48 protein-coding genes and 1 pseudogene (2 of these 49 only partly in view) are annotated in these 57,671 nt (G+C 71.5%); 25 read left to right on the top strand and 24 right to left on the bottom strand.

The features are described 5' to 3' along the window. The 3 genes in view from AB0D59_RS34595 to AB0D59_RS34605 are tightly spaced (at most 11 nt apart) and all read right to left on the bottom strand, a layout consistent with a single transcriptional unit that may run on beyond the window. Positions 1–612, bottom strand: the 5' portion of a protein-coding gene (locus AB0D59_RS34595) for a hydroxymethylglutaryl-CoA lyase (RefSeq protein WP_362574205.1). The gene continues 336 nt to the left of window position 1, outside the view; the window shows 612 of its 948 coding nt (coding positions 1–612); it begins with the start codon at positions 610–612; its stop codon lies off the left edge, out of view. Continuing rightward, positions 609–2,528: a biotin carboxylase N-terminal domain-containing protein gene (locus tag AB0D59_RS34600; RefSeq protein ID WP_362574208.1), complete on the bottom strand. Its 1,920-nt coding sequence runs from the start codon at positions 2,526–2,528 to the stop codon at positions 609–611. Before AB0D59_RS34600 ends, AB0D59_RS34595 begins: the two co-directional genes overlap by 4 nt. A gap of 11 nt (positions 2,529–2,539) precedes the next feature. Continuing rightward, positions 2,540–4,156 (bottom strand): carboxyl transferase domain-containing protein, encoded by a 1,617-nt coding sequence (locus AB0D59_RS34605; RefSeq protein WP_362574210.1) that lies wholly within the window; start codon positions 4,154–4,156, stop codon positions 2,540–2,542. A gap of 87 nt (positions 4,157–4,243) precedes the next feature. Here AB0D59_RS34605 and AB0D59_RS34610 point away from each other — a divergent pair, with 87 nt between their 5' ends. The 5 genes from AB0D59_RS34610 to AB0D59_RS34630 all read left to right on the top strand — a co-directional run bounded on the left by AB0D59_RS34610 (position 4,244) and on the right by AB0D59_RS34630 (position 8,503). Further along, a complete protein-coding gene (locus AB0D59_RS34610; protein WP_362574213.1) occupies positions 4,244–4,840 on the top strand; it encodes a TetR/AcrR family transcriptional regulator in 597 nt (198 codons plus the stop codon). A gap of 114 nt (positions 4,841–4,954) precedes the next feature. After that, a complete protein-coding gene (locus AB0D59_RS34615; RefSeq protein WP_362574216.1) occupies positions 4,955–6,112 on the top strand; it encodes an acyl-CoA dehydrogenase family protein in 1,158 nt (385 codons plus the stop codon). A gap of 35 nt (positions 6,113–6,147) precedes the next feature. Further along, positions 6,148–7,014 (top strand): acyl-CoA thioesterase II, encoded by an 867-nt coding sequence (gene tesB / locus AB0D59_RS34620; RefSeq protein ID WP_362574219.1) that lies wholly within the window; start codon positions 6,148–6,150, stop codon positions 7,012–7,014. 10 nt (positions 7,015–7,024) lie between these two features. Beyond that, on the top strand, positions 7,025–8,050 hold the full coding sequence (locus tag AB0D59_RS34625) for a cation diffusion facilitator family transporter (protein ID WP_362574222.1): 1,026 nt from the start codon (positions 7,025–7,027) through the stop codon (positions 8,048–8,050). 123 nt (positions 8,051–8,173) lie between these two features. Further along, positions 8,174–8,503, top strand: a complete 330-nt coding sequence (locus AB0D59_RS34630) for a hypothetical protein (protein ID WP_362574224.1) — start codon at positions 8,174–8,176, stop codon at positions 8,501–8,503. 142 nt (positions 8,504–8,645) lie between these two features. Here the strand turns inward: AB0D59_RS34630 and AB0D59_RS34635 are convergent, their stop codons facing one another. Further along, entirely contained in the window at positions 8,646–9,434 is a 789-nt protein-coding gene (locus AB0D59_RS34635) for a phosphatase (RefSeq protein ID WP_362574226.1), read from the bottom strand. A 65-nt stretch (positions 9,435–9,499) separates the two neighbouring features. Then, positions 9,500–11,065: a PucR family transcriptional regulator ligand-binding domain-containing protein gene (locus AB0D59_RS34640; RefSeq protein ID WP_362574229.1), complete on the bottom strand. Its 1,566-nt coding sequence runs from the start codon at positions 11,063–11,065 to the stop codon at positions 9,500–9,502. Positions 11,066–11,171: 106 nt separating this feature from the next. Between AB0D59_RS34640 and AB0D59_RS34645 the strand changes: the two genes are divergently transcribed. The 6 genes from AB0D59_RS34645 to AB0D59_RS34670 all read left to right on the top strand — a co-directional run bounded on the left by AB0D59_RS34645 (position 11,172) and on the right by AB0D59_RS34670 (position 19,050). Continuing rightward, complete coding sequence (locus AB0D59_RS34645) at positions 11,172–12,629, top strand: sodium:solute symporter (protein ID WP_362574232.1); 1,458 nt, start codon at positions 11,172–11,174, stop codon at positions 12,627–12,629. A gap of 57 nt (positions 12,630–12,686) precedes the next feature. Next, on the top strand, positions 12,687–13,655 hold the full coding sequence (gene speB / locus AB0D59_RS34650) for an agmatinase (protein ID WP_362574235.1): 969 nt from the start codon (positions 12,687–12,689) through the stop codon (positions 13,653–13,655). Next, on the top strand, positions 13,652–15,343 hold the full coding sequence (locus tag AB0D59_RS34655) for a thiamine pyrophosphate-binding protein (RefSeq protein ID WP_362574238.1): 1,692 nt from the start codon (positions 13,652–13,654) through the stop codon (positions 15,341–15,343). The genes speB and AB0D59_RS34655 overlap by 4 nt, the downstream gene beginning before the upstream one ends. Positions 15,344–15,555: 212 nt before the next feature. Beyond that, positions 15,556–17,379 carry an ATP-binding protein gene (locus AB0D59_RS34660; protein WP_362574241.1) on the top strand — a complete coding sequence of 608 codons (1,824 nt, stop codon included), beginning with the start codon at positions 15,556–15,558 and terminating at the stop codon, positions 17,377–17,379. Between the two features lie 4 nt (positions 17,380–17,383). Next, positions 17,384–18,163, top strand: coding sequence for a SprT family zinc-dependent metalloprotease (locus AB0D59_RS34665; protein WP_362574243.1), 780 nt, complete (start codon positions 17,384–17,386; stop codon positions 18,161–18,163). Between the two features lie 107 nt (positions 18,164–18,270). Beyond that, the gene (locus AB0D59_RS34670; protein WP_362574246.1) at positions 18,271–19,050 is read left to right on the top strand and encodes an SDR family oxidoreductase; all 780 of its coding nucleotides are present in this window, start codon (positions 18,271–18,273) and stop codon (positions 19,048–19,050) included. Between the two features lie 55 nt (positions 19,051–19,105). Here the strand turns inward: AB0D59_RS34670 and AB0D59_RS34675 are convergent, their stop codons facing one another. Beyond that, positions 19,106–19,462 carry a peptidase inhibitor family I36 protein gene (locus AB0D59_RS34675; protein WP_362574249.1) on the bottom strand — a complete coding sequence of 119 codons (357 nt, stop codon included), beginning with the start codon at positions 19,460–19,462 and terminating at the stop codon, positions 19,106–19,108. A 194-nt stretch (positions 19,463–19,656) separates the two neighbouring features. On the opposite strand from AB0D59_RS34675, the gene AB0D59_RS34680 reads away from it, so the two are divergent. Then, entirely contained in the window at positions 19,657–20,196 is a 540-nt protein-coding gene (locus AB0D59_RS34680) for a Uma2 family endonuclease (RefSeq protein ID WP_362574252.1), read from the top strand. Positions 20,197–20,250: 54 nt separating this feature from the next. Here AB0D59_RS34680 and AB0D59_RS34685 read toward each other — a convergent pair whose 3' ends face one another. The 5 genes from AB0D59_RS34685 to AB0D59_RS34705 form a co-directional block, all read right to left on the bottom strand. Beyond that, on the bottom strand, positions 20,251–21,057 hold the full coding sequence (locus AB0D59_RS34685; protein WP_362574254.1) for an endonuclease: 807 nt from the start codon (positions 21,055–21,057) through the stop codon (positions 20,251–20,253). Positions 21,058–21,195: 138 nt separating this feature from the next. Then, entirely contained in the window at positions 21,196–23,529 is a 2,334-nt protein-coding gene (locus tag AB0D59_RS34690; protein ID WP_362574256.1) for a glycosyltransferase family 39 protein, read from the bottom strand. Positions 23,530–23,658: 129 nt separating this feature from the next. Next, positions 23,659–24,696, bottom strand: a complete 1,038-nt coding sequence (locus tag AB0D59_RS34695) for an esterase-like activity of phytase family protein (protein WP_362574257.1) — start codon at positions 24,694–24,696, stop codon at positions 23,659–23,661. A gap of 163 nt (positions 24,697–24,859) precedes the next feature. Next, a complete protein-coding gene (locus AB0D59_RS34700; protein WP_362574259.1) occupies positions 24,860–25,705 on the bottom strand; it encodes a serine hydrolase in 846 nt (281 codons plus the stop codon). A gap of 125 nt (positions 25,706–25,830) precedes the next feature. Next, complete coding sequence (locus tag AB0D59_RS34705) at positions 25,831–27,546, bottom strand: MOSC and FAD-binding oxidoreductase domain-containing protein (protein WP_362574260.1); 1,716 nt, start codon at positions 27,544–27,546, stop codon at positions 25,831–25,833. Between the two features lie 304 nt (positions 27,547–27,850). Between AB0D59_RS34705 and AB0D59_RS34710 the strand changes: the two genes are divergently transcribed. The 5 genes and pseudogenes from AB0D59_RS34710 to AB0D59_RS34730 form a co-directional block, all read left to right on the top strand. After that, a complete protein-coding gene (locus AB0D59_RS34710; protein ID WP_362574262.1) occupies positions 27,851–31,639 on the top strand; it encodes an ABC transporter ATP-binding protein in 3,789 nt (1,262 codons plus the stop codon). A gap of 146 nt (positions 31,640–31,785) precedes the next feature. Beyond that, on the top strand, positions 31,786–32,178 hold the full coding sequence (locus AB0D59_RS34715) for a hypothetical protein (protein WP_362574264.1): 393 nt from the start codon (positions 31,786–31,788) through the stop codon (positions 32,176–32,178). A gap of 94 nt (positions 32,179–32,272) precedes the next feature. Then, the gene (locus tag AB0D59_RS34720) at positions 32,273–33,685 is read left to right on the top strand and encodes a S28 family serine protease (RefSeq protein ID WP_362574266.1); all 1,413 of its coding nucleotides are present in this window, start codon (positions 32,273–32,275) and stop codon (positions 33,683–33,685) included. Between the two features lie 123 nt (positions 33,686–33,808). Beyond that, positions 33,809–33,883, top strand: coding sequence for a putative leader peptide (locus AB0D59_RS34725; RefSeq protein ID WP_362574340.1), 75 nt, complete (start codon positions 33,809–33,811; stop codon positions 33,881–33,883). 27 nt (positions 33,884–33,910) lie between these two features. Further along, positions 33,911–34,087, top strand: a pseudogene (locus AB0D59_RS34730) (LLM class flavin-dependent oxidoreductase); the annotation flags it as partial. Here AB0D59_RS34730 and AB0D59_RS34735 read toward each other — a convergent pair. The 3 genes from AB0D59_RS34735 to AB0D59_RS34745 form a co-directional block, all read right to left on the bottom strand. Beyond that, positions 34,027–34,980, bottom strand: coding sequence for a LacI family DNA-binding transcriptional regulator (locus AB0D59_RS34735; protein ID WP_362574268.1), 954 nt, complete (start codon positions 34,978–34,980; stop codon positions 34,027–34,029). The pseudogene AB0D59_RS34730 and the gene AB0D59_RS34735 sit on opposite strands and share 61 nt — an antisense overlap. Before the next feature lie 53 nt (positions 34,981–35,033). Continuing rightward, the gene (locus tag AB0D59_RS34740) at positions 35,034–35,651 is read right to left on the bottom strand and encodes a hypothetical protein (protein WP_362574270.1); all 618 of its coding nucleotides are present in this window, start codon (positions 35,649–35,651) and stop codon (positions 35,034–35,036) included. A 101-nt stretch (positions 35,652–35,752) separates the two neighbouring features. Beyond that, complete coding sequence (locus AB0D59_RS34745; protein WP_362574272.1) at positions 35,753–37,576, bottom strand: glycoside hydrolase family 3 protein; 1,824 nt, start codon at positions 37,574–37,576, stop codon at positions 35,753–35,755. A 493-nt stretch (positions 37,577–38,069) separates the two neighbouring features. Here AB0D59_RS34745 and aroA point away from each other — a divergent pair, with 493 nt between their 5' ends. Further along, positions 38,070–39,320, top strand: a complete 1,251-nt coding sequence (aroA, locus tag AB0D59_RS34750; protein WP_362574274.1) for a 3-phosphoshikimate 1-carboxyvinyltransferase — start codon at positions 38,070–38,072, stop codon at positions 39,318–39,320. A gap of 90 nt (positions 39,321–39,410) precedes the next feature. On the opposite strand, the gene AB0D59_RS34755 is transcribed toward aroA, so the two are convergent. Further along, positions 39,411–40,211 carry a sugar phosphate isomerase/epimerase family protein gene (locus tag AB0D59_RS34755; protein WP_362574276.1) on the bottom strand — a complete coding sequence of 267 codons (801 nt, stop codon included), beginning with the start codon at positions 40,209–40,211 and terminating at the stop codon, positions 39,411–39,413. Between the two features lie 17 nt (positions 40,212–40,228). Beyond that, complete coding sequence (locus AB0D59_RS34760) at positions 40,229–41,164, bottom strand: bifunctional helix-turn-helix transcriptional regulator/GNAT family N-acetyltransferase (RefSeq protein ID WP_362574277.1); 936 nt, start codon at positions 41,162–41,164, stop codon at positions 40,229–40,231. Between the two features lie 380 nt (positions 41,165–41,544). Between AB0D59_RS34760 and AB0D59_RS34765 the strand changes: the two genes are divergently transcribed. Next, the gene (locus AB0D59_RS34765; RefSeq protein WP_362574279.1) at positions 41,545–41,886 is read left to right on the top strand and encodes a hypothetical protein; all 342 of its coding nucleotides are present in this window, start codon (positions 41,545–41,547) and stop codon (positions 41,884–41,886) included. Positions 41,887–42,020: 134 nt separating this feature from the next. Next, positions 42,021–43,265, top strand: a complete 1,245-nt coding sequence (locus AB0D59_RS34770; protein WP_362574281.1) for an FAD-dependent monooxygenase — start codon at positions 42,021–42,023, stop codon at positions 43,263–43,265. A gap of 283 nt (positions 43,266–43,548) precedes the next feature. On the opposite strand, the gene AB0D59_RS34775 is transcribed toward AB0D59_RS34770, so the two are convergent. Then, complete coding sequence (locus AB0D59_RS34775) at positions 43,549–44,595, bottom strand: LacI family DNA-binding transcriptional regulator (RefSeq protein WP_362574282.1); 1,047 nt, start codon at positions 44,593–44,595, stop codon at positions 43,549–43,551. A gap of 227 nt (positions 44,596–44,822) precedes the next feature. Here AB0D59_RS34775 and AB0D59_RS34780 point away from each other — a divergent pair, with 227 nt between their 5' ends. The 5 genes from AB0D59_RS34780 to AB0D59_RS34800 all read left to right on the top strand — a co-directional run bounded on the left by AB0D59_RS34780 (position 44,823) and on the right by AB0D59_RS34800 (position 50,068). Next, the gene (locus AB0D59_RS34780) at positions 44,823–45,980 is read left to right on the top strand and encodes a Gfo/Idh/MocA family oxidoreductase (RefSeq protein ID WP_362574284.1); all 1,158 of its coding nucleotides are present in this window, start codon (positions 44,823–44,825) and stop codon (positions 45,978–45,980) included. Continuing rightward, positions 45,977–47,128 (top strand): dihydrodipicolinate synthase family protein, encoded by a 1,152-nt coding sequence (locus AB0D59_RS34785; RefSeq protein WP_362574286.1) that lies wholly within the window; start codon positions 45,977–45,979, stop codon positions 47,126–47,128. Before AB0D59_RS34780 ends, AB0D59_RS34785 begins: the two co-directional genes overlap by 4 nt. 32 nt (positions 47,129–47,160) lie before the next feature. Beyond that, positions 47,161–47,961, top strand: a complete 801-nt coding sequence (locus AB0D59_RS34790) for a sugar phosphate isomerase/epimerase family protein (protein WP_362574342.1) — start codon at positions 47,161–47,163, stop codon at positions 47,959–47,961. A 246-nt stretch (positions 47,962–48,207) separates the two neighbouring features. Next, complete coding sequence (locus tag AB0D59_RS34795) at positions 48,208–48,558, top strand: hypothetical protein (RefSeq protein WP_362574344.1); 351 nt, start codon at positions 48,208–48,210, stop codon at positions 48,556–48,558. A gap of 514 nt (positions 48,559–49,072) precedes the next feature. Next, entirely contained in the window at positions 49,073–50,068 is a 996-nt protein-coding gene (locus AB0D59_RS34800; protein ID WP_362574288.1) for a DUF5937 family protein, read from the top strand. Here the strand turns inward: AB0D59_RS34800 and AB0D59_RS34805 are convergent. From AB0D59_RS34805 to AB0D59_RS34835, 7 genes are all read right to left on the bottom strand, one after another. After that, positions 50,057–51,043 (bottom strand): hypothetical protein, encoded by a 987-nt coding sequence (locus tag AB0D59_RS34805; protein ID WP_362574290.1) that lies wholly within the window; start codon positions 51,041–51,043, stop codon positions 50,057–50,059. The two genes, AB0D59_RS34800 and AB0D59_RS34805, sit on opposite strands and share 12 nt — an antisense overlap. 39 nt (positions 51,044–51,082) lie before the next feature. After that, entirely contained in the window at positions 51,083–51,601 is a 519-nt protein-coding gene (locus AB0D59_RS34810) for a peptidase inhibitor family I36 protein (RefSeq protein WP_362574292.1), read from the bottom strand. A gap of 163 nt (positions 51,602–51,764) precedes the next feature. Continuing rightward, positions 51,765–52,154 carry a D-ribose pyranase gene (rbsD, locus tag AB0D59_RS34815; RefSeq protein ID WP_362574294.1) on the bottom strand — a complete coding sequence of 130 codons (390 nt, stop codon included), beginning with the start codon at positions 52,152–52,154 and terminating at the stop codon, positions 51,765–51,767. Further along, positions 52,151–53,164: a ribokinase gene (locus AB0D59_RS34820; protein WP_362574296.1), complete on the bottom strand. Its 1,014-nt coding sequence runs from the start codon at positions 53,162–53,164 to the stop codon at positions 52,151–52,153. The genes rbsD and AB0D59_RS34820 overlap by 4 nt, the downstream gene beginning before the upstream one ends. 73 nt (positions 53,165–53,237) lie before the next feature. Further along, positions 53,238–55,184: a substrate-binding domain-containing protein gene (locus AB0D59_RS34825; protein ID WP_362574298.1), complete on the bottom strand. Its 1,947-nt coding sequence runs from the start codon at positions 55,182–55,184 to the stop codon at positions 53,238–53,240. Continuing rightward, on the bottom strand, positions 55,174–56,700 hold the full coding sequence (locus tag AB0D59_RS34830; protein ID WP_362574300.1) for a sugar ABC transporter ATP-binding protein: 1,527 nt from the start codon (positions 56,698–56,700) through the stop codon (positions 55,174–55,176). Before AB0D59_RS34830 ends, AB0D59_RS34825 begins: the two co-directional genes overlap by 11 nt. Continuing rightward, positions 56,697–57,671, bottom strand: partial view of a LacI family DNA-binding transcriptional regulator gene (locus AB0D59_RS34835; protein ID WP_362574301.1) — the 3' portion only. The gene runs 81 nt beyond the window's last position; the window shows 975 of its 1,056 coding nt (coding positions 82–1,056); its start codon lies beyond the right edge, outside the window; its stop codon occupies positions 56,697–56,699. The genes AB0D59_RS34830 and AB0D59_RS34835 overlap by 4 nt, the downstream gene beginning before the upstream one ends.

Raw genomic sequence — 57,671 nt, forward strand, 5'->3', positions numbered from 1 at the left:
TTCCAGGACGTGGCCGGGGGTGGCCACGCCGATCGTGTCGCCGAGGCTCAGTTCGTCGCAGCCCATGTCCCGCAGTGCCTGGCAGACCCTGACCACCTGGTGGAGGGGGACGGCGCCCTCCCAGGGGTCGCCGAAGCACATCGAGACGTAACCGCGGACATGGGCGCCGGCGTCCTTCGCCTGCCGGACGACCGGGTCGAAGACGGCCAGGGACTCGTCCACCGTGCGGTTGAGGTTGGCCTTGGCGAAGGACTCGGTGGCGCTGGCGAAGACGGCGACCCGGCGGGCGCCGAGGGCCAGGGCGCGGTCCAGGCCGCGCTGGTTGGGGACGAGGACGGGGAGCGCGACCTCCCGAAGGTCCGCGAGCTGGGGGAACAGGTCCTCCGCGTCGGCCAGTTGGGGCACCCACTTGGGGTGTACGAAGCTGGTCGCCTCGATCGTCGTCAGGCCCGCGTCGGCCAGGCGGTGGACGAACTCGGCCTTCACCGACGTCGGTACGGTCGACTTCTCGTTCTGCAGGCCGTCGCGCGCGCCGACCTCGTGGATCCGGACGCGGGCGGGCAGATCGGTCGCCGGTACGACCATGGGGAGGCCGGTCTCCGGGGTGGTCATACGGTCTCCTCCTCGTGCGGGGCGATCACGGCCAGCACCTGGTCCATGGCGACCGTGGCGCCCGGTTTCACATCCAGCTCGGCGACCGTGCCGGCGTGCGGGGCGGAGATGACGTGCTCCATCTTCATCGCCTCCACCACCAACAGGCTCTGACCGGCGATCACCTGATCCCCGACGGCGACCTTCACGACGGTCACCGTGCCGGGCATGGGTGCGGTGAGGGAGTCGGCGCCCGCGTGCGCGGCCCGGTTCAGGGACGCGGCGACCGGGTCGTGGTCGCGGACCTGCCAGGCGTCGCCGTCGCGGCCGATCCAGTCGGCGGTGTGGAGGAAGGTGTGGCGGACGCCGTCCAGGGTGACCGACACGCGGTCGGGAGCGACGGAGTGCGTGCCGCGCGGGGCGTACTCCACCGGCTCCTGCACCCGGAGGTGGAAGCCGACCGGCCTGGGCGTGCCGCCGAGCCGCCAGCCGCTGGGTACCGAGAAGGGGTCAGCCCAGCCCGCGCCGGCGACGGGCTTCAGCGCCTCCAGCCGTACGGCCGCCGCCGCCTCGTACACCTCGTCCGGTACGTCGGTGGAGACCAGCTCGTCCACCACCCGCTCCACCAGCCCCGTGTCCAACTCGCCCGCCACCACCGCCGGATGGGCAAGGAGCCGGCGCAGGAACCCGGCGTTGGTCCCCACGCCCAGCGTGGCCGTCTCCGCGAGGGCCCCGCGCAGCTTCCGGAGCGCGGTCTCCCGGTCCGGGCCGTACGCGATCACCTTGGACAGCATCGGGTCGTAGAGGCTGCCGACCTCGGTGCCCTCGCTGAGCCCGGAGTCGGTGCGGACGCCGTCGCCCGACGGCTCGTTCAGCAGCAGCACCGTGCCGCCGGTGGGCAGGAACCCGCGCGCCGGGTCCTCGGCGCAGATCCGGGCCTCCACCGCGTGCCCGGTCAGCCGGACGTCCTCCTGCGTGAACCCGAGCCGCTCCCCGGCCGCCACCCGTAGCTGCCACTCCACCAGGTCGAGGCCGGTGACGAGCTCAGTGACGGGATGCTCCACCTGGAGGCGGGTGTTCATCTCCATGAAGTAGTACGACGAAGGGTCGCCGCCCGGCACGATGAACTCCACGGTCCCCGCGCCCCGGTACCCGCACGAGCGGGCCGCCTGCACCGCCGCCTCGCCCATCGCGGCCCGCGTCCGTTCGTCCAGCAGGACCGACGGCGCCTCCTCGATGACCTTCTGGTGCCGGCGCTGGAGCGAGCACTCGCGCTCGCCCAGGTGCACCACGTTGCCGTGACCGTCGGCCAGTATCTGGATCTCGATGTGCCGGGGGCGGTCGACCCACCGCTCGACGAGGAGCGTGTCGTCGCCGAAGGAGGCGCGGGCCTCGCGGCGGGCGGCGGCGATCTCCTCGTCCAGCAGCGTCAGATCGCGCACCAGCCGCATGCCCTTGCCGCCTCCGCCCGCGGAGGGCTTGAGCAGCACGGGTGCGCCCAACGCGCGGGCGGCGTCCGCGAGTTCGGGGTCACGGCCACCCGGTACTACCGGCACCCCGGCCGCGCCCACCGTCTCCTTCGCGCGGATCTTGTCGCCCATCAGTGCGATCGCGTCCGCCGGCGGGCCGATGAACACCAGCCCCGCCTCCTCGCAGGCGCGCGCGAAGGCGGCGTTCTCGGCGAGGAAGCCGTACCCGGGGTGGACCGCCTGGGCACCGCTCACTGCGGCCGCCGTCAGCAGCCGTTCCACGGACAGATAGCTCTCGCCGGCCGGCGCCGGACCGAGCCGTACCGCCGTGTCGGCCTCCCGGACGTGCCGGGCGTCCGCGTCGGCGTCGGAGTACACCGCCACCGAGCGCACGCCCAGCGACCGCAGCGTACGGATGACCCGGACGGCGATCTCGCCCCGGTTGGCCACGAGTACGGTGTCGAACACGAGTCCCCTCCTCACATCCGGAAGACGCCGAACTGGGGCTCACCCAGCGGCGCGTTGCCACAGGCCGTCAGCGCGAGGCCCAGCACCTGGCGGGTCTCGAGGGGGTCGATGACCCCGTCGTCCCAGAGCCGGGCGGTCGCGTAGTAGGCGTTGCCCTGGCGCTCGTACTGCGCGCGGACGGGCGCCTTGAAGGCCTCCTCGTCCTCGGCCGGCCAGGACTCGCCCCGGGCCTCCAGCTGGTCCCGCTTCACCGTGGCGAGGACCGACGCGGCCTGTTCGCCGCCCATCACCGAGATCTTGGCGTTCGGCCACATCCACAGGAAGCGGGGGGAGTAGGCCCGGCCGCACATGGAGTAGTTCCCGGCGCCGTAGGAGCCGCCGACCACGACGGTCAGTTTCGGGACCCGGGTGCAGGCCACCGCCGTGACCATCTTGGCGCCGTGCTTGGCGATGCCGCCGGCCTCGTAGTCCTTGCCCACCATGAAGCCGGAGATGTTCTGCAGGAACACCAGCGGGATGCCGCGCTGGTCGCACAGCTCGATGAAGTGGGCGCCCTTCTGGGCGGACTCGGAGAAGAGGATGCCGTTGTTGCCGATGATCCCGACCGGGTGGCCGTGGATGCGGGCGAAGCCGGTGACCAGGGTCTGCCCGAACTCGCTCTTGAACTCGGCGAACCGGGACCCGTCGACGATCCGGGCGATGATCTCGCGGACGTCGTAGGGGGTGCGGGAGTCGACCGGGACGGCGCCGTAGAGGCCGTAGGGGTCGACCTTCGGCTCGACGACCGGGGTGACCGTCCAGGGCAGGTCGCGGCGGGCGGGGAGGGTGGCGACGATGTTCCGGACGATCCGCAGCGCGTGGGCGTCGTCCTCGGCGAGGTGGTCGGTGACGCCGGAGACGCGGGAGTGCACCTCGCCGCCGCCCAGCTCCTCCGCGGTGACGACCTCACCGGTGGCCGCCTTCACCAGCGGCGGGCCGCCGAGGAAGATCGTGCCCTGGTTGCGGACGATCACCGCCTCGTCGCTCATCGCCGGTACGTACGCGCCGCCGGCGGTGCACGACCCGAGGACGGCCGCGATCTGCGGGATCCCGGCCCCCGACATCCGGGCCTGGTTGTAGAAGATCCGCCCGAAGTGGTCGCGGTCCGGGAAGACGTCGTCCTGCATGGGCAGGAAGGCACCGCCGGAGTCCACCAGGTAGAGGCAGGGGAGCCGGTTGTCGAGGGCCACCTCCTGGGCCCGCAGGTGCTTCTTCACGGTCATCGGGTAGTACGTGCCGCCCTTGACCGTGGCGTCATTGGCGACGATCACGCACTCGCGGCCGCTGACCCGCCCGATCCCGGCGATCACGCCGGCCGCCGGGGCCGCTCCCTCGTACATCCCCTCGGCGGCCAGCGGGGCCAGCTCCAGGAACGGCGAGCCGGGGTCCAGCAGCGCGTCCACCCGGTCCCTGGGCAGCAGCTTGCCGCGCGCGGTGTGCCGGGCCCGCGCCTTCTCGCCGCCGCCCAGCGCGGCCGCGGCGAGCTTGCCGCGCAGCTCCTCGACGAGGACGCGGTGCGCCTCCTCGTTGGCCCGCCAGGCCTCCGAGGCGGGGTCTGCCGCGCTCGTCAGCTCCGGTGCCTGGTCCATGCCCGCGATCCCCTCACTTTGTTAATGAGCGTTAACGCATTTCCCTCAGGTTAACGACCGCTAACCTCCCTGTCTAGAATTGCCCTCATGGTCACGAGAACCGATGCCCCGACCCGTCGCGAGCAGATCCTCAAGGAGGCCGCCCGGCTCTTCGCCGAGCGCGGCTTCCACGGTGTCGGCGTGGACGAGATAGGCGCCGCGGTCGGCATCAGCGGGCCCGGTCTCTACCGGCACTTCCCGGGCAAGGACGCGATGCTCGCGGAGCTGCTGGTGGGGATCAGCGGGCAGCTGCTGACGGGCGCGAAGCGGCGGCTGGCGGAGGCCGACGGCCAGAGCGCGCCGTCGGCGGTCCTGGACTCCCTCATCGAGGGCCACATCGACTTCGCTCTCGACGACCGCCCGCTGATCACCCTGCACGACAGGGAGCTGGACCGGCTGCGCGACAGCGACCGCAAGCTGGTGCGCCAGCTCCAGCGCCAGTACGTCGAACTGTGGGTGGAGGTCCTCCGCGAGGTCTACCCCGCCCTGCCGGAACCCGCGGCCCGCTCGGCGGTCCACTCGGTCTTCGGCCTCCTGAACTCGACCCCGCACCTGGGCCGGCCGGGTTCCCTGCCGGGGCGCGGAACGACGGCGGTACTCCTGCACCGGATGGCGAGAGGCGCCTTCGAGGCCGCGGCGGCGTGATGAGCGTTACCCCCATCCCCCCGGCTCCCACCCTGGACCCATCCGCCTACCCACCGGTACGGTGAAGTCTGAGCAAGCGCTTAGACAGATGAACCGTGCCTGGAGGTGGCGGCCGTGCGCCGTACGTTGTTCAACGAGGATCACGAGGCGTTCCGGGAGACCCTCCGGGCCTTCATCGAGGCCGAGGTCGTACCCGTGTACGACGAGTGGTTCGCGGCCGGTCAGGCGCCCCGCGACTTCTACTACAAGCTCGCCGAGCTGGGCGTCTTCGGCATCCGCGTCGACGAGGAGTACGGCGGCGCCGGCATCGACTCCTACAAGTTCGAGGCCGTCCTGTACGAGGAGACCGCCCGCGCCGGCGTCTCCTTCGGCGGTTCCGGCGTGCACGTGCTGCTCGGCCTGCCGTACATAAAGCTGCTCGCCACCGACGAGCAGAAGAAGAAGTACCTGCCGAAGTTCGTCTCCGGCGAGGAGATGTGGGCCATCGCGATGACCGAGCCGGGCACCGGCTCCGACCTCGCGGGCATGAAGACCACCGCCAAGCTCTCCGAGGACGGCACCCACTACGTCCTCAACGGCGCCAAGACCTTCATCACCGGCGGTGTGCACGCCGACCGCATGATCGTCTGCGCCCGCACCTCCGCGCCCACCAAGGAGGACCGCCGCCACGGCATCTCCCTGTTCGTGGTGGACACCAAGGCCGAGGGCTACTCGGTCGGCCGCAAGCTCGACAAGCTGGGCCTGAAGACCTCCGACACCGCCGAGCTGGCGTTCGTCGACGTCAAGGTCCCCGTCGAGGACCTCCTCGGCGAGGAGAACAAGGGCTTCTACTACCTCGGCCACAACCTCGCCTCCGAGCGCTGGGGCATCGCCTTCGGCGCCTACGCGCAGGCCAAGGCGGCCGTCCGGTTCGCCAAGAGTTACGTGCAGGAGCGGGTGGTCTTCGGCCAGCCCGTCGCCGCCTTCCAGAACACCAAGTTCGAGCTGGCCGCCTGCCAGGCCGAGGTGGACGCGGCCGAGGCCGTCGTCGACCGCGCCACGGAGGCCCTGGACGCCGGTGAGCTGACCCCGGCCGAGGCCGCCAGCGCCAAGCTGTTCACCACCGAGGTCGCCCACCGCGTGATCGACCGCTGCCTCCAGCTGCACGGCGGCTACGGCTTCATGAACGAGTACCCGATCGCCCGCCTGTACGCGGACAACCGCGTCAACCGCATCTACGGTGGCACCAGCGAGATCATGAAGACGATCATCGCGAAGGACATGGGCCTGTAAGGTCCCCGCAATTACCGGCCAGTAGAAAAGGTGCCATGAACCAGGCACTGAACGATCTCCTCGATCTGCTCGACCTGGAGCAGATCGAGGAGAACATCTTCCGGGGCCAGTCCCGGTCCGCCGTCGTCCCGCGCGTGTTCGGCGGGCAGGTGGCGGCCCAGGCGCTGGTCGCCGCCGGGCGCACGGTCCCGGCGGACCGGCACGCCCACTCGCTGCACGCGTACTTCCTGCGCGCCGGCGACCCGGGCGCGCCCATCGTCTACAACGTCGAGCGGATCCGCGACGGCCGCTCCTTCACCACCCGGCGCGCGGTCGCCGTCCAGCACGGCAGGCCGATCTTCGCCCTTTCGGCGTCCTTCCAGACGTACGAGGACGGCCTCGACCACCAGACCCCGATGCCGCCCGCGCCCGACCCGGAGACCCTGCCCACCTCGGCGCAGCGGCTGCGCGGCTACGACCACCTGGACCCGGCCGTCGTGGAGAAGTTCCTGGAGGCCCGCGAGGCGATCGACCTGCGGTACGTCGAGGAACCGCCGTACGGGAAGTTCGGCGAGCCGCGTGAGCCGCACAGTCAGGTCTGGTTCCGGACCAACGGCAAGCTCGACGACGACCCGCTGCTGCACGTCGTGCTCGCGACGTACGTCTCCGACATGACCCTGCTGGACTCCGTGCTGCTCGCGCACGGCCGCGGCGGCTGGGCCGTCGGGGACGTGGTGGGCGCCTCGCTGGACCACGCCATGTGGTTCCACCGGCCGTTCCGCGCCGACGAGTGGCTGCTGTACGACCAGGAGTCCCCGTCGGCGTACGGCGGCCGCGGGCTCGGCCAGGCCCGGATCTACACCCAGGACGGTTCACTGGCCATTTCCGTGATCCAGGAGGGTGTCGTCCGCGTCCCCAGGTAGAACTGGGGGCATGTCCCAAGCCGAACAGAGTGGCGAAGTCGAACAGAGCGGCGGAGCCGAACAGAGCGGCGAAGTCGAACAGAGCGGCGGAGCCGAACAGAGTGGCGGCGAGAGCACCGTCACGGTGATCGTCGCCGCCGTCGCCAACCTCGGGATCGCCCTCGCCAAGGCGGTCGCCGGGGTGATCAGCGGGTCCAGCGCGATGCTCTCCGAGGCGGCGCACTCGGTCGCCGACACGGTCACCGAGCTGCTGCTGCTCACCGCACTCAAACGCAGCGAGAAACCCGCCGACGAGGACCATCCGTTCGGTTACGGCCCCGAGCGGTACATCTGGGCCATGCTGGCCGCCGTCGCCACCTTCGTCGGCGGCGCGGTCTTCTCCCTCTACGACGGCATCCACACCCTGGCCGCGGGCGAGGAACTGGGCAACCCGCTGGTGTCGTACATCGTCCTCGCGGTCGCCTTCGTCCTGGAGGGGTTCTCCCTGCGTACGGGGCTCAAGCAGGCGTACGGGGAGGCGGCCCGGTTCCGGGTGTCGTTCAGGCTGTATCTCCGGCGCACCCCCGACACCGCCGTGAAGGCCGTGGTGATGGAGGACTCGGCGGCGCTCGTCGGCCTGGTGCTCGCGGCCGGCGGCCTGCTCGGCGGGCAGCTGACCGGCTCCGGCGTCTGGGACGGCCTCGCCTCCCTCCTCATCGGCGTGCTCCTGCTGTACGTCGCCTGGGTGCTGGGCCGGTCGAACGCCGAGTTCCTCATCGGCCGGCCGCTGCCGAGGCCGGTGCGGGAGCGGATCCGCGCGGAGCTGCTGGAGTCCGAGCACATCGTGGCCGTACTGGAGCTGACCACCCTGGTGCAGGGCCCGAACGAGGCGCTGGTCGCGGCCAAGGTGGACTTCCGGGACGTGTCGACGGCGGCCCAGATCGAGTGGGCCTGCGAGCGGGCCGAGCAGCGGCTGCGGGCCGCGTTCCCCATGATCGGCCGGGTCTACCTGGACCCCACCCCGGGGCCCGCGACCTCGGTCGATCACGGGCGGTGAGCGCCCGAAGTGCCGGGCGACTTGTCCGAGATTAAGCTCTATGAGTGAAATGCCGCACAGTGCATGTGCCGCATAGCGGACGTGCCGCGTAGCGGACGTAAGTCCGGCAGAAAGGTATTTCCCATGCGAGTACAGCGCGCGAGGCGCATCGCCGCGATGTCTGCCGCCGGCCTGCTGCTGGCCGGTGGAGCCGCGATCGGCGCCGCGGGCACCGCCTCGGCGGCCCCCGCCTCCACTCACCAGAGCGTGGTCACCGGCGGCTTCGGCTGCAACTCCCGCTTCGGCGGCGGGTTCAACAACTGCCGTGGTTACGGCGGCTTCGGCTACGGCGGCTACGGCTACGCCCCCGTCGCGGTCGTCCCCGTCGTGGTCGTCCCCACCGTCGGATACGGCGGCTTCGGTGGGTTCGGCGGATACGGCGGCTTCGGTGGGTTCGGCGGCTTCGGGTTCTGAGCCGACCGGGCGTGCACAGACCAGCCAGTTCCGCGAACAGACCAGTCAGTTCCGCGAACAGACCAGGGATTCAGGGTTCTAGGCCAGGCCACGAGGTGCGGTTCCCGTCCGCGGGGGCCGCACCTCGCCCGGTCGGGCCCGGTTACGCCAGCCCCGCCTCCGACAGCAGGTACGCGGTCATCGGGTCGTAGTACCGCGGGCTGAGTACGTGGTCGTCGAGCGGTACGGCCACCTGGAGGGTGCCCTCCGCCTCGGCGAGGAACAGCGCCGGGTCGTTGCAGTCGGCGTAACCGACGGAGTCCAGGCCCGCCTGCGCCGCGTACCCCGCCCAGCCGTGGTCGGCGACGACCAGGTCGGGCCGCGGGCGCCCCTCGCGCTCGAGGCCGCCCAGGATGGCCTTCATCGGCTCACCGGAGTGGGTGTGCCACAGCGTCGCCCCGTGCTCCAGGACGGCCACGTCGGCGAACTGCATGACGTATCCCTCGTCCGTCTGCAGCCCGTCCGGGATGACCACGATCTCGCAGCCGGCGGCGCGCAGGGCGGCCGCCGTCGCCCGGTGCACGTCCAGCAGGCCGCCCGGGTGCCCGGTCGCGAACAGCACCCGCTGCCGCCCCTCGGCGGCCTTGCGCAGCCGTGCCGCCAGCCGGTCCAGACCGTCCACGGTCAGCTCGGGGTCGATGGTGTCCTGGCCGTACCGGTACTCGGGATCGTCGTTCACCCCGACCCGCTCGGCCATCACGGCCAGCACGTCCTGCTCGTCGGTCCAGCGGTCGCCGAGTTCCAGTCCGAGCCACCAGTTGCGCTCGCCGTTGGCCAGCTTGCGGTAGTGGAGCAGGTTGTTCTCGCGGGGCGTGGCGACATCGCCCGCGATACGGGTCTTCACAAGGTGCTCGACGAGCTCGGCGCGGCTGGGTGTCCCGGGTATCGGCATGGCTCCATTGTGGGGCAGGGCGCTGCGCGGTTTCCCTGCGTATCGCCCGCTGGGACGCGCGTCACTCACTCCTGCCGCAGCGCGAACCACAGCTCCATCCGTACGTCCGGGTCGTCGAGTTCGGCACCGAGCAGCGCCGCGCAGCGGGCGATGCGCTGGCGCACGGTGTTGCGGTGGACGGCGAGTGCCACCGCCGTGCGGTCCCAACTGCCGTGCAGGGAGAGCCAGGTGCGGAGGGTGTCGACGAGGGCGGGGTGCTCCGCGAGGGGGCCGAGGAGGGCGCGGGCGTGGGCGTGGGCCTCCTCTGCCGGGATCAGGTCGTCCAGTGCGGGGCGGGTGCTGTGCCGGACCAAGGGGGTGCGGGTCGCTCGGGCGCGGGCCAGGGCGCGGGACGCTTGCGCGGCGGCGGCCGGGAGTTGGTGTGCGGGGACGGGGGCGCTGACGCCCAGGGTCCAGCCGGGCTGTGGTTCGGGTTCTTGGGTGGTGGGGAGCAAGATGCGTACGTTTTCCCCTACGGGGTCGATGAGGGTGGAGCCGAGTGTGGCGCCCAGTGCGGTGGCGGCGAGGAGGTCGGGCGGGTGCGGGTGAGTGGGGGCTGGTCGCGCCCCGCGGCGGAGCCGCATATCGGCAGGGTCCCGCGCCCCTAGGAGGTTGGCATGGTCCCGTTGGTCGTTCAGGCAGGCATCTACGACGAACCAGGTGTCCCCCCTGCCCAGCAGCGGTGTCACTTCCTCCGGACTGCTTCCCATCAGCAGTCGCACGAGTGCCGCGTTCCGGGCCGCGCCCGAGCCGCTGTGCTGTTCGCCGGTGAGGAGGGTGAGCAGGACCGTGGCCACCGAGGCGATGGTGTGGTCGCCCGGTTCGCGGGCCGGGGTGGCCACCCCGAGGACGAAGCCGGTGCTGAGGGTGTAGGCCGCGAGGTGGATGCCCGCCGTGGCGTGGGTCGCCGAGGTGGGGGTGCCCGGGCCCGACGGTCGTACCACCTCCGTCAGCTCGGCCAGCGAGCCGCGCACCGGTGCCTGAGGCTCTCGCCCCGCCGAGGCGATCTCCGCTCCCTCCGGGCCGTACAGGGCGGTCCAGCCACCCATCCGCTGGGCCAGCTGTCGCAGCACCGACGGCACCGGGTCGGGGCGGGCGGCGGCTGCCGCGAGGCTCTGCTGGGCCTCGGTGACCCGGCGCAGCTCGGCGAGGCGGGCCTGGGCCATCAGCTGCCAGACCGCGCGGGCGACGGCGGAGAAGGTGGTTCCCGGCGGGACCTCGACGAGCGGGAGGTCGTACGCCTCGCAGGCCGCGACGAGCGCGCGCGGGACCGTGTCGTGGACGGGGGCCAGCCCGAAGCCGAGGGCCGCGCCGCCCGCCGCCACGATCCGTGACACGTAGTCGTCGAAGTAGGTGCCCGAACCCGCCGCGTCCGGGATGTGCACCCCGGCCGTCAGCAGCAGCTCCCCGCCCAGCAGGTAGGGGTACGGGTCGGCCATCTCCGAGGTGTGCGCCCAGTGGACCACCAGGGACGGGTCGGACGGCCCGGCGATCTGGCGCAGGGCCAGGTCCTCACGGGCCAGCAGGGCCGCGAGGGGCACCGGGGGCGTGGGCGGAACAGCGGGGTCCGGCATGGTGTGCGTTCTCTCCATCCGGCGAGGCTCGAATGGATGAAACGTACACTTCGCAGCCGCTTTCCGGCCACCTAGTGTCGGTGTCCGTCACCCGCCGGCGAGACCCCCACCGAAGGAGGGCCCTGTGGCCGTCGACTACGCAGTGATCGTGATCTATCTGGCCGGCATGCTGGCCATGGGCTGGTGGGGCATGCGCCGCGCCAGGTCCAAGAGCGACTTCCTGGTGGCGGGCCGCCGCCTGGGCCCCGCCATGTACTCCGGCACCATGGCCGCGATCGTCCTGGGCGGCGCGTCCACCATCGGCGGCGTGGGCCTCGGCTACCAGTACGGCCTCTCCGGCGCCTGGATGGTCTTCACCATCGGCCTCGGGCTGCTGGCCCTGTCGGTCTTCTTCTCGGCCCGGATCGCCCGCCTCAAGGTGTACACGGTCTCCGAGATGCTGGACCTGCGGTACGGCGGCCGGGCCGGCGTGATCTCGGGCGTCGTGATGTGGGCGTACACCCTGATGCTCGCCGTCACCTCGACCATCGCGTACGCCACGATCTTCGACGTCCTCTTCGACATGAACCGGACGCTCGCGATCGTCATCGGCGGCTCGATCGTCGTCGCCTACTCGACGCTCGGCGGCATGTGGTCGATCACGCTCACGGACATGGTGCAGTTCGTGGTGAAGACCATCGGCGTGCTGCTCCTGCTGCTGCCGATCGCGGTGGTCAAGGCCGGCGGCTTCGCCGAGATGAAGGCCAAGCTGCCGACGACGTACTTCGACCCGCTGGGCATCGGCGGCGAGACGATCTTCACCTACGTGCTGATCTACACGTTCGGAATGCTCATCGGCCAGGACATCTGGCAGCGCGTGTTCACGGCGCGGGGCGACCGGACGGCGAAGTGGGGCGGCACGGTCGCCGGCACCTACTGCCTGGTGTACGCCCTCGCCGGTGCCGTGATCGGTACGGCCGCCAAGGTGCTGTACCCGAAGCTGGGCAGCCCGGACGACGCCTTCGCGACCATCGTCAAGGACGAACTCCCCATCGGGGTACGGGGGCTGGTGCTGGCCGCCGCCCTGGCCGCGGTCATGTCGACCTCCTCCGGCGCGCTGATCGCCTGCGCGACCGTCGCCAACAACGACATCTGGTCGCGGATCCGGGGGAGGGCAAGGTCCGGCGACCATGACGAGGTGCGGGGCAACCGCGTCTTCATCCTGATCATGGGCGTCGGGGTGATCGGCACGGCCATCGCGCTCAACAACGTCGTCGAGGCGCTGACCGTGGCGTACAACCTGCTGGTCGGCGGCCTCCTGGTGCCGATCCTCGGCGGGCTGCTGTGGAAGCGCGGCACGGTCCAGGGCGCCCTCGCCGCCGTGACCGTCGGCGGCCTCGCGGTGATCGGCCTGATGGCGGGTTACGGCATCCTCGCCAACGAGCCCGTCTACTACGGCCTCCTCTCCTCCCTGGCCGCGTATGTCGCCGTCTCCCTGGCGACCAGGCCGACCGACGCGGCCGTGCTGGCCAACTGGCGGGAACGGCTCGCGGGCCGCGCAGCTCCCGAACTCGTGTCCGAACCGGTCCCGGCCGCCCAGTAAAGTCGTAGACACAAGCAGTACATACGCGACGAAGCGTAGGAAAGAAGGCATGACCTCATGAGCAGCAACGAGACACCCCGCGGCCCCGTCGACTCCTCCCGCGTCCCGCGGTACGCCGGTCCCGCGACCTTCGCCCGGCTGCCCCGTCTCGACGAGGTCGGTACCGCCGACGTCGCGGTGGTGGGCGTGCCGTTCGACTCCGGTGTCTCGTACCGGCCGGGCGCCCGCTTCGGCGGCAACGCCATCCGCGAGGCGTCCCGGCTGCTGCGCCCCTACAACCCGGCCCAGGACGCGTCCCCCTTCGCCCTGGCGCAGGTCGCGGACGGCGGGGACATCGCCGTCAACCCCTTCAACATCAACGAGGCCGTCGAGACCATCGAGGCGGCGGCCGACCAGCTGCTCGGCACCGGCGCCCGGCTGATGACCCTGGGCGGCGACCACACCATCGCTCTCCCCCTGCTCCGCTCGGTGGCCAAGAAGCACGGCCCGGTCGCCCTCCTCCACTTCGACGCCCACCTGGACACCTGGGACACCTACTTCGGCGCCGAGTACACCCACGGCACCCCGTTCCGCCGGGCGGTCGAGGAGGGCATCCTCGACACCTCCGCCCTCTCCCACGTCGGCACCCGCGGTCCGCTGTACGGCAAGCAGGACCTGACCGACGACGAGAAGATGGGCTTCGGCATCGTGACCTCGGCGGACGTCTACCGCCGGGGCGCCGACGAGGTGGCCGACCAGCTCCGCCAGCGCATCGGCGACCGCCCCCTGTACATCTCGATCGACATCGACTGCCTGGACCCCGCCCACGCCCCCGGCACCGGCACGCCGGAAGCGGGTGGTATGACTTCCAGGGAGCTGCTGGAGATCCTGCGCGGACTCTCCTCCTGCAACCTCGTCTCGGCGGACGTCGTCGAGGTGGCCCCCGCGTACGACCACGCGGAGATCACGTCGGTGGCGGCCTCGCACACGGCGTACGAACTGACCACGATCATGACCCGACAGATTGCCGAGGCTCGTTCGAAGTGACCCACGACCACGACCTGGTGCTCCGCCCGACGCAGGCGCAGACGGCCGCAGCCCTCGACCCGCCCGCCGGCCGCAACGGCGGGGACCTGGTCGTGGAGACGCTGGCCGGGCTCGGCGCGACGACGGTCTTCGGACTGCCCGGCCAGCACGCCCTCGGCATGTTCGACGCCCTGCGCCGCTCGTCGCTGCGCTATGTCGGCCTGCGGGTGGAGAACAACGCGGGCTTCGCGGCGGACGCGTACGGCAGGATCACCGGCGAGGCGGCCCCGCTGCTGCTGTCGACCGGCCCCGGCGCGCTGACCTCACTGGCCGCGCTCCAGGAGGCGGCCTCGGCCTCCGCGCCCGTGCTGGCGATCAGCAGCCAGATCCCCACGGCCGGCCTCGGCGGCGGCCGGCACGGCTACCTCCACGAACTCCCGGACCAGGCGGCCTCCTTCCGCGGCGTGGTGAAGTCGGTGCACACCGTCCGCACCCAGTCGCAGATCCCCTCCGCCCTCGCGGCGGCCTGGAAGTCGGCCCTCTCCGCCCCCCACGGCCCGGTGTGGGTGGAGATCCCGCAGGACGTACTGCTGGCCCCGACGCCGCTCCCGGTGGTGACGGCGATGGACGCCACCCCGGACGAGCTGCCGCCGCGCCCCGAACTGACCGCGGTGGCGGCCGACCTGCTGTCCCGCGCGGCCCGCCCGGCGATCATCGCGGGCGGGGGAGTGGTACGGGCGGACGCGTCGGGCAAGCTGCGGCAGCTGGCCGAGACGCTGAATACGCCGGTCGTCACCACCTTCGGCGGCAAGGGCGCCTTCCCCTGGAACCACCCGCTCTCCCTCCAGTCCTGGCTGGAGGACCGCCACACCACGGACTTCCTGGAGGACGCGGACGTCCTGCTGGTCGTGGGCTCGGGCCTGGGTGAACTCTCCTCGAACTACCACACGTTCAAGCCCCGGGGCCGGGTCATCCAGATCGAGGCGGACCTCGGCAAACTGGAGGCCAACCACCCGGCGCTCGGCATCCACGCGGACGCCCGGCTCGCCCTCCAGGCGCTGCTGGAGACGGTGTCGCCCCGCGAGGACGACACGGCGGCCGACCGGGTACGGGACCTGCTCTCCCGGGTCTCGGAGCGCATCTCCGCCCAGGAACTCACCCTGGAACAGGACGTGTTGGCGGCGGTCCGCCGGGCCCTGCCGCGGACGTCCCCCTCCTTCTGGGACATGACGATCCTGGCCTACTGGGCCTGGTCGGCGTTCGACCCGCAGGGCACCAACCTCATGCACTCGGCCCAGGGTGCCGGCGGTCTCGGCTACGGCTTCCCGGCGGCGCTCGGCGCGGCCGCGGCCGACCCGACCCGCCCGGTCCTCGCGGTCTCGGGCGACGGCGGCGCCCTCTACTCCATCGCGGAACTGGCGACGGCGAGGCAGCACGACCTCCCGGTCACCTGGCTCATCGTCGACGACGGCGGCTACGGCATCCTGCGCGAGTACATGACGGGCTCGTTCGGCGAGGCCACGGCGACGGAACTGGCCCGCCCCGACTACGTGGCGCTCGCCGAGTCCTTCGGCGTCCCCGGCGTCCGCACCACCCCGGAGACCCTGGAGACGGACCTGGCGAAGGCCCTGGCCGCCCCCGGCCCCTCGGTGGTCGTACTCCCGGCCCTGCTGCGGATGTTCGCGCCGACGCATCTGGGCTCGGATTGATCACCCGATCGGCTGTCCGTGGTGGCCTGCACGGGATATGTTCCGTGAGGTCGCAGGCGTCCCGGTCGGGCCGATGTCGGATGCGGCCACTCTGAGCCCGGAGAGGAGGACAGCGTGCTGCTGCGGTTCCGCGTCGCGAACGTACGGTCCCTGCGAGCGAGCAGGAGCTGTCCTTCGTCGCGCATGGCGACGGACAGGGCGGGTCGGCGAACGTGGTGGATCTTGCGGGCGGCGGATCCATCTCTGTCCTCCCACTGATCGGTATTTTCGGGGCCAACGCCTCCGGCAAGTCGAACGTGCTGACCGCGATGACGGACATGCGCAACGCGGTCCTCAACTCCTATGCGCGCTGGGCCTCTTACGACGGCATCCCGCGCCAGGTCTTCGCTCTGAGCCCCAAGAGCGAGAGCGAACCCTCCTTCTTCGAGGTCGACGTCGTCATCGACTCGGTCCGCTGGACGTACGGCTTCGAGCTCGGTGCCAAGCGTGTCGAGTCCGAGTGGCTGCACAGCTACCCGCGCGGTCGGCGTCAGGAATGGCTCGACCGCGACGCCTCCCGGTCGGATGTCTTCAAATGGCCCGGCGGGCGGGTCAGGGACCGGGCCCAGCTTGTGCGGCGAACGCGGCCGAACGCCCTGCTGCTCTCCACGGCCGGCACAGACAACCACCCGCAGCTCTCTCCGATCTTCCACTGGTTCCGGCGCAACTTCTGGATGATCAGTCCTGAGGTCGAGCGGGACGAGCGCGCGCAGTACACCACGAAGGAACTGTCGGGTCCAAGAGCCGCCAGGATCCAGGAGTTGTTGAGGGTCGCAGACCTCGGCATCACCGGAGCGACGGTGGTCCAGGACGGTCCGGGCCAGGACGCGGTGAAGCTGACGCACCATTCGGCCGCCGGGGACGTTTCCTTCGACTGGCAGGAGGAGTCCTACGGCACCCGCTCCTGGTTCGCCCTCCTGGGTCCTCTGCTTCTCGCCCTCGACGAAGGCGCGGTCCTGCTCGTCGACGAACTCGACGCCAGCCTGCACTCCCGTTTCGCCGCAGAGGTCGTCCGGCTCTTCCACGACCCTTACGCGAATCCCAAGGGGGCTCAGCTGGTCTTCACGTCCCACCACGCGACGGTGCTCACCACCCCAAGTGGCGAGCGGCTCCTCGATCCCGGACAGGTCTGGCTGACGCAGAAGGACAAGGACGGGGGGACCGAGCTGTATCCGCTCACAGATGTGGAGCCGGGCGAGGACGAGGACCTCACGCAGTCGTATCTCGCGGGGGCCTTCGGCGCGGTTCCGGCTCTCCTGGAGGGGCAGATCGCGCGACGACTGGTAAGGCGTCTGTGCCGGGATGACGGGGGCGGCACATTCACGCTTCGCCGGTATGGGCGCAAGGTCCGGGCCATGATTGCCGACCATCTCGAGGACCCGGAGATCGATCAGGTCATTCCGCCTGTCTCGCTCACTGCACTCACCTTCGACGACGCCGTGCGGCGGCTGCCGCCGCAGGAGGCCGCGGCTGAGATGGGCCATGCGCTCCGCTTCCATCTGGAGGAGCGGACGAAGCGGGAGGACCCCGCGAAGTACGAGCGGCTCTCCAAACGCCTGGAAGAGATCCTGCGCACGATGCCGGGCCGCTTCGAGGAGCAGATGGAGGAGTTCGGCCCGCTGATCGAGGAGGCCAGGCAAGAGCAGGAGGAGTCCCCGGAACTCGCCGGTCTCACGCCGCTCGAACGGAAGGTGTACCGGCTGGTGGAGCAGATCCTGGAGGACACCCCTGGGATCAGGCTGACAGACAGCGGAGACATCAGGCAGCTCACGGGCAACGTGTGCGACACGGCCACCCGGGCCATGGCCAGGCCGTCGTACCAGGGGCAGCACCAGGACATCAGCATGCTGGCCGGAGACCTCCACGACGTTCTGCTCAGCGGCGGTGTCCGGCCTCTGGGGGCGGACTGGGCGCCGTTGGAGAACGCGGCGGAGCGACTGGCGTCCTTCGCGCAGGACAACCTTCGGCAGTTTCGGGGCAGGGCGAGGGGAGAATAGACGCGTGACCGCGCCAGCCGATCCTTCGACGTCTTCCGCCCCTGAAGCCCTGCTCACTGTGGACGGGCTGGATCTGCGGGTGCGCGCCAGCGCCCGCAGGAAACGGTTTGCTCTGACTGTCGAGACTGACGCGACCCTCACCCTTCACACCCCTGCCGGGCGTTCGACGGCTGAGGCGGAGCAGTTCGTACGAGCTCACCGCGACTGGTTGCTGACCAAGCGGCGGGACCGGGAGCGTACTCGCCCGCTCAGCCCTGTCAAACAGCTCGCCGACGGAGAGGTCTTCCGCTATTTGGGTCGGACGCATCGGCTGGCCGTGTCCGGTGCGGAAGGGGCGGCCACAGGGGTCCGGTTGATTGCGGGGCGCCTTGTCATGGGCCCGGACCTGGCGGCGGAGCCGCGGGCGGGGCGGGCAGCGCTTGTCGACTGGTACTGCCGGGCCGGCCGGAACTGGACGGGACATCGGCTTCAGCCTTGGGCAGCGCGCATGGGTGTGACCGAGCCGGAAGTCGAGGTGCGGGATCTGGGGGATCGGTGGGGTTCTTATAGGCCGCTGCCGGACAGGTCGGGCGCCACGGGGCTGATGAGTCTCGGGTGGCCGCTCTTCCAGCTGCCCATGCATCTGATCGACTACGTCATCGCACATGAACTGGCCCACGTGAAAGTTTCCGGGCACCGAGAGGACTTCTGGCGGCTGCCGCGGATTGCGCTGCCCGAGTACGAAGAGCGGCGGGCGGACCTCGACGAACTGGGGCGGCGACTCTGGATGGGGGATATTCGGTAAGCGGAGCTGAACTCCCCCGCTGAATCCGCAGTGGGTGGAGCCGCTCCGGCGCTCCGGAGGGGAGGCTGGGGGCAGTGCCAGGACCGAGCGGGACGAGGAGCAGGCCCATGACAGGTGAACTGCAGGACCGGACGGCCGTGGTCACCGGCGCGAGCAAGGGCATCGGCCTGGCCGTGGCCGAGGCCCTGGTGGCGGAGGGGGCCGAGGTGGTCGCGGCGGCACGGACCTCGTCGCCCGGGCTCGACGCGCTGGTGAAGGCGGGCGGCGCCCGGTGGGTCAGGGTCGACCTGACCGAGCCGGACAGCGCGGAGCGCCTGGCGGACGCGGCCGGGCCACGCATCGACATCCTGGTCAACAACGTAGGCGCCGCCCCGGCCCGGCCGGGCGGTTTCCTTGAGGTGAGCGACGCCGAGTGGCGGCGGACTTTCGAGGTCAACTTCTTCGCCACGCTCGCGGTCACCCGGGCGGTACTGCCACGCATGCTGGAGGCCGGCCGCGGCTCCGTCGTGAACATCGGCTCGGTCAACGCCGAACTGCCGGATCCGCTGGTGGTCGACTACAGCGCGGCCAAGGCGGCGCTGGTGAACTTCTCGAAGGCCTTGTCGAAGGAGTACGGGCCCCGGGGCGTACGCGTCAACAGCGTCAGCCCCGGGCCGGTCGAGACGGACCTGTGGCTCGGCGGCGGGGGCGTCGCGGACACTGTCTCGGCCGCGGCGGGTCTGCGCCCCGACGAGGTCATGGCACAGGCCGCGGCATCGACCGCCAGCGGCCGCTTCTCCCGGCCGTCGGAGATCGCCGACCTGGTGGTGTTCCTGGCCGGTGACCGTGCCGCCAACATCGTCGGAAGCGACCTGCGCATCGACGGCGGCTTCGTCCCCACCTGGTGAGTGCGGTCGTACGGCCCGACTCACCAGGTGCCGCGGCCCGGGGTCGGTGACCGGTTCAGCAGGCGCCGGCGCCCACCCCGTCGATGCGGCCGCCGAAGTCGCCGAGGTACTGGGAGCGCCAGTCGCCGTTGAAGGTGTCGCGCTTCTCGGTCGGGGACCAGTTGACGAGGCAGGAGCGGGTGGAGGCGACGAAGGAGCCCACGTGGTCGTGGAGGTTGGGCGGCATGTCGCGGTAGCCGCTGCGGGCCGTCCACTCCCAGTAGTCGCCCCCGAAGCCCTCCCCGCTCCAGAAGCACACCGAGCCGTCGGGACAGGAGGGGGCGGCGGCCGCCTGCGCGGAGGCGCTCTGCGCGGGCACCACCAGCGCGGTCAGCGCGAGCGCGGCAGCGAGGGACCAGCTACGAAACTTCACGGGACGCTCCGAAAAAGGGAGTTGGGGACGCCCCGGCGGAACCACCGGGGCGTCCCCATGCTCCTGGGCGATCACCCGGACGCGCCCGAGTCCAAGATCGGCTTCACCTGTGTGAGCGAACTAGTCGTTCAACATCACCGGAGGTGTGGGGCGAGCGACATAATGCAGGGAGGAGGTGAGCTGCCGTGTCCATCATGAGCGACCTGATCGAGCGAGGCGGAATCCCCGAAGGCTTCAAGGTCGAGGTCTTCGACGGAAGGGTGATCATGACCCCGCAGAGCCCCGAGCAGGATTGGACCGTTTCCGATGTGAAGGATGCGGTCAAGGCCGCGGGTATCGCTCGCGAGCGGGTCTTCGGGGACGTGCTCATCACGTTTCCCGGAGAGAACGACGCGGCTCCGGATCTCACCGTCGTCGGCTTCGACGCGGAGCGCCGGAAGAACAGCTACTCCTGCCTCGACGTGCTCGCGGTGGTCGAGGTTCCCTCCGAGCCCGCGGACGAGAAGGACTACGTGCGAAATGTCCAGAAGTACGGACGGTTCGGGATCGACTTCTACATGATCGCGGATCCCTTCAAGAAGGCGGTCACCTTGTTGTCGGAGCCGCAGCCCTCCGGCTACGGACAGGCCGTCGAGGTTCCGTACGGTGAGACGGTCAGTTTCACACTGGCCACGGGAGAACGCGTGAAGATCGATACCAGCACGTTTCCCACTCGCGACGCACGCGAACGGTGACCTGCGACGACGGCCGTACAGGCGCACCTGTACGGCCGTCGTTTCTCCCGGCTCCTACCAGATCGCCTCGACCCACTCCGGGTGGTCGATGAACGGGTTCCGGTTGTGCTGGTAGGCGCTGTAGATGACGTCGTTGCGGTTCTCCTCGAAGGAGTCCGGCGGGTCCTCGTCGTTCCACTGCTTGAGGACCGAGAGCTTGCCGATGTACGGGTTGGAGCCGTTGGCGACCTTGTCGTCGGGCTCCAGGTTCGCGAACCCGTCGTCGCCCTCGTAGCGGACCGCCATGTAGAGGATCATGCGGGCCACATCGCCCTTGACGGCGTCGCGCGGCTCGAAGGAGTCCGAGTCGACCTTGCTGCCGCCGCTGTTGGTGAAGGTGGAGCCGCCGTCGTCGAAGTCGAGGTTGCCGCGCTTGCCGTTGACCGCCACGTCCTCGGGACGGATGTGGTGCAGGTCCGTGCCGGGGCCGGTGGAGGTGGTGAGGTCGCCGTGCGAGATCGCCCACACGTGCTCACGGTTCCAGTCGCCGCTGTCACCGCCGTTGAGGGTCTTGCTGCGCGAGATACCCGAGTACAGCAGGATCACGTTGCTGCTGTTGTTCGGGTCCTGGTCGGTCTTCTTCAGGGCGTCCCACAGGGCCGAGTACGACAGCTTGGTGACGTTCGCGCTGATGATCGTGTGCAGGGACGACTTGAGGCTCGTCCCCGTCTTGCCGATCGCGTTCTTGTAGTACGTCGAGTCGTACGCGGTGGTCGTCGCGGCGGCCGGAGTCGCCGTCAGCGCCGGGGCGGTCAGGCCGACCAGAACGGCGGCCGTCGTCAGCGCCACCGACTTCCAGTGTCGTATGCGTGTCGCCAGCATAAAGAGTTTCCCATCTACGCGGGTTGATGAGGCGGCAAGAAGGAGGGTGACATGAACATGAGGACGCTGTGGTGAACAGGACGTAAAAAGAGGCCCCCGACCGTGTGGTCGGGGGCCTCTTCGGGCGTCGGGATTACGTCAGCTGACGTCCGACGGGTCCAGCCGGTAGAGCGTCGAGGTGGACGCAGTGGATGAAGTGGACGAAGACGTCGAGGACTTGGAGGTCGAGGTCGAGCTCTCCGTCGTGCTCGTGGTCTTGCTGTACGCGCTCTCCTTCACCGCCGTCCCGTTCTTCTGCACCCAGCTGGTCACCGCGGAGCTGAGCGTGTTGTTGCCGCCCATGCCCATACCGCCGCCGCCGACCTGGATGTAGTGCAGCTTGCCCGCCTTCACCAGTTCCTTCAGCTTGGCGACGGTCATCGCCTCGTCGGTGCCGGTGAAGCCCCACATGGAGATCACGGGCTCCTCGGCGCTCAGCTCGATCTGGGCCGCGGACTGGGAGTTGGAGACCGCGAGCAGCCAGGTGGCGCCGTCCATGTGCTTCTTCAGGTAGGCGATCAGGTCGCTGCTCACGCCGCCGGCCCTACCGCCGCCCATACCGCCGCCGCCGAAGCCGCCGCGCTGACCGGTGGTGCCGCCCGCCTCGCCCATCTCGCCGGTGCCGTTCGGCGGGGTGCCGCCCGCCTCGCCGGTGCCACCGGCACCGCCGGCCGCGCCGCCCGGCCTCTCGCCGTTCGTGCCGCCGGGGAAGCCACCGCCCTGCTGGGTGCCGCCGGGCGCCTGGCCGTTGGCGCCGCCAGGACCGCCGGTGCCGCCGGCCGTGCCCGTACCGCCGCCCGGCGCCTCGCCGTTCGTGCCGCCGGGGAAGCCGCCGCCCATCTCGCCGCCGGCCTCTGCGTTCTGCCCGCCAGGGAAGCCGCCCCGGTTGCCGCCGCCGAAGCCGCCGCTGCCCGTCGAGGGGCCGGCCGTCGGGTTCGTACCGCCCATGCCACCGCCGGCGGAGCCGCCGAACGGGTCCGCCACCGCGTATGCCGTCGGACCGGCCAGTGCCGCGATCACGGCAGCCGCCACCGAGGCGGTGAGGAGACGGGCCCGGTTGCCGGACCGGAGGAGGATCATGCCCACGATGCCGGCCACCGTCAGGACGCCGATCGTCGGCCACAGCCAGGTGTTCCAGCCGGAGGCGCGACGGAGCAGGACGATCGCCCAGATGCCGGTGACGCCGAAGGCGGCCGGGAGGACCCAGATCCAGCGCTTGTCGTTCCTGAACGCGTCCAGCAGCATCACGCCACCGCCGCCGCACAGCGCCGCGATGCCCGGGGCCAGCGCGGTCGTGTAGTACGGGTGCATGGTGCCCTGCGCGGTCGCGAAGATCACGTAGTGCAGGAGGGTCCAGCCGCCCCACAGGACCAGCGCCATCCGGCGCAGGTCGGTGCGGGGAGCGCGGCCGCACAGCACCAGGCCGCCGATCAGGGCGATCGCGGAGAAGGGCAGCAGCCAGGAGATCTGGCCGCCGAGGATGTCGTTGAACATCCGGCCGAGACCGGCGGAGCCGGAGAAGCCGCCGCCTCCGCCGCCGCCCCCGCCACCGCCGCCGTTGCCCTCGCCGCCGAAGACGCGGCCGAGACCGTCGTACCCCATGATCAGGTCCCAGGCCGAGCCGTCCGTGGAGCCGCCGATGTACGGGCGGTCGGAGGCCGGGACGAGGGAGACGGCGATCGCCCACCAGAAGCTGGAGACGGCCAGCACCACCGCGGCGAGCGCCAGGTTGACGATCCGCTTCACCCAGGGGGCCTTCGACGCGTACAGGTAGAGCGCGAAGACGGCCGGGAGCGCGATCCAGCCCGCGAGCAGCTTGGTGTTGAAGGCGAGACCGAAGCAGGCCGCCGAGCCGAGCAGCGGGAGCAGCTTCTCGTCACGGGTGGCGCGGAACGCGAGCGCCGCGCCCGCGACCATCAGGAGGACCAGGATCGTGTCGGGGTTGTTGTCGCGGTTGATCGCGACGGTGATCGGGGTCAGCGCGAGCACCAGCGCGGCGACGGTCGCCGCGCCGTGCCCCCAGACCCGCTTCACGTTCGCGTGCAGGATCCAGATCGCGCCGAGGCCGGCCGCGACCTGCGGCACCATCATCTGCCAGGTCCCGAAGCCGAAGATCCGGCACGACAGGCTCATGACCATGGTGGCGAACGGCGGTTTGTCGACGGTCAGGAAGTTGCCCGGGTCCAGCGAACCGAAGAACCAGGCCTTCCAGCTCTTCGTACCGGCCCAGATGGCGCCGCTGTAGAAGGTGTTCATGTTGGAACCGGAGAGGTTCCAGGAGTAGAGCACCGCCGCCAGGATCAGGATCGCGATCAGCGCGGGCAGCGACCAGCGCGGTGCCTTGTCCGGCAGGGGAGCCGCGGGGGTCGCCGTGGGCGGCGCCCAGTCGGGGGACACGGTCGTGGGGGGAATGGGATCGGTGGCAGATGTCACCAGCCCACCTTGCAGACGGCCGATGGGTGAGGGCTGTGCCGATCCTGGGCGCAAGCTGTGGGTGGGTGAGATATGGGTAAGAGGGCGGCCGGTGATCCCCGGATGCGACCGCCCTCCAGGGCCGCTGTCTCAGTGCGCGCGGACCGACAGCCGGTAGAACCGGGTCGTCTGGGCCGCGTTCTGGTTGTCGTCGCTGACCAGGAGGACCTTGTACGCGCCCTTGGAGCGGCCCGTGACCACCATGCCCTCGATGTTGTCGAGGAGCGGGTTGGACTGCGGCTGCTTGGCCGTGGCGCCCAGGGTCGGGCAGGTCGCGATGTCCGTGAGCAGGGTCTTCCCGATCAGCCGTACGCCGGCCTGCCCGGTGAGGTTCTCGATGCCGCTGGTGTCGGTGGCGTGCCGCGGGTCGGCCAGGAAGAGGCGGACGGTGTTGCCGACGCCGGCGGTGAAGCCGCGTTCCAGGACGAGCAGGCGGCCGTCGGGCAGCGCCTGGACCTCGGGGACGCCGAGGATCGGGTCGTCGGTCCGGTAGGCGTACTGGGCCGACAGCCTGAAGTGGTCGCCCTTGGTGCGCTGCCAGGTCTGGAAGCGGACGATCCCGGCGGTGTCGCCGGAGAGGGCGTACTCCATGGAGGCCAGCAGGGTGCGGCCGCCGTTCAGGAGGGTCAGGCCCTCGAAGGTCTGGTTGGTGGTGGCCCGCCCGGCGGGGGACACCAGCAGCGACGGCGGCACGGGGAGGCGGTCCAGGATCTCGCCGTCCACCGAGTAACGGCGGATGGAGGGCTCGGTCTCGGAGGTGATCAGCCGGGTGCCGTCGCGGTCCACGACCAGGCCCTCGGAGTCCAGCGCGGCGCCGTTCTCGTCGGCGAGCTGGACCACCTTCTTCGGCGCCAGCGTCTTCGCGTCCAGGTCGAAGAGCGAGGAGCGGTCGGAGAGGGCGGCCAGAAAGCCGTGCCGGTCCAGGGCGAGCGCGGAGAAGTTGCCGACGAAGGTTCCTTCGAAGGTCGTCTTGTCGAGGGCGTCGGAGAAGCCGTCGATGGAGACCGTGGACGAACAGGCGTTGGCCGGGGCGGACTTGGCCGACGCGGCGGCGGGCCCGGCGGCGGACAGACAGGTGGCCGCCGCCAGGCCGGCGGTGACGGTGGCGAGTACGGTTCGCAGGCGCATGGCCGTCACCGTAAGCCGGATCGGTGAAGGGCGGGAGACCCGCTCATGAAAGGCCGGGTCAGGGCTGGATCAGGGCTGGATCAGGGATGGACCAGGGCAGGACCAGGGCAGGACCAGGGCCGGGGCATGGCCGGAGCGCACTCCGGCCATGGCCCGAGCGGGCTCAACTCGCCGCCAGGTCCTTGTGGATGGCCTTCGCGATGCCCTGGATCGTGGTGATCCCGTAGTTCATGGTGCTGTTGTCGTGGGTCAGCACGGTCATCATGTAGTCGTGGCCGCCGCCCTTGAACGTGCCGAGGCTGTGCACCCGCCAGCCGTGCGTGGAGCGCGACAGCCAGCCGTTCTTGACGTGCACGGAGACCCCGGAGGGGACGCCGTACGGGGTGCCCCAGCGCTGGGACGAGACGACCTGTCCCATCAGCTTCTGGATGTACGCCCTTGAGTTGTCGCTCAGGACGGTGTTCTTGGCGGTGATCATGGTGAGCAGCCGCTGCTCGTCGTGGACGTCGATCTGGGTGAGGCCCCAGTAGCCGCCTGTGCCCGGGGTGGTCTGGGTCATCCCGGCGGCCGTCAGGAATCCCTTGATCTTCGTCAGGCCGAGCTGCTTCCACAGTTTCGTGGTCGCGTCGTTGTCCGACTTGGTGATCATGGCCTTGGTCAGTGACTGCTCGGTGGCCGTCAGGTAGCGGTTGTGCTTCTTGGCGTCCCACAGCAGCGTGGCCAGCACGGTCACCTTCACGGTGCTCGCCGAGTCGTAGTGGGTGGTGGCACGGAGCGTGCACGTGGTCTTCGTGGACCGGTCGTAGAGCCCGACGGCGATGGTCCCCTTGCGGTTCGCCATCGCCGCGGTGATGTCCTTCTTCAGCTTCGCGGCCAGGCCCGCCTTCGCGGACGTGCAGCTGACGGTGGGAGCGGCTGCCGAGGCGGGTGCGGCCACCCCCGCGGTGAACGCGGCCCCGCCTGCGATCGCCACCAGCACCTTGGCGCGTCTGGATATCCGGTGTGTCATACCCGGATTGACTCGCGAGTTCGCACGAATGGTTGTACGGGCGGGGGAGGGTTTGACGAGTCGTTACCGGCACGGCGACGGCGCAGGCGCCGGTCGCCGCGGCTGTCGCGGCCGTGCCGCCCGGGTCAGAGATCGAGGACGGCCTCGGTGGCCGGCGTGCTGCAGCAGACGAGGACGGTGCCGGGCTCGGGGAGTTCGAGCGGCGGGGTGGTGTAGACGACGTCGCCTGTCACCAGCGGGGTGACACAGGTGTGGCAGACGCCGGTGCGGCACGACCAGCGGGTGGGGACGTCGCAGGCTTCGGCGAGTTCGAGGAGCGAGGCGTGGGCGGGTGACCACGGGGTGGTGACGCCGCTGCGGGCGAAGGTGACGAGTGGGCCGGGGCCCGGCGGACCGGAGGGCTGGTGCGGCCGGACCGCGGCGGTGGGGGTGACGCCGGGGTTGATGGCGGTGAGCGCGCTGAACCGTTCCGTGTGGATCCGCTCGGGGCGCAGCCCGAGGTCGCGCAGGATGCCGTCGAGGTCGTCCATGAAGGCGGTCGGTCCGCACAGGTAGGCGTCGGCGTCGGGCGGGATCCCCAGGGCGGCGAGCGACGCGGCGGTCGGGCGGCCCCGGGTGACCCGCCCCTCGCCGGGGCGTGGGCCGTCGGCCGTGTAGTAGAGGTGCTCGTGGGCGTCGGGGAGCCGGGAGAGGAGGGCCCGGGCCTCGGCCGCGAAGGCGTGGTGGGTGCGGTCGTGGGCGGTGTGCAGCCACCAGAGGGGACGCGGGTCCCGGGCCGCGGCGAGCCGGTGCAGCATGGCGAGCACGGGAGTGGCGCCGATGCCGGCGGAGGCGAGGACGACCGGGCCGGTGCCTTCCTCGAGTACGAACGTGCCGCGCGGGGCGGCGACGTCCACGAGGTCCCCGGGGCGGAGCCCGGCGTGGATGTAGCCGCTGACCTTGCCGTGGGGTTCGTGCTTGACGCTGATGCGGTAGCCGCCGGCCGGGGGCGCCGAGGACAGGGAGTAGCTGCGTACCTCGTGGGCGGCCTTTCCGGCGGTGAGGCGGACGGAGAGGTACTGGCCCGGGCGGGCCGCCGGCAGCGGGGTGCCGTCGGCGGTGTCGAGGTAGACGGAGGAGATGTCGGCGGTCTCGCGGACGATACGGGCGACGCGCAGGGGCCGGAAGCCAGGCCACCCCGGCTCGTCCTCCCCGGGTTGCCCGGCGGCGGCGAGCTCACGGAAGGACTGCTGCCAGCCGGGGCTCAGGGCGGGGATGTCCAGCGCGGTGCGCAGTTTCGCGGGGTCGCGGCCGGGGAGGTAGAGCAGCGCGTCGGTGTCGGCGACGCTGAGTTCTCCCGGCCCCTTGCGGGTGAGGGTGATCTCGTCGCCGGCCCGGACGTGTCCCTCGGTGAGCACCCGCAGGTAGAAGCCGGGGCGGTGGTGGGCGACCAGGAGGGCGGCCATGGTGGGCTCGCCCAGGCGCATGCCGACGCGGTAGCAGGTGACGCGTGGCTGGGTGACCTCGAACTCCGCCTCGCCGATCCGGTACCGGTCGCCGATGCACACCTCGTCGTCGGGCAGGCCGTCGACGGTGAAGTTCTCCCCGAAGATCCCGAAGGTCAGGTCGTCGCGGCCGAGCCGCTTGCGCCAGTACTGGTAGGAGTCCAGCTGGTAGACGAGCACGGCCCGGATCTCGCCGCCGTGCCCGGCCAGGTCGCCCTGGCCGTCTCCCTCGATGTTCAGCCGCCGCACCATGCGGCGGCCGGACACGGGCGTCTTCCACGCCCCGGTCCGGACGGTCCGCCCCTGCCAGGGCACGTCCTTCGGCAGCCCCACGTTGACGGACAGCAACGTCCCCATGGCGACCTCCCGCGGGTGCCCGGCCGTCAGGACCCTCCTGGTCTTGCATCCTGCTGCCGCCACCGGGATTCCGCGAACGGAGGACGACCACGGGACGGAGGACGACCACGGGACGGAGGACGACCACGGGACGGAGGACGACCACGGGACGGAGGACGACCACGAGGTCGAACCCCGCCGGCCGCGGAGGCGGCGGACCGGGTCCGCGGACCGAGGCGCCTGCGACCAGCGACCGACCCCCCTGCGACCACAGACCGAGAATTGTTGCGGAGGGATGAAATCCGGTTCCGTCCGTGTTGTGGCCATGCGGAAGAAGAGGGCGAACGGGAGGCACCGCGTGGCAGCGCAACAGGGGGAGCGGCAGGGCTGGGCGCGCAGGCTGGCGGGGTATGCCTGGCGGCATCCCAGGTACGTCGTGCTCGCGCTGGGGTCCTCGCTGGCCGGTATGGCCGTGCTGGCCGTCGTACCGCTGATCACCAAGGTGATCATCGACGACGTGATCGGTGACCACAGTCGGTCCATGGGACCCTGGGCGGGCGCGCTGATCGGCGCCGCCGTCCTCGTCTACGTGGCCACCTACGTCCGCCGCTACTACGGCGGCCGGCTCGCCCTCGACGTCCAGCACGACCTGCGGACCGAGATGTACGACACCATCACCCGGCTCGACGGACGGCAGCAGGACGAGCTGTCCACAGGGCAGGTGGTCGGCCGCGCCACCAGCGACCTCCAGCTGATCCAGGGCCTGCTCTTCATGCTGCCGATGACCATCGGCAACGTTCTCCTCTTCCTGATCTCCCTCGGGATCATGGCCTGGCTGTCGCCGCCGCTCACCCTGGTCGCCCTGGCCGTCGCCCCGGCCCTGTACTGGATCGCCAAGCGCAGCCGCGGCAAGCTCCATCCCGCCACCTGGTACGCCCAGGCCCAGGCCGCCGCCGTCGCCGGCGTGGTCGACGGTGCCGTGAGCGGTGTCCGCGTGGTGAAGGGCTTCGGGCAGGAGGACCAGGAGACCGGCAAGCTCCGGGAGGTCGGCCGCCGGCTCTTCGCGGGGCGCCTGCGCACCATACGGCTGAACAGCAGGTTCACCCCGGCCCTGCAGTCCGTCCCGGCTCTCGGCCAGGTCGCCATGCTGGCGCTCGGCGGCTGGCTGGCGGTCCGCGGTCACATCACCCTCGGCACCTTCGTCGCCTTCTCCTCCTACCTGGCCCAGCTGGTCGGCCCGGTCCGGATGCTCGCCGTGGTCCTCACCGTCGGCCAGCAGGCCCGCGCCGGCACCGAGCGCGTCCTGGAGCTGATCGACACCGAGCCGACCCTGACGGAGGGCACGAAGACCCTGCCGGCCGACGCGCCCGCGACCGTCGAGTTCGACGACGTGTCCTTCGGGTACGACAGCGCCCCCGGCAAGACCAGCCCCGTCCTCCGAGGGCTCAGCTTCGAGATCCGGCCGGGCGAGACCCTCGCCGTCGTCGGCTCCTCCGGCTCCGGCAAGTCCACGGTCTCCCTGCTCCTGCCGCGCTTCTACGACGTCACCCACGGCGCCGTCCTGGTCGGCGGCCACGACGTCCGCGAGCTGACCTTCGACTCGCTGCGGGCGGCCATCGGCCTGGTACCGGAGGACTCCTTCCTCTTCTCCGACACGGTCCGCAACAACATCGCCTACGGCCGCCCCGACGCGACCGACGAGGAGATCCGGGAAGCCGCCCGCGCCGCCCAGGCGGACCGTTTCATCGCCGAGCTGCCCGAGGGCTACGGCACCAAGGTCGGCGAGCAGGGCCTCACCCTGTCCGGCGGCCAGCGCCAGCGCGTCGCCCTCGCCCGCGCCCTGCTGACCGACCCCCGCCTGCTCGTCCTCGACGACGCCACCTCGGCCGTCGACGCCCGCGTGGAGCACGAGATCCACGAGGCGCTCAAGCACGTGATGCGCGGCCGCACCACCCTTCTCATCGCGCACCGCCGCTCCACCCTCAACCTCGCCGACCGCATCGCCGTCCTCGACGGCGGCCGGCTCGCCGACATCGGCACCCACGAGGAGCTCCAGGAGCGGTCCGCCCTCTACCGCCGGCTGCTCACCGACCCCGACGAGCTGGGAGGGGTCTCCCCGGGCCACGCCCTCCCCGTGATCCCGCACGAGGACACGACGGTCCGGGACGAACTCGACGCGGAGTTCGACGCCGAGCGAGGCGTGACCCCGCGCCTGTGGACCGGTGACCGTACGCCCAGGGACCTCGCCCTCGCCGGCACCCCTGCCACCCCCGAACTCCTCGCCCAGGTCGACGCGCTGCCGCCGGCCACCGACACCCCCGGCATCGACGAGGCCCGGGCCGTACGCCCCGAGGACTCCTACGGTCTGCGTCGGCTGCTGCACGGCTTCGGGCGTCCCCTGCTCGTCAGCCTCGCGCTGGTCGCCGTGGACGCCGGCATGGGCCTGCTCCTGCCGGTGCTGATCCGGCACGGCATCGACCAGGGCGTCACCAAGATGGCGCTCGGCGCGGTGTGGGCGGCCTCGCTGCTGGGGCTGTTCGCGGTACTGGCCCAGTGGGCGGCCCAGATCGGCGAGACCCGGATGACCGGCCGTACCGGCGAACGCGTCCTCTACTCGCTCCGGCTGAAGATCTTCGCCCAGCTCCAGCGGCTCGGACTCGACTACTACGAGCGGGAGCTGACCGGCCGGATCATGACCCGGATGACGACCGACGTCGACGCGCTCTCGACCTTCCTGCAGACCGGGCTGGTCACCGCCTTCGTCTCCGTCGTCACCTTCTTCGGCATCATGGTCGTCCTGCTGGTGATCGACGTACAGCTCGCGCTGGTCGTCTTCACCACCCTGGTCCCGCTGATCGTCGCGACCTTCTTCTTCCGCCGGGCCAGCGTGAAGGCGTACGAGCTCGCCCGTGAGCGGGTGTCGGTGGTCAACGCCGACCTCCAGGAGTCGGTGTCGGGCCTCAGGATCGTGCAGGCCTTCCGGCGCGAGGGCGACAGCGGCCGCCGTTTCACCGAGCGCAGCGAGAGCTACCGCAGGGCCCGTATCCGCGGCCAGTGGCTGATATCGGTCTACTTCCCGTTCGTCCAGCTGCTCTCGTCGGTGGCGGCGGCCGGCGTGCTGATGGCGGGCGCCCACCGGGTCGAGGCGGCCACCCTCACCACCGGTGCCCTGGTCGCCTACCTCCTTTACATCGACCTGTTCTTCGCCCCCGTCCAGCAGCTCTCCCAGGTCTTCGACGGCTACCAGCAGGCCACCGTCTCCCTCGGCCGTATCCAGGAACTGCTGCGCGAGCAGACCTCGACGCGGGCGGCGGACCAGCCGCTGGAGGTGCCCGAACTCCGTGGCGAGATCGCCTTCGAGGGCGTGCACTTCGCGTACGGGGCCGCCGACGAGGGCGAGGCGGCCCTGAGCGGCATCGACCTGACCATCCCCGCCGGGCAGACGGTCGCCTTCGTCGGCGAGACCGGCGCCGGCAAGTCGACCCTCGTCAAGCTGGTCGCGCGGTTCTACGACCCGACGGGCGGCCGGGTGACGGTCGACGGCACGGATCTGCGCACCCTGGACCTCACCTCCTACCGGCACCGGCTCGGAGTGGTCCCGCAGGAGGCGTACCTCTTCCAGGGGACCGTCCGGGACGCCATCGCCTACGGCCGCCCGGACGCCACCGACGCCGAGGTGGAGGCGGCGGCCCGCGCGGTCGGCGCCCACGAGATGATCGCCACCCTCGACGGCGGCTACCTCCACGAGGTGGCCGAGCGCGGCCGCAACCTCTCGGCGGGCCAGCGCCAGCTGATCGCCCTGGCCCGGGCGGAACTCGTCGACCCCGACGTCCTGCTCCTCGACGAGGCGACGGCAGCCCTTGACCTGGCGACGGAGGCCCAGGTCAACATCGCCACCGACCGCCTCGCGGGCCGTCGTACGACCCTGGTCGTCGCCCACCGGCTGACCACCGCGGCCCGCGCCGACCGGGTGGTGGTCATGGACCACGGCCGGGTCGCCGAGGACGGCACCCACGACGAACTCCTCGCCCGCGACGGCCGCTACGCCGCACTGTGGCGCACCTTCGTCGGCCAGTCCGAGGAACCGGAGGAGCCCGTCGCCGCGACCCGCTGAGCCGGCGGCGTCCCCACCCGACATGGTCCAGGGCGGGTGACCGGGTCGCCGACGGTCGTGCAACCATCCGACATATGTCGTGCGTCCGTACATCAGTACGGTCATGGCTGGGGCACAGCTGCGGTGCGGTGCGGGAGGGGACGACTGTGGACAGTGGTGCGATACGGCGGCGGCTGGCGCTCGGTGCGGCCGTGCTGGCCGCCTCCGGGGCGCTCGCCCTCGTGGTGCCGGCCGAGGCGCAGGCCGTGACGGCGGGCAACTGCGCCGGGCGCCAGGTGCGGACCCTGCCCTTCGCCACCGGCACCGTGCACATCTACCGGCAGGGCGGCTACGTCTGCGCGATCACGCTCCCCAAGTCGTCCGGCGGCAAGCGCATGATGTCCGTCAGCGTCCAGGCCCGCGGCAACCGCCCGGTCGTCGACAAGGGCAAGTACAGGTACCACGCGGGCCCGGTGACCGTGCATGCCGGGCACCGGTGCGTCTGGGTCAAGGGCGCGGTCGGCCGCGGCTCGGTGAGTTCCGGCTGGATTCTGTGCTGAACGCCCTTACGCCCCTAATCCCCCCTGGTGTGACGGCAGTTGCTCCGATAGCTTCCGGCGCACATCTGTCACACAGATTCCCAGGGGAGTGCGCATGCGCAAGGCGCTCAGATGGCTGCTCGCGCTCACGGTGCTGATAGGCACGTTGAGCATGGCCGGGTCGGCCACCGCCGCCGGGCCGGAGGCCGCCGACATCAAGGACCGGCTGCTGGCGATACCGGGTATGAGCCTGATCCAGGAGAAGCCGTACCCCGGGTACCGCTACTTCGTCCTGAACTACACCCAGCCGGTCGACCACCGCCATCCGGACCGCGGCACCTTCCAGCAGCGGATCACCGTGCTGCACAAGGACGTCAGCCGACCGACGGTCTTCTACACCGGCGGCTACAACGTCTCCACGACCCCGAGCCGCCGCGAGCCGACCCAGATCGTGGACGGCAACCAGGTCTCCATGGAGTACCGCTTCTTCACCCCGTCCCGTCCCGCCCCGGCCGACTGGACCAAGCTGGACATCTGGCAGGCGGCCAGTGACCAGCACCGCATCTTCAAGGCGCTGAAGAAGATCTACACCAGGAACTGGATCTCCACGGGCGGTTCGAAGGGCGGCATGACCGCCACGTACTACGAGCGCTTCCACCCGCGGGACATGGACGGTGTGGTCGCGTACGTCGCCCCCAACGACGTGGTGAACAACGAGGACTCGGCCTACGACCGCTTCTTCGAGAACGTCGGGACCGAGGACTGCCGCGACCGGCTGGACGCGGTGCAGCGCGAGGCGCTGGTGCGCCGGGAGCCGCTGGAGAAGAAGTACGCGGCGTTCGCCGTCGAGAACGGGTTCACCTTCGACACCATCGGCGGCCTGGACCGCGCCTACGAGGCCGTCGTCCTCGACTATGTCTGGGGCTTCTGGCAGTACAGCCTGCTGTCCGACTGCGGCACGATCCCGGCGGACGCGGCGACCGCGACCGACGACGAGATCTGGGACTCGGTCGACACGATCTCCGGCTTCTCCGCCTACACGGACCAGGGCCTGGAGCCGTACACCCCCTACTACTACCAGGCGGGCACCCAACTCGGCGCGCCCACCATCGAGTTCCCGTACATCGAGAAGAAGTACATCCGCTACGGCTATCAGCCACCCCGGAACTTCGTGCCCCGCACGATCCCGATGCGGTTCCAGCCGCACGCCATGCGGGACGTCGACGCCTGGGTGAAGCACCACGCCCATCACATGCTCTTCGTGTACGGCCAGAACGACCCGTGGGGAGCGGAGCGCTTCCGCGTCGGCACGGGCTCGAAGGACTCGTACGTCCTCACCGCGCCCGGCCTCAACCACGGCGCCAACGTCGCCGGCCTGGCTTCCGACGAGAAGTCCCTCGCCACCGCCCGCATCCTGGACTGGGCGGGTCTGCCTGCCGCCACCGTGACGGCGGCGAAGCCGCTCGCGAGGTACGACGCGAAACTGGACGTCCGTGACGTGGAGCGCGAACCCGCGCTGCGACCGTGACGACCCGGCGCTGAATCGACGACTCCGATGCGTCACCCGTGTACGGGGTGACGCACCGGATCCCTATGTCCACCCGTCGAGACTCGGATCTCGCCCGTAACTGGCGATGTGTAGTCCCGCCCCATGGAATCCGGTGTCGAGCTCGTGAAGCGCGCCCACGTCGACCTGCTCAGGGTCGCCGCGTCGCTGTGTAACTGACCCCGCGCGCCGTCTTCCCCCCTCCCCGAGGACTCCTGGCTCACCACCGCCGCGATCATTCCCCAGACCAGCCGGCTGAAGTTCCTGGTCGCCTTCCGCCCGGGCGTGATCGCACCCCCGCTCGCCGCCCAGATGACCGCCACCTACCAACGGCTGTCCGGCGGCCGGCTGCGCCTCAACGTCGTCACCGGCTCCGACGCCTCCCGTTTGTCCGGCGCCACGGTCGTCAGCGGCGGAGCCGCGTACCGCGCCGCCTCCACATCGTCGAACCCCACGACAGCGACGTCCCCCGGCACGCTCAGCCCCCGCTCCCGCAGGACGGCCAACGCTCCCTCCGCCATCGCGTCGGCGAAACAGAACACCGCGTCCGGCGGCTCGGCCAGATCGAGCAGCGTCCGCATCGCGGCGGCCCCGTCGGCCCTCCCGTACGCGGCCACGGCGGGCGCGAGCGTTTCGTCGTACCGCAGGCCCGCCGCCTCCAGAGCCTCCCGGTACCCCGCGAGCCGCGTCGCGGAAGTCGCCGCATACGGCACGGTCTGGCGTCCGATCACCGCGACCCGCCGGCGTCCCAGCGACAGCAACCGCGCTGTCGCCTCCCGGGCCGCGCAGGTGTTGTCGATGGTGATGTGCGGGCACGGCATCTCATGCACCCGCTCCCCGAGCAGCACCAACGGCAGCTCGGTCCCCGCCGCCCGCGCGGCCTCGCCGTCCAGTGCGAGGGGGCTGAGGATCACCCCGTCGACCAGGGGATCCGTACGGCCCAGGGCGATCTCCAGCTCGGCCTCCGCCCGGCCTCCGGTCGCCTCCACGAGGAGCGTGCAGCCGTGGCCGGCCGCCTCCCGCAGCAGATGTCCGGCGAGTTCGGCGAAGTACGGCATGGAGAGTTCGGGCACGGCGAGCAGGAGGACCCCGCTGCGGCCGGTGCGCAGCCGGCGCGCGGCCGTGTTGGGGCGGTAGCCCAGCTCCTCCACCGCGCGCAGTACCCGGGCGCGGGTGGCCTCCGAGAAACGCCCGGTGTCCCGGACCACGTTGGACACGGTCCGCATGGACACCCCGGCCCGCTCGGCCACCTCCTCGAGCCCGATCTCCGCACGCATCGGCCCACTTCAGGGGGAGAAACCCGGCCGCGGCCGAGGCCGACATGGAGCGTTCACACGCGGCGGGCGCAGCCCACCGGCCGTTCGCCGCCGAGCTGGACGTACAGGTCCGTCGATGCCGGGCACCGGTCCCGCGAGGTCACCGCCCGCACCACCGTGTACTGCGGTTTCCGCTTCCCCGAGCCGTCGCAGGCGGTCTCCCGGACCTGGCCGTGGCCCGAGCCGTAGACGCAGTCACCGACGATCGTGCGCGGTCCGCCGCCCCCACCGGGGTCGCCGGGGTGCGGCGGCTCCAGGTTGCGCATGCAGGCGTAGCCCTGCGGGATCGTTCCGTCACCGTCCACGTCGCCGTTCGTGCGCTGGGCGCTGATGTGCAGCACGAAGTCGGTGGTGGCCGGGCACGCGGGTCCGGCGGCGATCGTGCCGTCGTACCGGGCGACGACGCGGGCCGCCGCCCGTTCGCTGGTGCAGGGCACCTCGGTGAAACTGGCGGTCCCGAACGAGCTGCACTCGGCGACCGCGAGGAACCGCGCGCCGTACCCGGACATCGTCGGACTCGCCGTCGACCGCGCGCTGCCCGCCGGCTCCCCGGACGAGGACGGCAGGCACCCGGCCGACGACAGGGCGACGGCGAGCGTCACCAGCACCCCCGCGAAACGTCTGCTCCACATACCCACCCCCCTGCCAGCGTGGCCCGCGAGCACGGCCCATGCCAGCTGTGCGGGATGCTTTCCGCCCGTTGGGGGTGTTACGCCCGATCTGTTACGTACGTCTAGTACGTCAGCCCATGGCCGATCGGGTACAGCACCTGCGCCGGATCGTCCGCCCGCTGCACCGGCACCGGCAGTCTGCCGCGCGGCGCGACCTGCCCGGCGATCACCCGGGCCGCGGCCCGCAGTTCGACGTCCGTCCAGGAGTAGGACGCCAGGCAGGCCCGCACGGTGGGCAGTTGGGCGATGTCGTACGGGTTGCGCACGGCCACCGCCACCACCGGCCGGCCGGTCGCGACCAACTGCTCCACCAGCCGCTGCTGTCCGCTGCCCGCCGTCACGTTGTACGTCCCGACGACCACCGCGTCCACCCCCTGCGCCGCCACGACCGCCTCGTCGATCGTCGCCGCGGAGGGTGCCGTACCGGTGGCCAACACGGCCGTGGTGTGGCCGAGTTCGGCGAGGGCGGTGGCGAGTACGCCGGTGGGCGGGCCCGTCGTACCGGACGGGGAGGCCGGGTCGGCGCCCACCACCAGCACCCTGCCGTGCGTGCGGCGGGACAGCGGGAGCAGGCCGCCCTCGTTGACCAGCAGGGTGGTGGTGCGCTCGGCGATCCGGTCGGCGACGGCGAGGTGCCGGGCCGTGCCGACCACCCGGCCGACGTCCTTGGCGTTGACGTACGGCCGGTCGAGCAGCCCCAGCCGGGACTTCAGCCGCAGGATGCGCAGGATCGACTCGTCCAGCCGCGCCTCGGTCAGCTCCCCGTCCTGTACGGCCTTCAGGACGGCGTTCCAGGCCACGTCCAGGGTGGGCGGGTTGAGGAGCTGGTCGACCCCGGCCTTCAGGGCGAGCACGGGCACGCGGTCGTCGCCGTACTTGGTGCGCACCCCCTCCATGCCCAGCGAGTCGGTCACCACGACCCCGTCGTAGCCGAGTTCGCCGCGCAGGATGCCGGTGAGGACCGGGTGGGAGAGGGTCGCCGGGTCGCCGGAGTCGTCCAGCGCCGGGAACTGGATGTGCGCGGTCATGATCGAGTCGATGCCCGCCTCGACCGCCGCCCGGAACGGGACCGCGTCCAGCTTCTCCCACAGCTCCCGGCTGTGCGTGATGACCGGGAAGCCGGTGTGGCTGTCGACGGCGGTGTCGCCGTGCCCCGGGAAGTGCTTGGCGGTGGCCGCGACCCCGGCGTCCTGGTACCCCTGTGCCTCGGCGGCGACCAGCGCGCCGACCGCGTCCGGGTCGGCGCCGAAGGACCGTACGCCGATGATGGGGTTGGCCGGGTTCACGTTGACGTCGGCGTCGGGGGAGTAGTCCTGCCGGATTCCCATCGCCCGCAGCTCGGCGCCGGAGATCCGGCCGAGGGTACGGGCGTCGGCGCGGGAGCCGCCCGCCCCCATGGCCATCGCGCCCGGGAAGAGGGCGGCGGGCTCGCCGATCCGGCAGACGGCGCCGTGCTCCTGGTCGGTGGCGATGAGCACGGGGAGGCCGCGCGGCTGGCCCAGGGAGGCCTTCTGGATCCCGTTCGACAGTTCGGCGATCTGCCGCGGGTCCCGGGTGTTGTGCGCCCAGGTGAAGTAGATGATCCCGCCGACGCGGTACCTGGCGATCAGCTCGGCGGCCGTACGGACGCCGATCTCCTTGAGGTTGGCGTCGATGTCGGCCTGGTCGGGGGCGGTGGCGGAGTGGCCGTAGACCCGCATCACGAACAGCTGGCCGACCTTCTCCTCAAGGGTCATACGGGAGACGAGCAAGCGGAGCTTCTTGTCGGCGGTGTTCCCGCCGTCGGCGTGCTTGCCGTCGGAGCCGAAGGCGTACGCGCTGTTGCCGACGGTCAGTCCCGCGGTGACGCCCGCGGTCGCGGCGAGGACGGTGCGTCTGGAGGGCACGTGCGCTCCTTCCGGTGGAGAACCGGCTGAAGGAAACTTCCGTAGGCACACCAATATTCGGGAAGTTTCTTTCCGTCAAGGGAATGCACAGTAACCAGAAAGGGGCCGCCATCGGCGCATTGGAGGGGGCACGTCGATGGCGGCGGGCCGGCGGCCGTGGTGCGGCGGAGAGGGTGGGTCGACGATCGCAGCCAGCAGCGAGGGCCGACACCGCACCACGGAGACTCTTCCGACAGCCTGCGCATTGGACGGACGTGGGAGGGGGCGGGTTCCCGGGCGGGCGGGAATTTCCGGAAGTCGGGAGGGGGAGGACTGACGGGACGAATGTGACGAGCCGGCAGGAGCGCCCCGTCAGGGGCACGGGGCCGTGTCGATGTGCGGCTCCGCCGCCGCGTGGGCGCGATCGACTCCCACCGGCCCGCAGGTCGCCACCCCCTGTTCCATCCCTCGGAAGCACCCCCACCCGAAACCCCCGGCAGGCGATCATGACCGCATGCCCCTCGTCGCGATCCCCGGTTCCAAGTCCGTCACCGCCCGCGCCCTCTTCCTCGCGGCCGCCGCCGACGGAGTCACCACCCTCGTCCGCCCCCTGCGCTCCGACGACACCGAGGGCTTCGCCGAGGGCCTCATCCGGCTCGGCTACCGCGTCGGCCGTACCCCGGACACCTGGCAGGTGGACGGCCGCCCGCAGGGCCCCGCGCTGCCCGAGGCCGAGGTCCACTGCCGGGACGGCGCCACCACCGCCCGCTTCCTGCCCACCCTCGCCGCGGCCGGCCGCGGCAGCTACCGCTTCGACGCCTCCCCGCAGATGCGCCGCCGCCCCCTCGCCCCGCTCACCCGCGCCCTGCGCGACCTCGGTGTCGACCTGCGGCACGAGGAGGCGGAGGGCCACCACCCGCTGCGCATCGAGGCGGCCGGGGTGGAGGGCGGTGAGGTCACCCTCGACGCCGGGCAGTCCTCGCAGTACCTGACCGCCCTGCTCCTGCTCGGCCCGCTCACCCGCACGGGGCTGCGGATCCGGGTCACGGACCTGGTCTCCGCGCCGTACGTGGAGATCACGCTCGCGATGATGCGGTCCTTCGGGGTGGCGGTGGCGCGGGAGGGGGACACCTTCGTGGTGCCGCCCGGCGGCTACCGGGCCACCACCTACGCCGTCGAGCCCGACGCCTCCACCGCCAGTTACTTCTTCGCCGCGGCGGCCGTCACGGGCCGCGAGGTGACGGTCCCGGGGCTCGGGCGGGGGGCGCTCCAGGGCGACCTGGGTTTCGTCGACGTACTGCGCCGGATGGGCGCGGACGTGGAGATCGGCGCCGACCGGACGACCGTCCGCGGGACGGGCCGGCTCCGCGGTCTCACCGTGAACATGCGGGACATCTCCGACACCATGCCGACCCTCGCGGCGATCGCCCCGTTCGCGGACGGCCCGGTCCGGATCGAGGACGTGGCCAACACCCGGGTGAAGGAGTGCGACCGGCTGGACGCCTGCGCGGAGAACCTGCGCCGGCTGGGGATCGGGGTCGGCACCGGCGAGGACTGGATCGAGATCAGGCCCGGCACCCCCGCCCCGGCCGGGATCAAGACCTTCGGCGACCACCGCGTCGTCATGTCCTTCGCGGTGACCGGCCTGCGCACACCGGGGATCTCCTTCGACGACCCGGGGTGTGTGAAGAAGACGTTCCCGGGCTTCCACGAGGCCTTCGGGGAGCTGGCCGCCGGGTGGGGAATCCCGTACGACGGCGCGTGACCTCGGCGCCGTGACCCGGGCGCCGTGACCTGGGCGCGGGCGAGGGGTCTCGACGCGGGGTCTACCTCGCGCGGGGGCCGGTCGTCGCGCTCACGCCGACTCGTTGAGCAGGCGTGCCAGGTGGTCCCGGCCCGCCGTCAGCAGGCCGGGCAGCGGGGCCGCCGCCTCGTACCAGCGCTTCTCGTACTCCCAGCACAGCCAGCCGTCCCAGCCGTGCCGGGAGAGCACCTCGATGCACTCGGACAGGGGCAGGACCCCGGCGCCGAGCGGCAGCGGGGTGGTGTCCTCGGCCGAGGCGATGTCCTTGACCTGGACGTAGCCGAGGTACGGGGCGAGGGCCGCGTAGGTCTCGGCGGGCTGCTCGCCGCCCAGCCAGGTGTGCATGACGTCCCAGAGGGATCCGACCATGCGGTGGCCGACCGGGCCGAGGACGCGGATCGCGGCGGCGCCGGTGCGGTGCGAGTCGTGCGTCTCCAGCAGGACCCGGACACCGAGCGCGGAGGCGTCCTCGGCGACCGTGCCGAGCCGCCGGGCGGCGATCGCGTCGGACTCGGCGGCGGGCAGCGCCGGGTCGGCGCCGGGGAAGACACGGACGAAGGAGGCGCCCAAGTCGTGCGCCAGTTGCAGGAGTTGGCGCATCTCGTCGAGGACCGGGGCGTCCTCGCCGGGGTCCGCGACACGCGCGTACCCGGCGACGCCCAGGACCTCCACCCCGGCCGCCTTGAACTCGGCGGCCACATCCGCCCGCGCGGCCGGGCCGAGGCCGGGATGCACGGGCTCTTCCGGGTGGGCGCGCAGTTCGACGCCGTGGTAGCCGTGGGCGGTGGCGAGTGCCAGCACGTCCGACACCGGCAGACCGGGAACCCCGAGGGTGGAGAAGGCATACCTCATGTCCACCAACCTACTTCTCACTCACCGATTCCGTGCAGGTCCAGCCGCCAGTCCTGCCCGACCAGATCCTTGCCGAAGGAGCGGTGCGGTTTCTCGGCGGCGAGGACGAAGCCGTGCCGCTGGTAGATGCGGCGGGCGGCGGACAGGACGTCGTTGGTCCACAGCACCAGGTCCCGGTAGCCGACTCCGCGCGCGAAGTCGATCACGGCGGTGACCAGCCGGTCCCCGATGCCGAGCCCCCGGGCCTCCGGCTCGACGAGCAGCAGCCGCAGCCGTGCGGTGCCCGGGGCGTCGTCCCGTACGCACATCACGCACCCCATGGACCGCCCCGCCCGCTCGGCGATCCAGACCCGCTCCAGATGCGGGTCGTGGTCCGCGGCGTAGTCGGAGACGATCCGGGCCACCAGGCCTTCGTAGTCGGTGTTCCAGCCGTACTCGGCGGCATACAGGGCCGCGTTGCGCTGCACGATCCAGCCCAGGTCGCCCGGGTGCGGCTCGCGCAGTACGACCTCGCCGGCGCCGTCGGGGGTGTGCGCGTCGCCGAGGATCGTACGGATGGTGCGCATCGCCTCGGCGAGCCGTGGCCGCTCGCCGGGGTCGACGGCGCCCAGCAGCGAGCCGACCGTTTCCCGGGCCCGCTCGTCGAGCAGCCCGGCGGCGGACCGGCCGTCCGCGGTGAGCGACACGCGTCGGCGCCGCGGGTCTTTCTGCGAAGGTGCGCGCTCGATCAGCCCGGCCTCCTCGAACTTGTTGAGGATCCGGCTCAAGTACCCGGCGTCCAGCGCGAGATCGGCCCGCAGGTCGGCCGCGTCGGTGTCGGCGGAGTGCGCGAGCTCGTACAACACCCGGGCCTCGGTGAGGGTATAGGGGGCGTACAGGTGGCGGCCGTAGTCGAGGGCGCCGATGACGTTGGTGTAGAAGCGGTTGAAGGCACGGATGTCCTGGACGGTCATGGCTGGCCTCCGATGGTTGACTGAGTCAGAGATACCGCGCCTCCGAGGCTATCCCGTCGCCCCGCCCGGCCGGAAGGTGTCGGTCCGAACGGCGGTGCCGCAGGCTTTACTTGTCCTTTGGGCTGGGTTCGGTCCTGCTTTTGACTTCGTCGCGCCCGCGCCGTAGGTTTATACACGAACGTCACTAATGTCCGTTTCAACCTGGGACGTGACGTGGTCCGCCGGAGAGCCCGTGCGGTGCGGAGAACCGGCATCAAGGGCGGCGGACGCGCTCAGAGCTGCGCGCAGGCTCTGGAGTGCACGCAGGGCGGCTATGAAGCGGCCGCCGTAACACACCACACCCTCGGAGAGGGGTAATCATGCGCGCGCACACCACACGTATGAAGAGGGTCGCCATCGCTGCGATCTCGGCACCCATCCTGGCGCTCGCCGCCGGAGCCGGAGTCGCCAGCGCGGCCACCCACGCGGCACCTGACCACGTTGTCGCCTACCAGGACAACGGCGGTGGCGGAGGCCACGGCGGCGGTGGCGGAGGCCACGGCGGCGGTGGCGGCCACGGCGGCGGTGGCGGAGGCCACGGCGGCGGAGGCTGGGGCGGCGGCGGCCACGGCGGCGGCGGCTGGGGCGGCGGCGGCTGGGGCGGTGGCCACGGCGGCTGGGGCGGCTGGGGCGACGGCGACGGCTGGGGCGGCGGTGGCTGGGGTGGCGGTGGCTGGGACTGATTCGAGTCGCAGTGATTGACGCTCCCTGACAACAAAGGAATGGGTCCGGGTGTCCGGTCTTCGGACACCCGGACCCATGCGGCAAAACCCCCCGCCGGGCCCCCGGGCCCGGCGGCCGTGGAGGCGGTGACGGGATGAGGATCGTCTGTGTGGGCGGAGGCCCGGCCGGGCTGTACTTCTCGATCTCGGCGAAGCTGCGGGACGCCGGGCACGAGATCATCGTTCTGGAGGCGGACCCGCCCGAGGCCACCTACGGCTGGGGTGTCGTCTACTGGAGCGACCTGCTGGACATCCTGCACCGCAACGACCCCGAGAGCGCACGGGCGGTGAGCGCGGGCTCCGTGCTCTGGCAGCAGCAGGACATCCGCGTGCACGGCAACCGGTACGACGACACCGCGCACTTCGGCGGCTACGGCTACAGCATGGGCCGCGCGGCCCTCCTCGACGTCCTGGCCCGGCGCGCACGCTCCCTCGGCGTGGAGGTACGGCACGAGCGCCTCGCCGACCCCGCCGACCTGCCCGACGCCGACCTGATCCTGGCCGTCGACGGGGCGGGCAGCCGGATCCGGCAGAGCCGTGCCGAGCACTTCGGCCCGCGCATGGAGACCGGCCGAAATCCCTTCATCTGGCTCGGTACCGACCGGCAGTTCGACAGTTTCGTGTTCGCCTTCGAGGAGACCGAGGCGGGCTGGATCTGGTTCCACGCCTATCCGTCGTTCAAGGGGATCAGCACCTGCATCGTGGAGTGCTCCCCCGAGACCTGGCAGGGCCTCGGCCTCGACACGCTCGACGAGGACGACGCCGTTCCCCTGCTGGAGAAGATCTTCCACCGCGCCCTGGACGGCCACTCCCTGATCAGCAGGTCCCGCGGTGCGCCGGCGAAGTGGCAGCGGTTCACGCACATCACCAACGAGACCTGGGTCGACGGCAGCGACGGCCGGCCCGTCGTGCTGGCCGGCGACTCCGCGCACACCACCCACTTCACGCTGGGCTCCGGCACCCGGCTCGCCATGATCGACGCGATCGTGCTGGCCTACGCCCTGAAGGAGTTCCCCGATCCGCGGGTGGCGCTGCGCGAGTACGACACGCACCGCCGCGCGGAGTTGCACGCCGTGCAGGCGGCGGCGCGCACCAGCATGGCCTGGTTCGAGCAGCTCGACGACTACCTGGACCGCGACCCGGTCGACTTCGCCTACGCGATGGCGGTCCGGCAGGGCCGGCAGTCCCCCTGGCACTACCAGACCCACCTCGCCATGCAGCTGAAACCGGTACGCCAGGCCCGACGGGCCTACGACACGGGCAGGCGCTGGTACCAGGACCGCAAGAGGGGCGAGGCGCCGCTGCCACTGCTGGGGCGGTCCCTGCGGGGCGACCGCTGAGACCGGCGCGGGGGCCGGCCGCCGACCACACGCCGGCCCCCGCGCGAGCCCCCTGAGGAATCGTTCCTGCTGGGTGAGCGCCTCGCGATCCGCCTGCTCGGGCCCATGGCCACCCGCCGCAGGGCCACCACCCCGTCAGGCTCGCGGCCCACCTGCTCAGGCGCGCAATCCGCCTGTCCAGGCTCGCAATCCACCCGCCCGGGCCCACGGCCACCCGCCCTCAGGGTCGTCTTCACCCGCCGCCTCAGGCCGACGGCCCGGCTGTCTCGGGACCATGCCCGGCTCAGCCCCGCGGCACCCCCGAAGACCCCCGCACCATCAGCTCCCCCCGGACCGTCGCGATGCCCCCCGGCGGGGGTTCCTCACGGCCCATGGCGATGCGGCCGGCGCGGGCGCCCGCCTCGGCCAGCGGCAGCCGTACCGTCGTCAGCGACGGCACCGCGTCGATGCTGAACGGCAGGTCGTCGAAGCCGGCCACCGACACGTCCGCCGGGATCCGCAGCCCCGACTCCCGCAGCGCCGCGCACGCGCCCAGCGCCACCGAGTCGTTCGCGGCCACCACCGCCGTCAGCGACGGGTCGCGGCGCAGCAGTTCGAGCGTCGCCTCGTACCCCGCCCGCCGGTCGTAGCGCCCGTGCACGGTCCAGCGCGGGTCCTCCTCGATGCCCGCGTCGGCCAGCGCGGCCCGGTGGCCCTCCAGACGGTGCCGGGTGGTCGTCCGCTCCTCCGGGCCCGCGATGTAGCCCAACCGCCGGTGGCCGAGCCCGATGAGGTGCTCGGTCAGCTGCCGGCCGCCGCCGCGGTTGTCGAAGGTCAGGGCCACCGCGTCGGTCTCCGGCGCCGGCGGCCGCCCGCACAGCACCACCCGGGTCCCCGCGTCGGCCAGCTTGCGCAGTTTCGACGCCACCGCCGCCGCGTGCGGCGCGTTCTCCATCGCGCCGCCGGTCAGGATCACCGCCGCCGCCCGCTGCCGTTGCAGCAGGGTCAGATAGGTCAGTTCCCGCTCCGGTGACCCACCGGTGTTGCAGACCACCGCCAGCCGCTCGCCGCCGGCGCGCCCGCCCGGGCCGCCGATCTCCGCCTGGATCGCGCTCGCCATGATCCCGAAGAACGGGTCGGCGATGTCGTTGACGAGGATGCCGACCAGGTCGGAGGTGGCCGCCGCGAGCGCGCTCGCCGGCCCGTTGAGGACGTAGTCCAGCTCGTCCACCGCCCGCAGCACCCGCTCCCGCGTGGACGCCGCCACGGGGTAGTTGCCGTTCAGTACGCGCGACACCGTCGCGGGCGAGACCTGGGCGCGGGCCGCCACGTCCGCCAGGGTCACCGTCATCTCGTCGTCCTCCGGTCGCGCGTCTCTTGGTACGCCGTCGTACACAGCCTGATCAAAGGAAGCCCCCTTGCCGTGCAGACCATAAGGCCATTCACTCCAGTTGTTCGCCCCCTCGAACAACTCGACCCCATCACGGTCTTGTACAGACCAGTGGTCAAAGGCTAGCTTCAGACCGTATAGAAAGCGCTTGCTGCGTTCTTGAGACGCATGTGGACGAAGGGAATCACGTGACACGCAAGACGGTGCGTATCGCCATGAACGGCGTGACCGGGCGCATGGGCTACCGCCAGCACCTCGTCCGCTCGATCCTCGCGCTGCGCGAGCAGGGCGGTCTCGACCTCGGCGACGGCACCGTGCTGTGGCCGGAACCGATCCTCGTCGGGCGCCGGGAGTACGCGCTCCGCGACATCGCCGACCGGCACGGCCTGTCCGAAGAGCACATCTCCACCGACCTGGAGTCCGTGCTCGCCGACCCGACCGTGGACCTCTACTTCGACTCCCAGGTCACCTCCGCCCGCGAGGAGGCCCTCCGGCAGGCCATCGCCGCCGGAAAGCACATCTACACCGAGAAGCCGACGGCGACCGGCCTGGAGGGCGCCCTGGAGCTGGCCCGGCTGGCGGACGCGAAGGGCATCAAGCACGGCGTCGTCCAGGACAAGATCTTCCTGCCCGGCCTGCTGAAGCTGAAGCGGCTCATCGACGGCGGCTTCTTCGGCCGGATCCTGTCGGTCCGCGGCGAGTTCGGCTACTGGGTCTTCGAGGGCGACTGGCAGTCCGCGCAGCGCCCGTCCTGGAACTACCGCGCGGAGGACGGCGGCGGCATCGTCGTCGACATGTTCCCGCACTGGGAGTACGTGCTGCACGAGCTGTTCGGCCGGGTGAAGTCCGTGCAGGCCCTCACCGCCACCCACATCCCGCAGCGCTGGGACGAGAACGGCAAGCCCTACGACGCCACCGCCGACGACGCCGCCTACGGCATCTTCGAACTCGACGGCGGCGCCATCGCCCAGATCAACTCCTCCTGGGCGGTCCGCGTCAACCGCGACGAACTGGTCGAGTTCCAGGTCGACGGCACCGAGGGCTCGGCGGTCGCCGGGCTGCGCAACTGCCGCGCCCAGCACCGCAGCGCGACCCCCAAGCCGGTATGGAACCCGGACATCCCGGCCACCGAGGTCTTCCGCGACCAGTGGCAGGAGGTCCCGGACAACGGCGAGTTCGACAACGGCTTCAAGGCCCAGTGGGAGCTCTTCCTCAAGCACGTCTACGCCGACGCCCCCTACCACTGGGACCTGCTGGCCGGCGCCCGCGGCGTGCAGCTCGCCGAGCTGGGCCTCAAGTCCTCGGCGGAGGGCCGCCGTATCGACGTACCGGAGATCTCCCTGTGACCATCCAGCTCCCGGGCTCCGACGGGGCGCTGCGGACCTACGAGCCGCGCACCGAGCCGCTCGCCGTCACCCCCGGCACCCCCTTCACCTCCCGTACGGTCTTCTCGGCGGCCCACGTCGTCGCCGACCCGTTCGCCGACGTCTCCCCGGACTCGCCCGCCGCCGTCGACTGGGACGCCACCCTCGCCTTCCGCCGCCACCTGTGGTCGCACGGCCTGGGCGTCGCCGAGGCGATGGACACCGCCCAGCGCGGCATGGGCCTGGACTGGGCGGGCGCGGCCGAGCTGATCCGCCGCAGCGCCGCCGAGGCGAAGGCGGTCGGCGGCCGGATCGCCTGCGGGGTCGGTACCGACCAGATCACCGGCGGCACGCTCGCCGAGATCCGGGCCGCGTACGAGGAGCAGCTGGCGCTCGTCGAGGAGTCGGGCGCCCAGGCGATCCTGATGGCCTCCCGGGCGCTGGCCGCGACCGCCGCCGGCCCCGAGGACTACCTGGAGGTCTACGGCCACCTCCTGCGCCAGGCCGCCGAGCCGGTGGTCCTGCACTGGCTCGGCCCGATGTTCGACCCGGCCCTGGCGGGCTACTGGGGGTCGGCCGACCTGGACGCGGCGACCGAGGTGTTTCTGGAGGTCATCGCCGCCCACCCCGACAAGGTCGACGGCATCAAGGTCTCCCTGCTGGACGCGCAGCGGGAGGTCGACCTCAGGCGGCGGCTGCCGCAGGGCGTCCGCTGCTACACCGGCGACGACTTCAACTACCCGGAGCTGATCGCCGGCGACGAGCAGGGTTTCAGCCACGCCCTGCTCGGTGTCTTCGACCCGCTGGGACCGCTGGCGGCGCAGGCGGTACGGATCCTGGACACGGGCGACACGGCGGGCTTCCGCGCGCTGCTCGACCCGACCGTGGAACTCTCCCGCCACCTCTTCCAGACCCCCACCCGCTTCTACAAGACGGGCGTGGTGTTCCTGGCCTGGCTCGCCGGCCACCAGACACACTTCACCATGGTCGGCGGCCTGCAGTCGGCCCGTTCCCTGCCGCACTTCGCCCGCGCCTACGAACTCGCCGACGGTCTGGGCCTGTTCCCCGACCCGAAGCTGGCCGAGGACCGGATGAAGACCCTCCTCGCCCTGTACGGAGTGACCCGGTGACCGGCGACCTGTCCCGCTTCTCGATCAACCAGATGACGGTGAAGCAACTGTCGCTGCCCGAACTGGCCGACGCCTGCCTGGAACTGGGCGTGCCCGCTGTCGGTCTGTGGCGGGAGCCGGTGCGGGCCTACGGCGTGGAGGCGGCCGCCAAGCTGGTCCGCGAGGCGGGCCTGACGGTCACCACCCTGTGCCGGGGCGGCTTCCTCACGGCGATCGACCCCGAGGCGCGGGCGGCGGCCCTCGCCGACAACCGGCGGGCGGTCGAGGAGGCGGCGGCCCTCGGCACGGACACCCTGGTCCTGGTCTCCGGCGGCCTGCCGGCGGGCTCCCGGGACCTGCACGGGGCACGGGAGCGGATCGCGGACGCGCTGGGGGAGCTGGGCCCGTACGCGGAGCGGCACGGGGTCCGGCTGGCGATCGAGGCGCTGCACCCGATGTACGCCTCCGACCGCTGCGTGGTCTCCACCCTCACCCAGGCCCTGGACCTCGCCGAACGCTTCCCCGCCCACCAGGTCGGCGTCACCGTGGACACGTACCACATCTGGTGGGACGACCAGGCGCCCGCGCAGATCGCCCGGGCCGGCGCGGGCGGCCGTATCCACACCTTCCAACTCGCCGACTGGACCACCCCGTTGCCCGAGGGCGTGCTCAACGGCCGCGGCCAGATCGGCGACGGCGCGATCGACATGCGGGAGTGGAAGGGGTACGTGGAGGCGGCCGGCTACACCGGTGCCATCGAGGTCGAGCTGTTCAACGACGGGTTGTGGGCCAGGGACGGCCGCGAGGTGCTCGCGGAGACGGCGAACCGGTTCGTGGAGCAGGTGATCCGATAGCCGCGACCGCTCGAGGAGACCTGTGTGGAGCCTTCTTCACACAGGTCTTTTTTATATTCCCTGCTCAGTGCGAACGGTCGCCTGTATTTGCTGTGGTTCACCTGTCAGTTCGAGTTTTTCGCATTCGCTCGGAACCGTGTCCTGCCTGGTCGTGTCTATAGGGTTTGAGTCAGCCGCAAGGGCGAGCAAAGGGCTCGGAATTGCGGTTGGAAAAGGCAATTGAAAACCAAGGAGTTCCCTGTGAACATGCGTATCGCCACCGTTGCCGCGGCCTCCGCCGCACTCGTCGCCGCCGGTGCCACCGCCGCCGTCGCCGCGCCCGCCCCGGCTCCCGCCCTCACCATCAAGGCGAGCGCCACCAGCATCAGGCTGGGCGACGTCGTCACCTTCTCCGGCAAGGCCACCGGCCTCAAGGCGGGCAGCAAGGTGACCCTCCAGGTCAAGGACGGCCGGAAGTGGGTCTCGCTGCCCGCGACCACGAAGGTGAACAAGGGCGCCTACAAGGTGGGCGACAAGTTCGAGAAGAAGGGCGTCGAGGTCCTGCGCGTCAAGGACGGCGGCACGGTCTCAAAGAACGTGTCCGTCACGGTCCGCTGAATTCACCCACGGCGCACCGGCCACGCCGGTGACACCCGAGTCGGTTTCCCCTGACCGACGACCCTGAGATCCTGCCCCACCCCGTCCGATCCGGGGTGGGGCAGGTGTCGTTGGGGCGCGTCCGCCGAATCCTATGGATTCTATGGACCACCTGTCTTCGCGGCTTCCTTGGATTGTCCTTGATTGACGCGCTCACGGCAGCCAGGGGCGCCGCCCGCGGCCCGGGCCGTCGCCGCCGACGGTCCGGGGAAGAAAATCTTGGAACGGCGTACAACCCTTCCCCCACCCTGCCGGTCTTCTTGCTGTCAGGACTTTCGGAGGGGGATCCGGGGGGATCGCGGGGGTTCTGATGCGGAGGGGGTAAGCCGAGGGGGTTCGATCGACGGATCGGGCCCCCTCGAAGCATGCCCGGCCTCTCCAGGGGCGTCCGGCCGGTTCCTGTGTTGTCTGTGAGTGCCGCGTGCCCCAGGCTGCTGCTGAGCGGGACAACTGTTCGACTCGGGGGGCGGCTCTCGTGCTGCGTATTCACTTCACGCCTCAGGACCTGGCCCGCGTCCGGGTGGCGAGTGCCCCCGACCCGCTCTGGGAGATCACCTGCAGCCTGCACCGGTTACAGACCTCGCAGGGCCGCTGGGCGTACGCCGACTGGTACCGGGAGACCCGCGTCACCCTGGTGGGGACCCAGCTCGGCGCGGCCGTCCGGCGGCTGCTGGTCCCGGTGCTGCCCCGGGCCCGTTACCTGCCCGACTTCCTCACCCCGCACGCTTCCGCCGACGGCCTGGACCGCGGGCTCGCGGCGATCGTCGACACCCCGCCCGACCGGGTCGCCCTCGAGATACGGACCCTGGACCGGATCACCGGCGCCCCCGACTGGGCGCCCCGGCTGCGGGAACGCGAGGCCCGCGCGGACCTCACCGGACTGCTGCGCGCCTACCACGAAGCGGTCATCGCGCCCCACGAGAGCCGCATTCACGCCACGATCGCCGCGGAGCGCGCCCTGCGCGGCCGGGACGCCCTCGCGACCGGGCTCGACGGACTGCTCGCCGGGCTGTCACCCGCCGTCCGCTGGCAGCCGCCGGTCCTCCACGTCGACTACGTCGAGGACCGGGACCTGCGCCTCGACGGCCGCGGACTGCGCCTGATCCCCTCCTACTTCTGCTGGCAGTCACCGATCTCGATGGCCGACGACACCCTTCAGCCGGTGCTGGTCTACCCCGTGCACGGCCTCCGTGCGCCCGCCCCCGAACGCCCGCCCGAGGTCTCGCTCGCCGCGCTGCTCGGCCGTACCCGCGCGGCCGCGCTGCGGTCCCTCGCACTGGGGGCGACCACCTCCGAACTGGCCGGGGTCCTGGGCGTGTCGGTGCCCACCGCCTCCCACCACACCACCGTGCTGCGCGACGCCGGCCTGGTCTTCAGCCACCGCCACCACAACACGGTGCTGCACACCCTCACGCCACTCGGCGCCGCGCTGCTCAGACCGACGAGCAACGCCGGGGCGTCAGCCGAGTGAGCCCCGGGCGTCCTGGCGGAGCAGGGCCGCGGCCCGCCGCAGGGCCTGCTGCCGGTGCCGCCAGACCTGCTCCAGGCGGGCCCGGGTCCGTGCGGGCTGCTGTCGCAGGAAGACTTCACGCTGGTCGGCGCCCGTGCGGCGCAGGCCGCTCACGCCGTCGCAGTGCTGATCGGCCGTCGCGGCGGCGCGCTGCTCCCGTGCCAGCTTCGAGGCGCTCGCTCCCCTGACGGCCTCGGCCCGCAGCGACTCGATCAGCGCGGCGGGCGTCTTCGCCGGCCGGCCGGCGTCGGCCATGCAGCGCTGCCAGCGCCCCAGGGCCTTCTGGTAGGCGGGGGCGGTGGCCAGGTACCGCTGGAGGAGCTGATCGACGTCCTGCGGTACGAGGGTGTCCTCCAGGGCGGCCCGCACGGTGCCGTACAACTCGGCCCGCGCCTCGGCCGTGCAGCCGCCCGTGGCGTAGGTCCCGCTCGCCCCGCTGGGCAGGGTCAGCGGCGCCGACTGGTCGGCCGGCCCGTCGAGTGCGGCGGAGTAACGGGTCTGTGCGGTGGCGGACAGGGAGCGGACGTACCGGTCCTGGGCCGTGGGGCCGTTGTTCATGCCGCCCAGCGCCGTGGAGACGCCGTAGCCGGGTGCCGAGCGGGAACCGATGGACTCGGCCGTGGTCGCCCCGGCGGGCGGTCGCGGGCCCGCGCTCGTGACCAGGAAGCGCAGTCCCCGGTCGCGCATGCAGCGCTGGGTGAGGATCTGAGAGGCGCCGAAGAGCTGCCAGCGCTGACGCAGCGCGGTGGCGTCGTTGGTGAGGACGGCGGCGGCGTGACCGGACTCCCGCGCCGCCGGTGCCGCCTCGGCCGAGGCGGCCGTGCCCGGTCCGGTGCACGCGGTCGCGGCCGTGCAGACCAGGGTCACGACGAGGATCAGCAGGGGCAGCAGGCGTGTCGGTGCGTGCCCGGCACGGCGGTGCGGGAGCTCTGTCATGGGTGATCGCCCGTCATCCAGTTGCCTCAGAGGGCCCGGTCAGCAGTTGGAGGTCCAGAAGTTGCTGCTGATCGAGTCGTTGAAGCCGGTCGAGGTGTCGGGCCAGACGAGGTTCGCGAAGTTGCTGTTGGACCAGCCCTTGGGCAGGCAGGCGGACAGCCCGGAGTAGTTGATGTCGCGCCACACCTCGACACCCAGGCCGCTCGTCCCGTGGTTGTACCCCGAGGAGGCGCAGTCGCTCCATGTCCCGGTGGAGCAGGTGGAGTGCGAGTAGGCGCCCCAGTTGGTGTTGGCGCCGGAGAACTTGCCCGGCCCGTCGCCGTAGCCCGAGTTGACCCAGAAACAGAAGTAGGTGCTCGGGCAGTCCCCGATGGCCTGCGGGGAGACCGCGGCGGAGGCGGTCGTCCCGTGTACCGCCTGCGGGGCGGCGGCGGCCGGCTTGGCGGCCGGGGCGGCGGAGTGCCCGTCGGCGGCGGCCGCGCTGCCGGGAAGGGTGAGGCCGATGAAGGCGGCCAGGGCGGTGGCGGCGAGCGCCGCGGCTAAACGGAAGGATCTCATGTGAATTCCCTCTTTCTGGAGCTTTCTGGAACCGTTCGTCCGTGATGAGCGATATTGCCAACCGGGGCACGGGGTGGCCATCACGTTTCACGGGGATGAAAAGTCGCAGGTAGAGAGAGGGAATTCAGCGATCCGTATGCACATCGTTCTCCGGCAGGGACCGCTAGAAGAACACCCCGCACCGCAGCAGCACGTTCGCGTACGGCCGGGCCTCGCCCGTGCGGACCACCAGGTGGGCGCCCCCCGACAGCTCCTTCAGCCGCTCGTGCGGGACCAGGGCCAGGTCGGGGAAGTGCCCGTCCAGCAGCGCGGCCGCGGCCGGATTGGCCCCGCGTATCTCGGTCGCCGCCGTCGCGCCCTCCACGACCAGCTCGGCCAGCAGCCCCTCCAGCACCTCGGCGAAGGACGGCACCCCGGCCCGGAAGGCCAGGTCCACGACCCGCGGCCCCTTCGGGATCGGCATCCCGGCATCGCAGACCAGCACCCGGTGCCCGTGCCCCAACTCGGCGAGCGCACCGGAGAGATGCCGGTTGAGGATCCCCGTCTTCTTCACAGCGCCTCGCCTCGCTCACCGATTCCGGGCACGCTGTCCGACCCCCGGCCGGGGCTCCGGCCCGCGGCGGAGCCGCTGTCGGATACCGCGCCCTGCGGGACAGCACAGCTCAGCGCCTCGACCTCCGCCGCCGTCGGGTACGAGTCCTGCGCGCCCCGCTTCGTCACCGCCGCCGCCCCGACCCGGGCCGCGAACACGGCCGCCGCCACCAGCGACGCGCCCGCTCCGAGCCGTACCGCCAGGGCCGCGGTGAACGCGTCCCCGGCACCCGTGGTGTCCACCGCGTCCACCTTCACGGACGGGACGGACTCGACCCCGTGCGCGTCGGCGACCAGCGCGCCCGCCGCGCCCAGCGTCACCACCACCGACTTCGGGCCCCTGGCGAGCAGGAGCCGCGCCCAGTCGGCCGGTTCCTCGCTCACGCACGCCTCGCCGAGGAGCACCTTCGCCTCGTGCTCGTTCACGATCAACGGGTCGCAGCCCGCGAGGACCTCACCCGGAAGGGGCCGCGGCGGGGACGGGTTGAGCACGAACCGGCTGCCGGGAGCCAGGTTCCGTACCACCTCCACCACCGTCTCCAGCGGGATCTCCAGCTGTGCGGAGACCACCCGGGAGGTGTGCAGGAGGCCGGCCGCGGCCCGTACGTCCGCCGGTGCGAGCCGGCCGTTCGCGCCTGGCGAGACCACGATGCTGTTGTCGCCGGAGGGGTCCACGGTGATCAGCGCGACGCCCGTCGGCGCCCCGCCCGCCAGCACGCCCACCGTGTCCACCCCGGCGGCCCGCTGCGAGTCGAGCAGCAGCCTGCCGTGCGCGTCGTCGCCGACCCGGGCCAGCAGGGCGGTGCGGGCGCCGAGCCGGGCTGCCGCGACCGCCTGGTTGGCGCCCTTGCCGCCGGGGTGCGTGGCGAGGTCGCCGCCGAGCACGGTCTCACCGGCGGCCGGCCGCCGGTCGACCCCGATCACCAGGTCGGCGTTGGCCGATCCCACGACCAGGAGGTCGTAGTCGTACATGAAGGGACTCCCTAAGAGAACGAGTTGAGGCGGCCGGGCTCGACAGGTGTCGCCCGGCCGCCTCCTTGGTACCTCAGCCCGTGAACCCGGCCACGTTCTCCTTCGTGACCACCTTCACCGGCACCTTGATCGTCGACTCGACCTTCTTGTCCTGGATCGCCTTCAGCGCGTTGTCCACGGCGATCTTCCCGAGCTGGCTCGGCTGCTGGGCGACCGACGCGTACAGCGTGCCGTTCTTGACCGCGGTCAGACCGTCCGGGGTGCCGTCGAAGCCGACCACGGACACCGACGTACCGGCCTTGGAGCCCAGCGCCTTGATCGCGCCGAGGGCCATCTCGTCGTTGGCGGCGATGACGCCCTGGACGTCGGGGTGGGCCTGGAGCAGGTTCGACATCACGTCGAGGCCCTTGGTGCGGTCGAAGTCGGCCGGCTGCTGGGCCACCACCTGGATCTCGGGGTAGGCCTTGAGGCCGTTCGCGAAGCCCTGGGCGCGCTCGCGGGCGGCGGAGGTGCCGGCCTGGCCCTGCAGGATCACGATCTTGCCGTGACCGCCGAGCTTCTCGGCGATCGTCTTGGCGGACAGCTCACCGCCCGCGACGTTGTCGGAGGCCACCAGGGCGTCGGTCTTGGCGTTGTTGACGCCCCGGTCGACGGCGACGACCGGGATGCCCGCCTTGTCGGCGGCCTTCACGGAGTTGCTCGCCGCGTCCGAGTCCACCGGGTTGACAATGATCGCGCCCAGTCCCGAACTGGTGAAGTTCTGGAGCTGGTTGGCCTGCTGCGAGGCGTCGTTCTGGGCGTCCGTGACGGTCAGGTCCACGCCCAGCTTCTTCGCCTCGGCCTGGGCACCGGACCGGATCTGCACGAAGAACGGGTTGTTCAGGGTGGACAGGGACAGGCCCATCTTCGGGTTGCCGGAGGAGGAGCCGGTGTGCAGCAGGGAGGTCGCGGCGACGAGTCCGACGGTGACGACGGCCGCGAGCGCGTACGTCCCCGCCTGCTTGCCCTTGTTGCCCCCGGTACCGGCGGCCACCGGGGTCGCCCCGGCCTTGCGGCGCACGGTGTCGAGGAGCACGGCGAGCGCGATGACGACGCCGATCACGACCTGCTGCCAGAACGCGGAGACGTTCAGCAGGTTGAGGCCGTTGCGCAGCACCGCCAGGATCAGCGCGCCGATGAGCGTGCCGGACGCCTTGCCGGTGCCGCCGGCCAGCGACGCGCCGCCGATCACCACCGCCGCGATGGCGTCCAGTTCGTAGCCGTTGGCGGCCTGCGGCTGCGCCGAGGAGAGCCGGGCGGCCAGCACGATGCCGGCGACGGCCGCGAACAGCCCGGACAGCGCGTAGATGGCGAGCTTCTGCTTGTTCACCCGCAGCCCGGAGAGCCGGGCGGCCTCCTCGTTGCCGCCGATCGCGTACATCGAGCGCCCGATGTACGTCCGGCCGAGGACGAAGGCCGCGATCAGCCCCATGAGGACCATGACGAGGACCGGCACCGGCAGCCAGCCGCCCAGCGTGTCACCGAGGTGCGAGACCGAGTCGGGGAAGGCGATGGGGGAGCCGTCGGAGATCACCAGCGAGAGGCCGCGGGCCACCGACAGCATGGCGAGCGTCGCGATGAACGGCGGCAGCTTGCCGTACGCGATGAGGAAGCCGTTGACGAGTCCGGCGACGATGCCGGTGGCGACGGCCAGCAGGACGGCCAGGAACACCGGCACCCCGTGCGAGGTGGCGCTCCACGCCAGCATGGTGGCCGACAGGGCCGCCACCGAGCCGACCGACAGGTCGATGCCCGCCGCGACGATCACGAAGGTCGCGCCGAAGGCGAGGATGGCCGTCACGGCCGCCTGGACGCCGACGTTCAGCAGGTTGTCGGTGGTGAGGAAGTCCCCCGACAGCGCCGACATGGCGATGACGAGGACGATCAGCGCGGTGAGCGCGCCGTTGTCGAGGAGCAGCCGGCGCACGCCGGAGACGCCACTGGCGCCCGCGTTCCCGCTCTTGAGCGTGTCAGTGGCCACGTCCGGCCTCCTTGTCGGTTGCGGTGGTGGGGGTGCTGACGGCGAGTGCCATCACGGAGTCCTGGGTGGCCTGGTCGGCGGAGAGTTCGCCCGCGATCCGGCCCTGGGCCATCACCAGCACCCGGTCGCTCATCCCGAGGACCTCGGGCAGATCGCTGGAGATCATCAGTACGGCGGCTCCGGCGGCCGTCAGCTCGTTGATCAGCTGGTAAATCTCGACCTTGGCGCCGACGTCGATACCGCGCGTCGGCTCGTCGAGGATCAGCACCTTGGTCTCGGCGAGGAGCCACTTGCCGATGACGACCTTCTGCTGGTTGCCGCCGGAGAGCGTGCGCACGTGCTGACCGAGCCCGGCCATCCGCACGCCCAACTGCCCGGCGATCCGCTCGGCGGCGACATGCTGCGCCTTGAGGTCGACGATCCCGGCCCGGGTCGCCCGGCGCAGGGTCACCAGGCCGAAGTTCTCCTCGACGGAGGCGTCGAGGACCAGCCCCTGCCCCTTGCGGTCCTCGGGGACGAGCCCGATCCCGGCGGCCAGCGCCGCGTTGACGTCGTGCCGCTTCAGCGCCGTACCGGAGACCTGCACGGCCCCCTTGTCGTACGGATCGGCGCCGAACACGGCCCGCACGACCTCGGTGCGACCGGCACCGACCAGTCCCGCGATGCCGACGACCTCACCGGCGTGCACCTGGAAGCTCACGTCGTGGAAGACCCCGTCCCGGGTCAGCCCTTGGACGGACAGCAGCGCGGCACCGGCCTCGGCCCGCTCGCGCGGATACTGCTGCTCGATGGACCGCCCGACCATGAGCCGTACCAGCTCGTCCTGCGGGGTGTCGGCGGCCACCTGCCCGACCGACTTCCCGTCCCGGATGACGGTCACCCGGTCCCCGATCGCGGCGATCTCCTCCAGGTGATGGGTGATGAAGACGATCCCGACCCCGTCCTCGCGCAGCTGCCGCACGATCGCGAAGAGCTTGTCGACCTCCTCCGAGGTCAGCACGGCGGTCGGCTCGTCCATGATGAGCACGCGCGCGTCCAGGCTGAGCGCCTTGGCGATCTCGACCATCTGGAGGCGGGCGATACCGAGATCACGCACCCGCGCGCGGGGCGGCACATTCACCCCGACCCGCTTGAGCAGGACCTCGGCGTCGGCCTCCATCCGCTTCCGGTCGATCATCCCGAGGCGGCGCGGCTGCCGGCCCAGGAAGATGTTCTCGGCGACCGTGAGATCGGGTACGAGGTTGAACTCCTGGTAGATGGTGGCGATCCCGAGGCGCTCGGAGTCCTGCGCACCATGGATGCGCACCTCCTCGCCACCGGCCAGGATCCGCCCTTCGTCGGGCGTGTAGGCGCCGGAGAGCATCTTGATGAGGGTGCTCTTGCCGGCGCCGTTCTCACCGAGGAGTACGTGCACCTCGCCCCGGCGCAGATCGAAGTCGACGCCGTCGAGCGCGACCACTCCGGGGAAGGACTTTCGTATGCCCTCGATACGCAGCAACTCGTCCGGGTCGCTCACGATGTGCTCCTTTGCACAGGGGTCTGGTTCGCGCCACGGTTCGCGTCGCGGTTCCCGTCGGGGTTGGCGCCGCAGGAGCGGCGCACGACGAGCCGGGCGGGGAGGGTGACGGACTGCGGAGGCCGCCCCTCGATACGGTCGATCAGCGCGCGTACGGCGGCACGCCCCAGCTCACCGGTCGGCTGGGCGATCGCCGTGACCGGCGGATCGGTGTGCACGAACCACCGGATGTCGTCGAACGCGGCGAGCGCGATGTCGTCCGGCACCCGCAGGCCACGCGCGCGTACGGCGTCGAGTGCGCCGAGCGCCATCAGGTTGTCGGCGGCGAAGACGACCTCGGGCGGCTCGGGCAGGTCGAGGAAGCCCTCGGTGGCCCGCCGCCCGCTCTCGGCCTGGAAGTCGCCCTGGCCTATGTAGGCGTCGGGGAGCGGGACGCCGTACTCGGCGAGCGCCTCCCGGAAGGCCTGCACACGCTCACTGCCGGTGGTGGTGGCCGCGGGGCCCGCGATGATCGCGAGCCGCCGGTGCCCGAGCCCGTGCAGATGGGCGACGAGATCCCGGATGGCGGCGTGTCCGTCGGCCCGTACGACTGGCACGTCGACGCCCGGGATCCACCGGTCGACGAACACCATCGGCGTCCCGCCGCGCGCCGCCTCCAGCATCAACGGCGAGCCGCCGTCGGTGGGGGAGACGAGCAGCCCGTCGATACGGCGGTCGAGCAGCGTCCGCACGTGGTGATCCTGCAGCTCCGGCCGCTCGTCGGCGTTGCCGATGATCACGCTGTAGCCGTGCGCGCGGGCCTCTTCCTCGACCGAGCGGGCCAGTTCCGTGAAGTACGGGTTGAGTACGTCGCTGATGACCAGGCCGAGGGTGCGGGTCTGGTCGGTGCGCAGGGAACGGGCGACGGCGTTCGGGCGGTAGCCCAGCGCCTCGACGGCGGCCAGCACGCGGGTACGGGCGTCGGCGCTGAC

Origin of the sequence: Streptomyces sp. NPDC048417 (genome assembly GCF_040651615.1) — a bacterium.
Lineage (GTDB): Bacteria > Actinomycetota > Actinomycetes > Streptomycetales > Streptomycetaceae > Streptomyces.

Excerpts from the sequence above, each read along its gene's own strand:
- AB0D59_RS34605 (WP_362574210.1), bottom strand. The coding sequence starts at position 4,156 with ATGGACCAGGCACCGGAGCTGACGAGCGCGGCAGACCCCGCCTCGGAG.
- AB0D59_RS34610 (WP_362574213.1), top strand. The coding sequence starts at position 4,244 with ATGGTCACGAGAACCGATGCCCCGACCCGTCGCGAGCAGATCCTCAAG.
- tesB (WP_362574219.1), top strand. The coding sequence starts at position 6,148 with ATGAACCAGGCACTGAACGATCTCCTCGATCTGCTCGACCTGGAGCAG.
- AB0D59_RS34625 (WP_362574222.1), top strand. The coding sequence starts at position 7,025 with ATGTCCCAAGCCGAACAGAGTGGCGAAGTCGAACAGAGCGGCGGAGCC.
- AB0D59_RS34630 (WP_362574224.1), top strand. The coding sequence starts at position 8,174 with ATGCGAGTACAGCGCGCGAGGCGCATCGCCGCGATGTCTGCCGCCGGC.
- AB0D59_RS34635 (WP_362574226.1), bottom strand. The coding sequence starts at position 9,434 with ATGCCGATACCCGGGACACCCAGCCGCGCCGAGCTCGTCGAGCACCTT.
- AB0D59_RS34640 (WP_362574229.1), bottom strand. The coding sequence starts at position 11,065 with ATGGAGAGAACGCACACCATGCCGGACCCCGCTGTTCCGCCCACGCCC.
- speB (WP_362574235.1), top strand. The coding sequence starts at position 12,687 with ATGAGCAGCAACGAGACACCCCGCGGCCCCGTCGACTCCTCCCGCGTC.
- AB0D59_RS34670 (WP_362574246.1), top strand. The coding sequence starts at position 18,271 with ATGACAGGTGAACTGCAGGACCGGACGGCCGTGGTCACCGGCGCGAGC.
- AB0D59_RS34680 (WP_362574252.1), top strand. The coding sequence starts at position 19,657 with ATGAGCGACCTGATCGAGCGAGGCGGAATCCCCGAAGGCTTCAAGGTC.
- AB0D59_RS34685 (WP_362574254.1), bottom strand. The coding sequence starts at position 21,057 with ATGCTGGCGACACGCATACGACACTGGAAGTCGGTGGCGCTGACGACG.
- AB0D59_RS34695 (WP_362574257.1), bottom strand. The coding sequence starts at position 24,696 with ATGCGCCTGCGAACCGTACTCGCCACCGTCACCGCCGGCCTGGCGGCG.
- AB0D59_RS34700 (WP_362574259.1), bottom strand. The coding sequence starts at position 25,705 with ATGACACACCGGATATCCAGACGCGCCAAGGTGCTGGTGGCGATCGCA.
- AB0D59_RS34705 (WP_362574260.1), bottom strand. The coding sequence starts at position 27,546 with ATGGGGACGTTGCTGTCCGTCAACGTGGGGCTGCCGAAGGACGTGCCC.
- AB0D59_RS34710 (WP_362574262.1), top strand. The coding sequence starts at position 27,851 with ATGCGGAAGAAGAGGGCGAACGGGAGGCACCGCGTGGCAGCGCAACAG.
- AB0D59_RS34720 (WP_362574266.1), top strand. The coding sequence starts at position 32,273 with ATGCGCAAGGCGCTCAGATGGCTGCTCGCGCTCACGGTGCTGATAGGC.
- AB0D59_RS34735 (WP_362574268.1), bottom strand. The coding sequence starts at position 34,980 with ATGCGTGCGGAGATCGGGCTCGAGGAGGTGGCCGAGCGGGCCGGGGTG.
- AB0D59_RS34740 (WP_362574270.1), bottom strand. The coding sequence starts at position 35,651 with ATGTGGAGCAGACGTTTCGCGGGGGTGCTGGTGACGCTCGCCGTCGCC.
- aroA (WP_362574274.1), top strand. The coding sequence starts at position 38,070 with ATGCCCCTCGTCGCGATCCCCGGTTCCAAGTCCGTCACCGCCCGCGCC.
- AB0D59_RS34755 (WP_362574276.1), bottom strand. The coding sequence starts at position 40,211 with ATGAGGTATGCCTTCTCCACCCTCGGGGTTCCCGGTCTGCCGGTGTCG.
- AB0D59_RS34760 (WP_362574277.1), bottom strand. The coding sequence starts at position 41,164 with ATGACCGTCCAGGACATCCGTGCCTTCAACCGCTTCTACACCAACGTC.
- AB0D59_RS34765 (WP_362574279.1), top strand. The coding sequence starts at position 41,545 with ATGAAGAGGGTCGCCATCGCTGCGATCTCGGCACCCATCCTGGCGCTC.
- AB0D59_RS34770 (WP_362574281.1), top strand. The coding sequence starts at position 42,021 with ATGAGGATCGTCTGTGTGGGCGGAGGCCCGGCCGGGCTGTACTTCTCG.
- AB0D59_RS34775 (WP_362574282.1), bottom strand. The coding sequence starts at position 44,595 with ATGACGGTGACCCTGGCGGACGTGGCGGCCCGCGCCCAGGTCTCGCCC.
- AB0D59_RS34790 (WP_362574342.1), top strand. The coding sequence starts at position 47,161 with ATGACGGTGAAGCAACTGTCGCTGCCCGAACTGGCCGACGCCTGCCTG.
- AB0D59_RS34795 (WP_362574344.1), top strand. The coding sequence starts at position 48,208 with ATGCGTATCGCCACCGTTGCCGCGGCCTCCGCCGCACTCGTCGCCGCC.
- AB0D59_RS34805 (WP_362574290.1), bottom strand. The coding sequence starts at position 51,043 with ATGACAGAGCTCCCGCACCGCCGTGCCGGGCACGCACCGACACGCCTG.
- AB0D59_RS34810 (WP_362574292.1), bottom strand. The coding sequence starts at position 51,601 with ATGAGATCCTTCCGTTTAGCCGCGGCGCTCGCCGCCACCGCCCTGGCC.
- AB0D59_RS34820 (WP_362574296.1), bottom strand. The coding sequence starts at position 53,164 with ATGTACGACTACGACCTCCTGGTCGTGGGATCGGCCAACGCCGACCTG.